The 42398-nt window shown below is 70.7% G+C and carries 36 protein-coding genes; 22 read left to right on the top strand and 14 right to left on the bottom strand.

What is annotated here, in order from left to right; all coding sequences use genetic code 11:
• Positions 1-185: 185 nt before the first annotated feature.
• The 9 genes from pssA to NON19_RS30305 all read right to left on the bottom strand — a co-directional run bounded on the left by pssA (position 186) and on the right by NON19_RS30305 (position 11460).
• Positions 186-1055 (bottom strand): CDP-diacylglycerol--serine O-phosphatidyltransferase, encoded by an 870-nt coding sequence (gene pssA, locus NON19_RS30345; RefSeq protein WP_255932378.1) that lies wholly within the window; start codon positions 1053-1055, stop codon positions 186-188.
• Positions 1042-1689 carry a phosphatidylserine decarboxylase gene (locus tag NON19_RS30340; RefSeq protein WP_255932377.1) on the bottom strand — a complete coding sequence of 216 codons (648 nt, stop codon included), beginning with the start codon at positions 1687-1689 and terminating at the stop codon, positions 1042-1044. Before NON19_RS30340 ends, pssA begins: the two co-directional genes overlap by 14 nt.
• A 169-nt stretch (positions 1690-1858) precedes the next feature.
• Positions 1859-3070 (bottom strand): acyl-CoA dehydrogenase family protein, encoded by a 1212-nt coding sequence (locus NON19_RS30335; protein WP_255932376.1) that lies wholly within the window; start codon positions 3068-3070, stop codon positions 1859-1861.
• Between the two features lie 3 nt (positions 3071-3073).
• A complete protein-coding gene (locus NON19_RS30330) occupies positions 3074-3586 on the bottom strand; it encodes a MaoC family dehydratase (RefSeq protein WP_255932375.1) in 513 nt (170 codons plus the stop codon).
• 5 nt (positions 3587-3591) lie between these two features.
• Entirely contained in the window at positions 3592-5613 is a 2022-nt protein-coding gene (locus NON19_RS30325) for an ethylmalonyl-CoA mutase (protein WP_255932374.1), read from the bottom strand.
• An 11-nt stretch (positions 5614-5624) separates the two neighbouring features.
• Positions 5625-6986: a crotonyl-CoA carboxylase/reductase gene (gene ccrA / locus NON19_RS30320; protein ID WP_372514351.1), complete on the bottom strand. Its 1362-nt coding sequence runs from the start codon at positions 6984-6986 to the stop codon at positions 5625-5627.
• A gap of 359 nt (positions 6987-7345) precedes the next feature.
• Positions 7346-8134, bottom strand: coding sequence for a TetR family transcriptional regulator (locus NON19_RS30315; protein WP_372514350.1), 789 nt, complete (start codon positions 8132-8134; stop codon positions 7346-7348).
• An 85-nt stretch (positions 8135-8219) separates the two neighbouring features.
• A complete protein-coding gene (locus tag NON19_RS30310; protein ID WP_255932372.1) occupies positions 8220-10022 on the bottom strand; it encodes a 3-hydroxyacyl-CoA dehydrogenase family protein in 1803 nt (600 codons plus the stop codon).
• A gap of 415 nt (positions 10023-10437) precedes the next feature.
• The gene (locus NON19_RS30305) at positions 10438-11460 is read right to left on the bottom strand and encodes an Rv2578c family radical SAM protein (protein ID WP_255932371.1); all 1023 of its coding nucleotides are present in this window, start codon (positions 11458-11460) and stop codon (positions 10438-10440) included.
• A gap of 222 nt (positions 11461-11682) precedes the next feature.
• Here NON19_RS30305 and NON19_RS30300 point away from each other — a divergent pair, with 222 nt between their 5' ends.
• Together NON19_RS30300 and NON19_RS30295 are read left to right on the top strand one after the other, a co-directional pair.
• The gene (locus tag NON19_RS30300) at positions 11683-12126 is read left to right on the top strand and encodes an SRPBCC family protein (RefSeq protein WP_255932370.1); all 444 of its coding nucleotides are present in this window, start codon (positions 11683-11685) and stop codon (positions 12124-12126) included.
• Between the two features lie 237 nt (positions 12127-12363).
• Positions 12364-14880 (top strand): MFS transporter, encoded by a 2517-nt coding sequence (locus NON19_RS30295; RefSeq protein WP_255932369.1) that lies wholly within the window; start codon positions 12364-12366, stop codon positions 14878-14880.
• 28 nt (positions 14881-14908) lie between these two features.
• On the opposite strand, the gene NON19_RS30290 is transcribed toward NON19_RS30295, so the two are convergent.
• Positions 14909-16570, bottom strand: a complete 1662-nt coding sequence (locus NON19_RS30290) for a DUF8823 domain-containing protein (RefSeq protein ID WP_255932368.1) — start codon at positions 16568-16570, stop codon at positions 14909-14911.
• Between the two features lie 228 nt (positions 16571-16798).
• Here NON19_RS30290 and NON19_RS30285 point away from each other — a divergent pair, with 228 nt between their 5' ends.
• From NON19_RS30285 to NON19_RS30265, 5 genes are all read left to right on the top strand, one after another.
• Positions 16799-17062 carry a hypothetical protein gene (locus NON19_RS30285; protein WP_255932380.1) on the top strand — a complete coding sequence of 88 codons (264 nt, stop codon included), beginning with the start codon at positions 16799-16801 and terminating at the stop codon, positions 17060-17062.
• A 135-nt stretch (positions 17063-17197) separates the two neighbouring features.
• Positions 17198-18040, top strand: coding sequence for a M55 family metallopeptidase (locus tag NON19_RS30280; RefSeq protein ID WP_255932367.1), 843 nt, complete (start codon positions 17198-17200; stop codon positions 18038-18040).
• Entirely contained in the window at positions 18033-19400 is a 1368-nt protein-coding gene (locus tag NON19_RS30275) for a M20/M25/M40 family metallo-hydrolase (protein ID WP_255932366.1), read from the top strand. The genes NON19_RS30280 and NON19_RS30275 overlap by 8 nt, the downstream gene beginning before the upstream one ends.
• 12 nt (positions 19401-19412) lie before the next feature.
• Positions 19413-21404, top strand: a complete 1992-nt coding sequence (locus NON19_RS30270; protein ID WP_372514349.1) for a prolyl oligopeptidase family serine peptidase — start codon at positions 19413-19415, stop codon at positions 21402-21404.
• Positions 21405-21510: 106 nt separating this feature from the next.
• Positions 21511-22563 carry an NAD-dependent epimerase/dehydratase family protein gene (locus NON19_RS30265; RefSeq protein ID WP_255932364.1) on the top strand — a complete coding sequence of 351 codons (1053 nt, stop codon included), beginning with the start codon at positions 21511-21513 and terminating at the stop codon, positions 22561-22563.
• A 47-nt stretch (positions 22564-22610) separates the two neighbouring features.
• On the opposite strand, the gene NON19_RS30260 is transcribed toward NON19_RS30265, so the two are convergent.
• Positions 22611-23732 carry a sensor histidine kinase gene (locus tag NON19_RS30260; RefSeq protein ID WP_255932363.1) on the bottom strand — a complete coding sequence of 374 codons (1122 nt, stop codon included), beginning with the start codon at positions 23730-23732 and terminating at the stop codon, positions 22611-22613.
• Entirely contained in the window at positions 23725-24495 is a 771-nt protein-coding gene (locus NON19_RS30255; protein WP_255932361.1) for a response regulator transcription factor, read from the bottom strand. Before NON19_RS30255 ends, NON19_RS30260 begins: the two co-directional genes overlap by 8 nt.
• 117 nt (positions 24496-24612) lie before the next feature.
• Between NON19_RS30255 and NON19_RS30250 the strand changes: the two genes are divergently transcribed.
• The 5 genes from NON19_RS30250 to NON19_RS33850 are packed head-to-tail and all read left to right on the top strand — an operon-like array spanning position 24613 to position 28023.
• The gene (locus NON19_RS30250; protein ID WP_255932360.1) at positions 24613-25335 is read left to right on the top strand and encodes a glycosyltransferase family 2 protein; all 723 of its coding nucleotides are present in this window, start codon (positions 24613-24615) and stop codon (positions 25333-25335) included.
• Entirely contained in the window at positions 25332-25988 is a 657-nt protein-coding gene (locus NON19_RS30245) for a TIGR04282 family arsenosugar biosynthesis glycosyltransferase (RefSeq protein WP_255932359.1), read from the top strand. Before NON19_RS30250 ends, NON19_RS30245 begins: the two co-directional genes overlap by 4 nt.
• Positions 25985-26650, top strand: coding sequence for a methyltransferase domain-containing protein (locus NON19_RS30240; RefSeq protein WP_255932358.1), 666 nt, complete (start codon positions 25985-25987; stop codon positions 26648-26650). Before NON19_RS30245 ends, NON19_RS30240 begins: the two co-directional genes overlap by 4 nt.
• A 26-nt stretch (positions 26651-26676) precedes the next feature.
• A complete protein-coding gene (locus NON19_RS30235) occupies positions 26677-27378 on the top strand; it encodes a helix-turn-helix transcriptional regulator (protein ID WP_255932357.1) in 702 nt (233 codons plus the stop codon).
• A gap of 21 nt (positions 27379-27399) precedes the next feature.
• Positions 27400-28023 carry a nuclear transport factor 2 family protein gene (locus NON19_RS33850; RefSeq protein ID WP_372514347.1) on the top strand — a complete coding sequence of 208 codons (624 nt, stop codon included), beginning with the start codon at positions 27400-27402 and terminating at the stop codon, positions 28021-28023.
• Positions 28024-28406: 383 nt separating this feature from the next.
• Here NON19_RS33850 and NON19_RS30225 read toward each other — a convergent pair whose 3' ends face one another.
• Positions 28407-29540 carry a molybdopterin-dependent oxidoreductase gene (locus tag NON19_RS30225; protein ID WP_255932355.1) on the bottom strand — a complete coding sequence of 378 codons (1134 nt, stop codon included), beginning with the start codon at positions 29538-29540 and terminating at the stop codon, positions 28407-28409.
• Between the two features lie 122 nt (positions 29541-29662).
• Between NON19_RS30225 and NON19_RS30220 the strand changes: the two genes are divergently transcribed.
• From NON19_RS30220 to NON19_RS30185, 8 genes are all read left to right on the top strand, one after another.
• The gene (locus NON19_RS30220) at positions 29663-31024 is read left to right on the top strand and encodes a glycosyltransferase 87 family protein (RefSeq protein WP_255932354.1); all 1362 of its coding nucleotides are present in this window, start codon (positions 29663-29665) and stop codon (positions 31022-31024) included.
• Positions 31025-31188: 164 nt separating this feature from the next.
• A complete protein-coding gene (locus NON19_RS30215) occupies positions 31189-31932 on the top strand; it encodes a 4'-phosphopantetheinyl transferase family protein (protein WP_255932353.1) in 744 nt (247 codons plus the stop codon).
• 101 nt (positions 31933-32033) lie between these two features.
• The gene (locus tag NON19_RS30210) at positions 32034-33503 is read left to right on the top strand and encodes a glycoside hydrolase family 47 protein (protein WP_255932352.1); all 1470 of its coding nucleotides are present in this window, start codon (positions 32034-32036) and stop codon (positions 33501-33503) included.
• A gap of 189 nt (positions 33504-33692) precedes the next feature.
• Entirely contained in the window at positions 33693-34433 is a 741-nt protein-coding gene (locus tag NON19_RS30205) for a class I SAM-dependent DNA methyltransferase (protein ID WP_255932351.1), read from the top strand.
• A 280-nt stretch (positions 34434-34713) separates the two neighbouring features.
• Complete coding sequence (locus NON19_RS30200) at positions 34714-38043, top strand: lectin (protein WP_255932350.1); 3330 nt, start codon at positions 34714-34716, stop codon at positions 38041-38043.
• Between the two features lie 235 nt (positions 38044-38278).
• A complete protein-coding gene (locus NON19_RS30195; protein WP_255932349.1) occupies positions 38279-39073 on the top strand; it encodes an SGNH/GDSL hydrolase family protein in 795 nt (264 codons plus the stop codon).
• Positions 39074-39136: 63 nt separating this feature from the next.
• A complete protein-coding gene (locus NON19_RS30190) occupies positions 39137-40072 on the top strand; it encodes an NADP-dependent oxidoreductase (RefSeq protein ID WP_255932348.1) in 936 nt (311 codons plus the stop codon).
• Positions 40073-40194: 122 nt separating this feature from the next.
• Positions 40195-40611, top strand: a complete 417-nt coding sequence (locus tag NON19_RS30185) for an SseB family protein (RefSeq protein WP_255932347.1) — start codon at positions 40195-40197, stop codon at positions 40609-40611.
• Between the two features lie 58 nt (positions 40612-40669).
• On the opposite strand, the gene NON19_RS30180 is transcribed toward NON19_RS30185, so the two are convergent.
• On the bottom strand, positions 40670-41044 hold the full coding sequence (locus NON19_RS30180) for a DUF2795 domain-containing protein (protein ID WP_255932346.1): 375 nt from the start codon (positions 41042-41044) through the stop codon (positions 40670-40672).
• Positions 41045-41219: 175 nt separating this feature from the next.
• On the opposite strand from NON19_RS30180, the gene NON19_RS30175 reads away from it, so the two are divergent.
• Entirely contained in the window at positions 41220-41732 is a 513-nt protein-coding gene (locus tag NON19_RS30175) for a F0F1 ATP synthase subunit B family protein (protein WP_255932345.1), read from the top strand.
• Positions 41733-41968: 236 nt separating this feature from the next.
• Positions 41969-42211, top strand: coding sequence for a DUF6158 family protein (locus NON19_RS30170; protein ID WP_255932344.1), 243 nt, complete (start codon positions 41969-41971; stop codon positions 42209-42211).
• The last annotated feature ends 187 nt before the right edge of the window (positions 42212-42398 follow it).

The following is a 42398-nucleotide window of genomic DNA, read 5'->3' as shown; positions in this document are numbered from 1 at the left end:
GGCGCGCGCCGCACGCTGAGGGGCGCCTTCCGCTTGTGGCCGAGGTGGGGTCGGCAGCGCGCGACCCCGCACCGCGCCGCCCGGCGGTTAGAACCCGCCGTGACGCCGACCAAGCCCCCCGGCGTGGGGGGGGGGGGCCCCCCCCCCCCCCCCCCCCCCCACGGCAGGGTGGATCACAACCGTGCTCAGCCCAGCGGCAGGCGCTCCGTGGCCCGCGCGGCCCGGGCGTCGCGCCGGTTGCCCCGGATCGCGTTCACCCGCCGGAAGGTGGCGAACAGCGGAATGACCGCCGCCATCACCACCTGGAGCGCCGCACCGGCCTGCAGCAGCACCTGCGCGGCCGGAGAGTCGGCCGCCCACGCCGCCAGGCAGCCCATGCTGATGAAGATCCAGCACAGGGTGGCGACCGCCAGCCGACCGCGCGGCTTGGGGTACTCGACCCGGCTTACCATCAGCCACGCCACGCAGACGATGATCGCCAGCGTCGGCAGGAACGGCAGCCGCAGCAGCGTCGCGGAGACGATCGTCAGCGCGCCCATGGGGCTCGGCATGCCCTGGAAGATGCCGTCCTTCATGGTGGTGCAGGAGAATCTGGCCAGCCGCAGCACCACGGCCAGTACCACCACGATCGCCGCCACGGCGGAGACGTGCTGGTGACCGTCGTCGGCGACCATGCCCCAGACCACCACGAAGTACGCGGGTGCCAGCCCGAAGCTGATCAGGTCGGAGAGGTTGTCGAGCTCCGCGCCCATCGCCGAGCTGCGCAGCTTGCGCGCCACCAGGCCGTCGAAGAGGTCGAAGACCGAGGCCAGCAGCATCAGCATCACGGCGGTGGCGGCGCTGTGCCGGGCCATTCCGCCGTCGGTCTGGCCCATCAGATGCGGGACCAGCACACCGGTGGTGGTGAAGTACACCGCCATGAAGCCGCAGGTGGCGTTGCCGAGAGTGAGGGTGTCCGCTATTGACAGCCTGGTGGACACCGGCATGTCGTCCGCGTCGTCCTCTTCGATCTCGGTGACCCAGGACGATTGTGTGTCGGGATCAACCACGGTCAAGGCGAGTCACCCCAGCCTGTGTGGTCTGGCCGACCTCGACGGCCGGCTCGATCCCCTCCGGCAGGTAGATGTCGACCCGTGAACCGAAGCGGATCAGCCCGATCCGCTCACCTTGTTCCACCTTGGTGCCCTGTGCCACATAGGGCACGATGCGCCGGGCGACGGCACCGGCGATCTGGACCATCTCGATGTCGCCGAGCTCGGTGTCGAAGTGCCAGACGACCCGCTCGTTGTTCTCGCTCTCCTTGTTGAACGCGGGAACGAATCCGCCGGGGATGTGCTCGACGGAGGTGACCGTGCCGGCCAGCGGGGCGCGGTTCACATGGACGTTCAGCGGGCTCATGAAGATCGCGACGCGGGTACGGCCGTCCTTCCACGGCATGATGCTCTGCACCACACCGTCTGCCGGGGAGATCACGCGGCCGTGAGCGATCTCACGCTCGGGGTCGCGGAAGAACCACAGCATGCCCGCCGCGAGGGCGGTGGTCGGTACGGCCACAGCCGCCCAGCGGCCGGAGCGTCGGGCGCGGGTCAGGCTGACCGCTGCGGCGGCGACGGTCGGGAGGAGCCACGGCGACGCTCCACGCGCGAGGCGGACCCGGCCGCGTTGTGCAGAGGATGGGCTGTGGGGCATGGATGACCTTCGTAGCGGAGGATTGCCGCGGAGAGAAACGGGGACGGCGGCTTTTCCCGATGGTATCGGTTGCGACCAGCAACTCGGCAAGCTCAAGGGCGAGTCGGTGGCCGCAAACCGATGACCGGGTGTGATGTTTTTCGCGGACAAATGCCACAAAGATGGACATTCAGCCCTGGATCCGATACTCCTCCAGTAGGCGCCGCCCGATGATCATTTTCTGGATCTCGGCGGTGCCCTCACCGATCAGCAGCATCGGTGCCTCGCGGTACAGCCGCTCGATCTCGTACTCCTTGGAGAAGCCGTATCCGCCGTGGATGCGGAAGGCGTCTTCCACCACCTCTTTGCAGTACTCGGAGGCCAGGTACTTCGCCATCCCCGCCTCGAGGTCGTTGCGCTGTCCGGAATCCTTCTTACGGGCCGCGTTAATCATCATTTGATGCGCGGCCTCCACCTTGGTGGCCATCTCGGCGAGCTTGAACTGAATCGCCTGGTGCTGGGCGATCGGCTTGCCGAAGGTCTGCCGCTGCTGGGCGTACTCGATCCCCAACTCGAAAGCCCGGCGCGCCACACCGCAACCGCGTGCCGCCACGTTGACCCGGCCGACCTCGACACCGTCCATCATCTGGTAGAAGCCGCGCCCGCTTTGGCCGCCGAGCACCCGGTCGGCCGGGACGTGTACGTCCTCCAGCACCAACTCGGTGGTGTCCACGCCCTTGTAGCCCATCTTCTCGATCTTGCCGGGCACGGTGAGGCCGGAGACCTTGGGGTTCGGGCCGAAGCCGGGCTCCTTCTCGATGAGGAAGGTGGTCATCGACCGGTGCGCCGGGGCGCCTTCCGGCTGGCCCTCGTCGGTGCGGCACAGCACCGCGACGAGATTCGACGATCCGCCGTTGGTCAGCCACATCTTCTGACCGTTGATGACGTACTCGTCCCCGTTGCGCACCGCCTTGGTGCGAATGGCGGAAACGTCGGAACCGAGCCCCGGCTCGGACATCGAGAACGCGCCGCGGACATCACCGGCCGCCATCTTCGGCAGGAAGTAGTCCTTCTGCTCCTGCGTACCGTGCTGCTTGAGCATGTAGGCGACGATGAAATGGGTGTTGATGATGCCGGAGACGCTCATCCACCCACGGGAGATCTCCTCGACGCACAGCGCGTACGTGAGCAGGGACTCCCCGAGACCCCCGTACTCCTCGGGGATCATCAGGCCGAAGACGCCCAACTCCTTGAGCCCCTCGACGATCTGCGTGGGGTACTCGTCGCGGTGTTCCAGTTCGGTCGCGACCGGCAGGATCTCCTTGTCCACGAAATCCCGGACGGTGGACAGGATCTCCCGCTGGATGTCGGTCAGGCCCTCGGTCTGCTGGAGGCGGCTCATGGTCTACTTCTCCTGGGCTTTGAGCTCGGGGCGGCCGGGCTGCTCGCCGCCGCGCTCCTTGGTGTACGTGGCGGTGGGGACCATGACCTTGCGGCGGAAGACGCACACCAAAGTGCCGTCCTGCTTGTAGCCCTTGGTCTCCACGTAGACGATGCCGCGGTCGTTCTTGGACTTCGACTCCCACTTGTCGAGCACCGTCGTCTCGCCGTAGATGGTGTCGCCGTGGAAGGTCGGCGCGACGTGCCGGAGGGACTCGATCTCCAGGTTGGCGATGGCCTTGCCCGAGACGTCGGGTACGGACATGCCCAGCAGCAGGGAGTAGATGTAGTTGCCCACCACCACGTTCTTGCCGAAATCGGTGGTCTGCTCCGCGTAGTTGGCGTCCATGTGCAGCGGATGGTGGTTCATGGTGAGCAGGCAGAACAGATGGTCGTCGTATTCGGTGACGGTTTTTCCGGGCCAGTGCTTGTAGACCGCCCCGACCTCGAACTCCTCGTAGGTGCGACCGAATTGCATCGTGCTTAAGCCTCCTGTGGGGGAGCCGCCAGGCTCCCCAGGTCGTTCGCGCGGCGGATCTCGTCCACGATCCTGCCGATCATCTCGGTGATGCCGAAGTCCTTCGGCGTGAAGACCGCTGCCACGCCCTTCGCGCGCAGGGCCTCGGCGTCCGCCGACGGAATGATGCCGCCGACGATCACCGGTATGTCCTCCACCCCCGCGGCGCGCAGCAAGCGCAGCACCTCTGGGACGAGTTCCAGGTGCGAGCCGGACAGGATCGACAGGCCGACGCAGTGCACGTCCTCATCCACGGCGGCCGTGACGATCTGCTCAGGGGTGAGCCTGATGCCCTGGTAGACGACCTCGAAACCCGCATCACGGGCGCGAACCGCTATCTGCTCGGCGCCGTTGGAGTGCCCGTCCAGGCCGGGCTTGCCGACCAGCAGCCGCAACCTGCCGCCGCCCAGCTCCCGCGCCGTGGCCGCCACCTTGAGCCGCACCTCGGCCAGCGGAGAGCCCGCCTCCGGAGCGACCGCCACGGGCGCGCTGCTCACCCCGGTGGGGGCGCGGAACTCGCCGAAGACGTCGCGCAGCGCGAAGGACCACTCGCCGGTGGTGACCCCCGCCCGTGCGCACTCCAACGTCGCCTCCATCAGGTTGACGTCGGTGGCCGCGGCGGCCTTGAGCGCCTCCAGGGCCGCCCGCGCGCGGGCCTGGTCGCGCTCGGCCCGCCAGGTGCCCAGAGCCTTCACGACGAGCGCCTCGTTGGCCGGGTCGACGGTCTGGATGGCGGTGTCCAGGTCCGCGGTGAGCGGACTGGGCTCGGTGGCCTCGAAGCTGTTGACGCCAACGATCTTGTCCTCGCCGGACTCGATACGGGCGCGGCGCAGCGCGTGCGAGGCGACCAGCTGCGACTTGAGGTAGCCCGATTCCACCGCCGGGATGGCGCCGCCCATCTCCTGAACATGGTCGATCTCGGCGGTGGCGGCCTCGACGATCTCGTCGACCTTGGCCTCGATGACATGGCTGCCGCGGAAGATGTCCTCGTACTCCAGCAGGTCGCTCTCATGGGCCAGGACCTGCTGGATGCGCAGCGACCACTGCTGGTCCCAAGGGCGCGGCAGGCCCAACGCCTCGTTCCAGGCCGGGAGTTGCACGGCGCGGGCGCGGGCGTCCTTGCTGAGGGTGACGGCCAGCATCTCCAGCACGATGCGCTGGACGTTGTTCTCCGGCTGGGCCTCGGTCAGGCCGAGCGAGTTGACCTGGACGCCGTAGCGGAAGCGGCGTTGCTTGGGGTCCTCGATGCCGTACCGCTCCCGGGTGACGGTGTCCCAGATACGGGCGAAGGCCCGCATCTTGCACATCTCCTCGATGAACCGCACGCCCGCGTTGACGAAGAACGAGATCCGGCCGACCACATCGCCGAAACGTTCCGGTGGCACCTGGCCGGAGTCGCGCACCGCGTCCAGCACCGCGATCGCCGTGCACATCGCGTAGGCGATCTCCTGAACAGGCGTGGCTCCCGCCTCCTGCAGGTGGTAGCTGCAGATGTTGATCGGGTTCCACTTGGGGATGTGGTTCACCGTGTAGGTGATCATGTCCGTGGTCAGCCGCAGCGACGGGCCGGGCGGGAAGACGTGCGTACCGCGCGACAGGTACTCCTTGACGATGTCGTTCTGCGTCGTCCCCTGGAGTTTCGCGATGTCCACGCCTTGTTCCTCGGCGACCACCTGGTACAGCGCCAGCAGCCACATGGCGGTGGCGTTGATGGTCATCGAGGTGTTCATCTGCTCCAGCGGGATGTCCTGGAACAGCCGCCGCATGTCGCCGAGATGGGCGACCGGGACCCCGACCCGGCCCACCTCGCCGCGGGCGAGGATATGGTCGGGGTCGTAGCCGGTCTGCGTCGGAAGGTCGAACGCGACCGACAGTCCGGTCTGGCCCTTGGCGAGGTTGCGCCGGTACAGCGCGTTGGACTCCTCGGCGGAGGAGTGCCCCGCGTAGGTCCGCATCAGCCACGGCCGATCTTTCTGACGCTCAGTCATCGCACCGTCTCTCAGACGTTCCTGAAGCGGTTGATGGCGTCGATGTGCCTCTCGCGCATCTCGTGGTCGCGCACGCCCAGGCCCTCCTGCGGTGCCAGTGCGAGCACACCGACCTTGCCCTGGTGGAGGTTGCGGTGCACGTCGTAGGCGGCCTGGCCGGTCTCCTCCAGGCGGTACGTCTTGGACAGCGTGGGGTGGATCTTGCCCTTGGCGATCAGGCGGTTGGCCTCCCACGCCTCGCGGTAGTTGGCGAAGTGGGAGCCGATGATGCGCTTCAGGGACATCCACAGGTACCGGTTGTCGTACTGGTGCATGTAGCCCGAGGTGGAGGCACAGGTGGTGATGGTGCCGCCCTTGCGGGTGACGTACACGCTCGCGCCGAAGGTCTCGCGTCCGGGGTGCTCGAAGACGATGTCGATGTCCTCGCCGCCGGTCAGTTCGCGGATGCGCTTGCCGAAGCGCTTCCACTCCTTGGGGTCCTGGTTGTGCTCGTCCTTCCAGAACTTGTAGCCCTCGGCGTTGCGGTCGATGATCGCCTCGGCGCCCATCGCGCGGCAGATCTCCGCCTTCTGCGGTGAGGAGACCACGCAGATCGGGTTCGCGCCGCCGGCGAGCGCGAACTGTGTGGCGTAGCTGCCCAGTCCGCCACTGGCGCCCCAGATGAGCACGTTGTCGCCCTGCTTCATACCGGCGCCGTTGCGCGACACCAACTGGCGGTACGCGGTGGAGTTGACCAGGCCGGGAGAGGCCGCCTCCTCCCAGCTGAGGTGCCTGGGCTTGGGCATCAGCTGGTTGGACTTGACCAGGGCGATCTCGGCGAGGCCGCCGAAGTTGGTCTCGAAGCCCCAGATGCGCTGCTCGGGGTCGAGCATGGTGTCGTTGTGGCCGTCGGCCGACTCCAGCTCCACCGACAGGCAGTGCGCGACGACCTCGTCACCGGGCTTCCAGGCGTTGACGCCGGGGCCGGTGCGCAGCACGACGCCTGCCAGGTCGGAGCCGATGATGTGGTAGGGCAGGTCGTGGCGCGCGGCGAGCGGCGACGACTTCCCGTAGCGCTCAAGGAAGTTGAAGGTGGAAACCGGCTCGAAAATGGACGTCCAGACCGAGTTGTAGTTCACCGAACTGGCCATGACGGCCACCAGGGCCTCGCCCGGGCCGAGTTCGGGCACCGGCACCTCGTCGACGTGCAGCGACTTGCGCGGGTCCTTCTCACGGGTGGTAAGGCCGGAGAACATCTCGGCCTCGTCCTTGTGGACGGTGACGGCACGGTACGACTCGGGCAGCGGCAGGGCCGCGAAGTCGGCGGCGGTGACGGCGGGGGAGCCGCTGTTGGATGCGGTCGACGCGAGGATCGCGTCGAGGATGTCGTTCACTTTGGGGCCTCCGGCGAAGCGTTTGGGGACGCTTGAGGGAACGCTGGGGTCTCGGTGTGCCGTCGGTTCGGCGGTGGTGCGTGAGCGCGCTGTGGCGTGCTGGAAGTGCCCCCGGACGGGGTCTGGGGGAGCCTGTGACGCAGGCGTCCGGGTGCTTGGGGACAGACGGCGTGCGAAGGTTCGCTGCACGCCGCCCACCCGGACAGGTCCAGGTTATGGCACGGGGTGTCACTCGTAAAGACACTGCGTGCCATCAATTTGGACGAGTTTCACGCGGCCGTGACACGCAAGCAACGCGTTGATGGGCCAAGGCCGCACCCGAAGCCGGGTGCGGCCTTGTCGTGTACGGGTGTCCGCGGTCAGTCCACGCCGGATTCCAGGGCCTTCTCGACGGCCCTGAGCACCTCGGCGGGCGAGGCGCCGGTACGGGCCACCGCCACCACCACCGCGCCCGGACGGTCCTGCTGCGCCACCGGCGCCGCCGGGGCGGGCTCGGCGCGGCCGACGCCCATACCGGTGCCGAAGGTCTCCCTGATCACGTCGAAGGCGTGGTTCAACTGCGCCTCCACATCGCCCTTGCCGCCCGCCCGCAGCCAGCGCCGCAGCACATGGTTGTGCGCGGCCACCACCGCGGAGGCGGCCACCTCGGCCAGCAGCGGGTCGTCATCGCCCGCACGGTGCGCCGCCTCGTCGAAGTGACCCAGCAGATAGCGGGTGAAAAGCCGGTCGTAACGGGCGACGGAGGCGATCTCGTGCTCGCGCAGCGCGGGGACCTCACGGGTCAACCGGTAGCGCTCGACGGACACCTCGGGCGACTCGGCGTACATCCGCAGCACTTCGGTGATTCCGCGGCACACCGTGTCGAGGGGATGCTCACCGGGGTCCGCGCTGTCCAGCACCGCCTGGACGCGGACCAGGGTGTCGTCATGGTCGGGGAAGATCGCCTCTTCCTTCGAGCGGAAGTGGCGGAAGAAGGTGCGCCGGGCCACCCCTGCCGCCGCCGCGATCTCGTCGACCGTGGTGGCTTCGTACCCCTTCGTGGAGAACAGGTGCATCGCGGCCGTGGCCAGCTCCTGACGCACGCGGTGCCGTTGTGCGGTGGTTCGGGCAGTTGAGCGCGGCTGGGACATGTGGGGAACGTACTGCATTTCGGCAGGCGGCGCGCCCGGCGTCCCCGTTCGGCCGGTGCTGGGGGCCAGGCCGGGGAAGACCCCGGCCCACCCCTTGGTGTCGTCAGGCCCTGGCATATTCGCGGAAGCCGCGGCCGGTCTTCCGGCCGAGGCAGCCCGCGGAGACCAGGTTCTCCAGCAGTGGCGCGGGGGCGAGGCCCGGGTCACGGAACTCCCGGTGCAGCACCCGCTCGATGGCCAGTGACACGTCGAGACCGACGACATCCAGCAGTTCGAACGGTCCCATCGGGTAGCCGCCGCCGAGCTTCATGGCGGTGTCGACGGCGTCCACGCTGGCGTAGTGCTCCTGCACCATCTTCACCGCGTTGTTCAGGTACGGGAACAGCAGGGCGTTGACGATGAACCCGGCCCGGTCACCGCAGTCCACCGGGTGCTTGCGGATGACGCCGCACACCTCGTGCACCGTGGCCCGCACGTCGTCCGCGGTGAGCACCGTGCGCACCACCTCGACCAGCTTCATGACCGGGGCCGGGTTGAAGAAGTGCATGCCGATGACGTCCTGCGGGCGGGAGGTGGCGGCGGCGATCTGCACCACCGGCAGCGAGGACGTGGTGGTGGCCAGCACCGCGCCCGGTCGGCAGACCTTGTCGAAGGTCTCGAACAGCTGCTGCTTCAGGGCGAGTTCCTCGGCGATGGCCTCCACCGCCAGGTCGACCTCGGCGAAGGAGTCCAACGATCCCCCCGGGGTGATCCTGGCCAGCGTCGCGTCCCGGTCGGCCGCCGACAGCCGGCCCCGATCGACCGAGCGGGCAAGGGACTTGGCGATGCGGGCGACGGCGGCGTCGGCCTTCTCCTGGCCACGGGCGGCCAGCACGACCTGGTAGCCCGCCTTCGCGAAGACCTCCGCGATGCCGGTCGCCATGGTCCCGGATCCGGCCACGCCGACGGTGCGCACGGTGCGGCCCGCGCCCTGCCGCCGGTCGTCGGCCGGGGTCTGCTGGTCGGCGACCATCTCCTGGCTGCCGGGCGCGGCGTAGGTGTAGAAGCCGCGTCCGGCCTTGCGGCCGGTCAGGCCCGCCGCCGCCAACTGGCCCAGGATCGGCGCGGGCGCGTGCAGCCGGTCCCGTGAGGCGGCGTACATCGCCTCGAGCACCGTCTTCGCGGTATCGATGCCGACCAGGTCGAGCAGCGCCAGCGGCCCCATCGGCAGACCGCAGCCCAGTCGCATGGCCGCGTCGATGTCCTCACGCGTCGCGTACCGTGCCTCGTACATGGCGGCGGCCTGGTTGAGGTAGCCGAACAGCAGCCCGTCGGCGATGAACCCGGGCCGGTCGCCGACCGGGACCGCCTCCTTGCCGAGCGCGCTGACCAGCGCGGTCACCTGGGCCGTCGCCTCGGGCGCGGTGAGCACCGTGGAGACCACCTCGACCAGCTTCATCGCCTGCGCGGGCGCGAAGAAGTGCAGACCCAGCACCTGTTCAGGGCGCTTGGTCTCGGCCGCCAGCCGGGTCACCGACAGCGCGTTGGTGCCCGTGGCCAAGATCGTCTGCGGCTTGCAGACGGCGTCGAGCGCGGTGAGGACCTCGCGCTTGAGGTCGTAGTCCTCCGGCACCACCTCGATCACCAGGTCGGCGTCGGCGGCGGCGTGCAGGTCGGTGAACGTACGGAACCGGGCCAGTGCCTCACTTCGTTCGGCCGTGGTGAGCCTGCCGCGCTGCACGGCCCGCTCGGTGGAGCGCTCCAGGACGGTGGTCGCCGCCACGACGGCCTGCTCGCAGCGTTCGATGCCGATGACCTCGTGTCCGGCGCGCACCAGGACCTCGGCGATACCGGAGCCCATGGTGCCGAGGCCGACGACGGCGACGGTGCGCAAGGCGGAGGGGGACGGGGTGGACGGACGGTCCATCGCGAAACTCCAGGGGGTGTGCCCCGTGCGGGAACGGGGCGTGACGACTGAGGAGCGACCGGGCGTGTCGTCGAACACACGCGTACGGCGCGGGAGTTGGAATGCCCCGTGGACCCGCGCGCCCGCACATGCGGGCGCAGAGGTGTCCGCGGAGTGTGTGGCGGGCCCTGTCCCGGGGCCGCGCCGCGATGCCGAACCGACGAGAACCGCGATGGTGCGGTGGTGCTGTGCGCACGGTGGCTGCGTCACCAGGCCGCTGTGCGCGCGAGCCGTGGCACCACGGTCAGCGGTGCGCGGGCTCGTTGGTGGGAGGGTAACTCGCCAGTAACCTACGCGCCAGAGTTTTGCCCATGTGAATTGCGCCGCGTTCAGATGAGCGACGGCGCTCAGATGGGCACGGACCCCCGCGGTGCCCTCACAGCAGCGTCAGCTGTGTCGGCCCGGCGGGGACGGCCGCCTCGGGCGCGGCGGACCCGAGGCGCCGGGCCGCGCCCGCACGGGACGGGCCGATGCCGAACTCCCTGGCCAGTTCGTGAACTTGGCGGGTGATGCGGCGCTGGTACCACTTGGGCGCGTACGCGCCTTCCGCGTACATGGTCATGTACCGCCTGACCAGGTGGGGGTGGCGCTCGGCGAGCCACCTCATGTACCACTCGCGGGCACCCGGGCGCAGGTGCAGCACCAGTGGCGTGACGGACGTGGCCCCGGCCGCGGCGATGGCGCGCACCGTCTCGCGCAACTGCTCGGGGGAGTCGGACAGGAACGGCAGCACCGGTGCCATCAGTACGGCGCACGGGATGCCGTGCTCGTTAAGTGTCCGGCACACCTCCAAACGCTTGTCCGGGGCGGGCGTACCCGGTTCGACGTCGCGCCACAGCCGCCGGTCGGTGAACCCGACGGAGACCGCGGTGGCCACCTCGGTCACCCGCGCCGCCTGCTCCAGCAGCTCCAGGTCGCGCAGGATCAGCGAGCCCTTGGTGAGGATCGAGAACGGGTTGGCGTGGTCGCGCAGCGCGCTGATGATGCCCGGCATCAACCGATAGCGCCCCTCCGCGCGCTGATAACAGTCGACGTTGGTGCCCATGGCGATGTGCTCCCCGCGCCAGCGCGGCGCGGCAAGCTCGCGGCGCAGCAACTCGGGGGCGTTGACCTTCACCACGATCTGCGTGTCGAAGTCGTGGCCGGTGTCGAGGTCGAGATAGCTGTGCGTGTTCCGGGCGAAGCAGTAGACACAGGCGTGGCTGCACCCTCGGTAGGGATTGACGGTCCACTCGAACGGCATCCGGGACGCGCCCGGCACCCGGTTGATGATCGTGCGGGCCCGCACCTCGTGGAAGGTGATGCCGCGGAACTCCGGGGTGTCGAACGTCCGCGAAACGACGTCGGTGCCGAAGAGCGCGGGCGGGCTGCCGCCCGGACTCAGGTTGTCCCAGCGCATGCTGCTGCCTCCTCGCGTCGACGGTCCCCCGAAAACCACAATAGAACAAGTGAACGAATTTTGTGCGAGGTGGATCCCAGGACGCGGGTTAGGCGGCTGTGGGCCGGACGGGGCCCCGATTTCGGTTCCGCGCACCCACGGTGGTTGGCTTCTGTCCCGAACCAGCAACCGAGTGGATTTCCGGAGGCCAAGCCCCCGGAACGCGAACCGGAGGACGAGCAGATGGCACAGGTAGAGGCCACCACCGAGCGGATCATCGCCGCCACGCCCGAGGCGGCGTTCGGCACCCTCGCGGACTACGCCCACGCCCGCAAGGAACTACTGCCCGAGCAGTACAGCGAGTACGAGGTGCGCGAGGGCGGCGCCGGTGCGGGCACCCTGGTGCACTGGAGGCTCCAGGCCACCTCCAAGCGGGTGCGGGACTGCCTGCTCGACGTGACCGAGCCGTCGCCCGGGCAGCTGGTGGAGAAGGACCGCAACTCGACCATGGTCACCACCTGGACCGTGACCCCGGCCGGAGAGGGCAAGGCCAAGGTGGTCGTCTCCGCCACCTGGAGCGGTGCGACCGGCATCGGCGGCTTCTTCGAGCGGACCTTCGCCCCCAAGGGCCTCAACCGCATCCACGACCAGGTACTCGCCAATCTCGCGGCGCACGTGGAGAAGTAGCCGACGGCGAAAACCAGGCGCCAGCCGTATTCACCGAATCGAGTGGATTTCTTGGCAAGGTAGGCGCGCGCTCGGCGCGCGCCGCCTAGTGCGAAATTCCCTGATGGGGTGCCAAGTGCACTTTTCCGAGCGGTAGTTGGCCGCTCCTCCCGCGCCGTGCACGGCGAAAGGTCGCGCTTGCTCGTTCCTGTCGCGTAATGCGAGAAATGGCCCGCAGCGTGACGAAGGGGAGCAGCAGTGGGCGGGACCGCACTGGCCGGGCAGGCCGAGACGACGGACGGCGCGCGGCCGTCTCAGGGCGCCGAGCGGCCGAAGTCACCGAACCGGGCGACGGGCGCCTCGGACGCGCCCCGCGTACCGCGTCAGGGCGCCCCGCCGACCCACCGGCCGCACGAGGCGCGGCCTGCGTGCCAGGACCGGCAGGAGACCGGCCACGCGGGCGCCGAGGAGTCGCCAGCCGTCGTGGCGCTCGGCCCGCGCCGGGTGCGGATGGTCTTCCTCGGGCTGATGCTCACCCTGCTGCTCGCCGCCCTCGACCAGACCATCGTCGCGACCGCACTCCCCAAGATCGTCGGGGAGTTGCGCGGTGTGGGCCATATGTCGTGGGTAGTGACCGCCTATCTGCTGTCCTCCACCGTGTGCCTGCCGATCTACGGCAAACTCGGCGACATCTTCGGCCGCAAACCTGTTTTCCAGTTCGCGATCGCCATGTTCGTCATGGGCTCGGCTCTGGCGGGCTGGTCGCACTCGATGAACGAACTCATCATCTTCCGGGGACTCCAGGGCATCGGTGGCGGCGGCCTCATGATCGGCGTTCAGACGATCATGGCCGACATCGTGCCGCCCCGGCAACGCGGCCGTTACATGGGTCTGATCGGTGCCGCGTTCGGACTGGCCTCGGTCGCCGGGCCGCTGCTCGGCGGCCTCTTCACCGACCACGCCTCATGGCGCTGGTGCTTCTACGTCAACGTGCCCTTCGCTCTGGTCACCCTCACGGTGGTCGGCCTGGCGCTGAGGTTGCCGACGCCCACCGCCCGGCCGCGACTGGACGTGCTCGGCGTCCTGTTGCTCGTCGCCGTCTCCACTTGCCTCGTGCTGCTGACGAGTTGGGGCGGCACGCGGTATGCCTGGCGGTCGGACGTCATCGTCGGCCTCGGCGCGGGTGCGCTCGTCGCCACCGTCGGCTTCCTGATCGTCGAGCGGTTCGCGGTGGACCCGATCGTTCCGCTACGGCTGTTCCGGGACCGGGTGTTCACCGTCAGCGGGCTCGTCGGCGCCGTCGTGGGGGTCGCGCTGTTCGGCGCGGCCAGCTATCTGCCGACGTTCCTGCAGATGGTGGACGGGGCCTCCGCCACCCGCTCGGGGCTGCTGACGCTGCCGATGACCGGGGGCGTGGTGGCCGCCTCGATCATCGCCGGGCAACTCGTCAGCCGCACCGGCCACTTCAAGGCGTACCCGATCCTCGGCTGCGCCTGCGCGGCGGTCGGCACCTGGCTGCTGTCCCGGCTCGACGCCAGCACCCCCCGCGCCGTCTACAGCGGTTGGATGGCCCTGCTGGGCGTCGGCATCGGACTGTGCCTGCCGGTGCTCGTGCTGGCCGTGCAGAACACCGTCCGCCGCACCGACCTGGGCACCGCGACCTCGGCCAGCAACTACTTCCGGCAGATCGGCGGTTCACTGGGCGCCGCGGTGTTCGGCACCCTCTTCGCCCATCGGCTGACCGCCCGTCTCGCCGTCCGACTGCCGCACTCGGCGCGGCTGCCCAACCCGGACTCGATCACCCCGCAACTGGTGCGCGCGCTGCCCGCGCCACTGCGTGACGGCTATGTGCGGGCGTACGCGGAGGCCATGCCGCGGATCTACCTGTACCTGGTGCCGGTGCTCGTCTTCGGCTTCCTGCTCGCCTTTCTGCTCAAGGAGAAACCCCCGGTGACCCAGAACGGTACGGCGGCCGGTGCGCAGTCGCTCATCCCCGAGGCACGGTCCGCTCCCGGCGCGGGCGTTCCCGTGTGCGGTACGGTCCAGCACTCCGACGGCACCACGGTGGCCCGCGCGGCCCTCACCCTCATCGACGCCTCTGGTCGGCAGATCGGGCGCGGCGCCACCGGTGACGACGGGCGGTACGCGCTCAGCACACCGGGCAACGGCAGCTATGTGCTCATCGCCGCGGCGGGCGGCCACCAGCCGCAGGCGGTCAGTGTCACGGTGGGCGAGCGCCCGGTCGACCTCGACGTGGTGCTCGGCGGCGCCGGGCGACTGGCGGGTGCCGTACACACCGCCGACGGCACGCCGGTGCCGGACGCGATCGTGACGCTGACCGATGTACGGGGCGAGGTGGTGGCCAGCACTCGCACCAGCCGCGAGGGCTCCTACGTGCTCACCGAACTCGTCGCGGGTGAGTACACGTTGGCCGCGAGCGCCCCCGCGTTCCGCCCCGCCGCGCTGCCGGTCTCCGTTCAGGCGGCCCGCGAGACCCGGCAGGACGTGGAGCTGGCGGGCGGCGCGGTGCTACGCGGCACCGTGCGGGCACCGGACGGCCGCCCGGTGGAGGACGCCCGGGTGACGCTGCTGGACGCGGCGGGCAACGTCGTGGACTCGGTCACCACCGGCGTCGACGGCGTCTTCCGCTTCATCGACCTGGCGGCGGGCTCCTACACCGTGATCGCCGCGGGGTACCCCCCGGTGGCCACCGTCCTTCAGGTAGCGGGCGGCGGGCGTACCGAACGCGACCTGCAATTGGGCCACGAGGACTGACGCGCGCTGGCGTGGAGTTGAGCGCCCGTCAGGTGGCGGCGCTCAACGCAACCGTGCCGCTGTTCGTGCACGGCGTGCCACGCGGCAGTTGATAGCGCGCGCCGATCCGGAACACCCCCGGTCCGGCCGCCCGCAATCGCGTCCACTCGCCGTCCTGCTCCAGGCAGCCGCGCCCGCCGCCCAGCACCCCGAGCCACGGCGACCAGGTCACCCGCACCACGAACGCCCCCGGCTTCGGGACCCGTACCGACATCTCACCCTCCGCCGTCCGCACCACCTGTGCGGGGGAGTCGACCAGCGGCAGCGCGTCGGCGACACGGAACACCCGCCAGTGCGCGTCATGCCAGACCGCCCGCAGCCACGGCTGCCCGGCCGCGACGATCCGCGCCTCCGCCATCGAGGCGCCGTCCGGCTGGGCGTTCGGCAACACCACCAGGCCGACCCCCCAGTGACGCAGCCACTCGTGGTAGGCCTCGGGCGTCAGCGTGCCGTGGTAGAACAGCGGGTTGCGTTCCACGTCAATCTGCCGGTTCCAGCCGCGCGTCAGGTTGACGTACGGGGCCAGGCCCGCCGACTCCCAGTGCGTCTGCGCCGAGACCGCCTCCACCCGTCCGCGGTCCGCGCCGAGCCGGTTCAACTCGGCGATCAGCGGCTGGGAGTAGGCCGACCAGCCCGCCGCGGGCGCGGTGGTGAGCAGGTCCTGTACCGGCTTGAAGATCTGCCAGACCACGGCCACGGCGAAGGCGAGCCCCAGTGCGACCATCCTGCTGACGTCCACCTTCCCGCTGGCCACGATGGCCGCGAGCAGCAGCGGACCACCGAACAGCAGTGCCAGGCGCACCACATTGCTGCCCACCGGTGAGGGGATCGCCAAGGTCAGCATCACCCCCAGCACATAGACGGCGGCGCCGACCCGCACCGGACGCCACGATTTCGGAGCCCACAGCGCCAGTGGTGCCGCCACCAGCGTCGGCAGTAGCGCCCCGCCCCAAGAGAACGGCTGCACCCCGTAGAAGGGGAAAAGCAGCGTCGTCGTGGCGACCACGAGTACCGGTCCGGCCGCCATGGCACAGCCGTCCCTGCGCCGCCCGGTGAAGATGAGCGCCGCCGCCACCACTTCCACGAACAGCCCCGCCACCGGACTGGAGAGCGTGGCGAGCGCACCCAGCACAGCCGCCGTCCCGCAACGCACGGTCCGGGTGCCCCAGGTCTCGTACGCGACCCAGACGGCTGCCAGGCCGAACAGCACTCCGACGGCGAACGTCACCCGACCCGACGCCGTGTCGCACCACAGCGAGAAGGCACCCCACAGTGCCGGTGCCATGGGTTGCCGAACCCCCGAGCGGATCAGCAACTGGGCGAAGACGGCGGCGGAGAGGGTGCCCACGGCCATCGCCGTGGTGCGGACGCCCGCGAACGCCATCAGGTAGGGCGTCAGCACGCTGTACGAGAAGGGGTGCATACCGCCGTACCACGACAGGTTGTACGCGGAGTCGGGGTTGTGCTGTGCGAACTCGCTCCAGGCGTACTGCGCCGCCAGGTCACCGCCTTCGGCGGTCAGGAACAGCGCCCACACCGCATGGAACACACCTGCCAACAGCACCGCCGCCACAACCGGATGCCGCAGCCACAGCGCCGCGGGCGGGCGTGGCAGTGGCGCGGCGCGAGGGGCCGGTTCGAGCGTGCTCATGGGTGATTGCTCCCGGTCTCTCCCCAGATGCCGTACCAAGAACGGGACGCTAACACGCACTTCGCCCAGACCGTGGTAGCGGATGACCGGCGCTGGTATGCGCCGGATTCTCGCTTCGCATCTACGGGGTGTGGCCGTGGGCCATACGGTGGTAGCGGCGTCGCGGATCTTGCACCCCGGGGGACGGCCGTGGGGCCGCGAACCCACAGGGAAGGCGTCCCGCGGACCATGGGCCACCGCAAGCCGCCCGAGTCGACCAGCGCCGCTTCTGGGCGGATTCCGCTGGCCGTGGTCGTCCAGGACGACGACGGCCTGATATCGCACTGGAGCAGTGGAGCACGCAGCTGCTGGGACGCGACGGTGCCCGAACTGCTGCGTGGCCCTGGGCTTTCGGTGTTCGCGCGGGGTCGGATCGAGTTGGTGATGGCGGAGTACCGCGCGGACGGTTCGCGCATTGATCTTCCTGCGCAGTGGCTGGTGGTGGGTCGCTGAGAGTGATGTCATGCCGCCGAGCCTCCGCCCGGTGGAGCGCGACCACCAGGCCTGTGGATAACTCTAGAGGTCTAGACCTCTAGAGTTATCCACAGGCCTGGTGCCTCCCGTCGGCCGACGCGTACCGTCCGAGCCATGAGGATTTTGATCAGCGCGGACATGGAGGGCGCCACCGGCGTCACATGGCCCGCGGACGTGCTTCCCGGCACCGAGCAATGGCAGCGGTGCCGCCATATGTTCACCTCCGACGTGAACGCGGCGATCGCCGGCTTCTACGACGGCGGCGCCGACGAGGTCCTGGTCAACGAGGCCCACTGGACCATGCGCAACCTCCTACTGGAACAACTCGACGCGCGAGCCCAGATGCTCACGGGGCGTCACAAGGACCTGTCGATGGTCGAGGGGGTGCAGTACGAGGGCCACCGCAGACCCGACGGCGTCGCGTTCATCGGCTATCACACCGGCGCGGGCACCGAAGGAGTCCTGGCCCACACCTACCTCGCCAACTCCATCACCGGAGTATGGGTCAACGGCGAACCGGCCAGCGAGGGACGGCTCAACGCGCTGGTCGCCGCCGAGTACGGGGTCCCCGTCATCCTGGTCACCGGCGACGACCGCACCGCCCTCGACGCTCACACCTACGCACCCGACGCCTACACCGTCGGAGTGAAGGATTACGTGTCGCGGTACGCCGCCGTATGCCGACCACCGACGCGCACCGCGACGGACATCAAAGCGGCGGCCAAACAGGCAGCCGCACTGGCGGTGCGCCATGCGCCAGCGCAGGCAGGGCCGTTCACGGTAGAGGTGGAGTTCGACGCCGCGCACCTCGTCGGAGCGGCCTGCGTCGTGCCCTCGGTCGAACGGTGTGGCGAACGCCGTGTCCAGTACACCGCGGCGACGATGTACGAAGGCATCAGATGCTTCAAGGCCGTGACCACACTCGTCTCGGCGGCGGTGGAGGAGCAGTATGGCTGAGGTAACGCTCGCGAGAGCGACACAAGACGTTCCGGACGACACGGTCGTCTTCGACGAAGTGGTTCGCTTCACCTCGGACCTGATTCGAATCGACACCTCCAACCGCGGCGGCGGCGACTGCGTCGAACGACCCGCGGCCGAGTACGTCGCCGAGAAACTGGCCGACGCGGGGATCGAACCGCGGATCCTGGAATCCGCGCCCGGGCGTGCCAACGTGGTGGCCCGTATCGAAGGAACGGATCCCGGTGCCGACGCCCTGCTGGTCCACGGCCATCTGGACGTGGTGCCCGCGGAGCCCGCCGACTGGACGGTGCACCCGTTCTCCGGCGAGGTGCGAGACGGCGTGCTGTGGGGCCGTGGTGCCATCGACATGAAGAACATGGACGCGATGGTGCTGGCGACGGTTCGGGCCTGGGCGCGCCAAGGACGCAGGCCCGGGCGGGACATCGTGCTCGCCTTCACCGCCGACGAGGAGGACAACGCGGCCTTCGGGGCGGACTTCCTCACCCGGCAGCACGCCGAGCTTTTCGAGGGCTGCGCCGAAGGCATCAGCGAATGCGGGGCGTTCACCTTCCACGGCGCCGGCGACCTGCGCATCTATCCGGTCGCCGCGGGAGAACGAGGCACCGCATGGGTCAAACTCACCGCCAACGGCAGGGCCGGGCACGGCTCCAAGGCCAATCCCGACAACGCGGTCAGCGCACTGGCCGCCGCCATCACCCGCATCGCCGAACACCAGTGGCCGCTGCGGCTCACCCCCACAGTGCGGGCAGCGCTCACCGAACTCGCCGCCGTGCACGGGCTCGGCATCGACCTCGACGCCACATCACCTGACGATCTAGCCCACGACCTGGCAGAGCTGCTGGCCCAACTCGGCCCGGCGGCCGCCCTGGTGGACACGACATTGCGCAACAGCGCCAATCCCACCATGCTGTCGGCCGGTTACAAGGTGAATGTGATTCCTGGCAGCGCGACGGCCCATGTGGACGGCAGAACAGTGCCCGGTGGCGAAGAGGAGTTCGTCCGTACCCTGGACCAGCTCACCGGTGACGCGGTGAATTGGGAGTTCTACCACCGGCAAGTGCCACTGGAGGCGCCGGTGCGCTCCGCGACCTTCGCGGCGATGCGTGAGGCACTGCTGCACTTCGATCCCGGCGCGCATGTGGTGCCGTACTGCATGTCGGGTGGTACGGACGCCAAGCAGTTCGCCCGACTCGGCGTTGTCGGCTACGGCTTCACGCCACTGAAGCTGCCGCCCGGTTTCAACTACGGGGCGCTGTTCCACGGTGTTGACGAGCGGGTGCCCGTGGAGGCCCTGCACTTCGGTGTCCGCGTCCTCGACCGCTTCCTGAGCCGTTAGGAGATGACCGACATGACCGTCAACACCGCCCCGTACGGCACCTGGGAGTCACCCATCGACGCGGCGACGGCCGCATCCCGCGACGGTCGGCCCGACTTCGCCCGCATCGTCGGAGACGAACTGTGGTGGACCGCCCCGCGCCCCGCGGAGCGCGGGCGCCGCACCCTGATGCGCCGACGCCCGGACGGCACCGAGGAGTCCGTGCTGCACCCACCGTGGAACGTCCGGAGCCGGGTCATCGAGTACGGCGGCCTGCCGTGGGCCGGAACCGACCGTGGCCCGGGGCGGGGAGCGCTGGTCGTCTTCGCGCACTTCGCCGACCAGCGGCTGTTCGCCTATGAGCCCGATGTGCCGGGCAGCCAGCCGCGTCCCCTGACGCCGATCTCATCGCTCGGAGGCGGACTGCGCTGGGCGGACCTGCGGATACACGCCGATCGCGGTGAAGTGTGGTGTGTGCTGGAGGAGTTCACCGGTCAGCGCCCAACGGACCTGCGACGGGTCGTGGCCGCGGTGCCGCTGGACGGGTCAGCCGCCGAGGACCGCACGCGGGTGCGTGAACTCACCGATGACAGCCACAGGTTCGTCACCGCGCCGCGGCTGTCACCGGACGGAACGCGTGCCGTCTGGATCGCCTGGGACCATCCGCGGATGCCGTGGGACGGCACGCAGGTGCTGATCGCGGATGTGACCGATGACGGTTTCTCCGGCGCCCGCACCCTCATCGGCGGCCCCGACGAGTCCATCGCACAAATCGAATGGGCCCGGGACAACACGCTGTTGGCCGCGACCGACCGCACCGGCTGGTGGAACATCCACCGGGTCGACCCGGCCACCGGCGCGGCCGTCAACCTCTGCCCCCGGCAGGAGGAGTTCGCGGGTCCGCTATGGCGGCTCGGGCTGAGCTGGTTCGCTCCGCTGGACAACGGGCTGATCGCCGCCCTCCACGGCCGAGGAGCGCAGCGCCTCGGCATCCTGGACCCCGCCACGGGGGAACTCACCGACGTCCCGGGAAAGTGGACCGAATGGGACGCCATGGTCACCGTGACCGGCACGCGGGTCATAGGGATCGCCGCCACCGCCACGACCGGCCATGAGATCGTCGAACTCGACATCCGTACCGGCCGCCCCCGCGCGGTCGCCGCCCACCACAGCGACGCCGTGGATCCCGACGAGCTGCCCGCCCCCGTCGAGCGCACCTTCACCGGCCCGGACGGCCGGGAGATCCACGCTCACCTCTACCCGCCGCACAACCCCGCGTTCACCGCGCCGGAGGGCGAACTGCCGCCCTATGTGCTCTGGGTGCACGGCGGACCGACCAGCCGGGCACCGCTCGTGCTCGACCTGGAGATCACCTACTTCACCTCTCGGGGCATCGGCATCGCGGAGGTCAACTACGGCGGCTCCACTGGTTATGGGCGTGCCTACCGCAACCGGCTGCGTGAGCAGTGGGGCGTGGTCGACGTGCAGGACTGCGTGGCGGTCGCGGAGGCGCTGGTGGCGGAGGGCGTGGCGGACCCGGCACGGTTGGGGATCCGTGGCGGCAGCGCGGGCGGGTGGACCACCGCCGCCGCACTTGTCTCGTGCTCCACCTTCGCCTGCGGCGCGATCAGCTTCCCGGTACTGGATCTGACCGGCTGGTCGGCGGGCGGCGAGACCCATGACTTCGAGTCCCAGTACCTGGAGACGCTGGTCGGCCCGATGGCCAAGGTGCCCGAGCGCTACCGCGATCGCTCCCCGGTCACCCACGCTGACCGGATCCGCGCGCCCTTCCTGCTGCTCCAGGGGCTGGACGACGTCATCTGCCCGCCGGCGCAGTGCGAGCGGTTCCTGGCGGCCATCGCCGGACGGGGCATCCCGCACGCGTACCTCACCTTCGACGGCGAGGGCCACGGCTTCCGCCGCCAGGAGAACATCGTCCGCTGCCTGGAGGCCGAACTCTCCCTGTACGCACAGGTCTTCGGGTTCATACCGCCGTCCGTGCCGACCCTGGAGCTGACCATATGACGCGGGTCCCAGGCAGTGGCGAGGCACGGGGAGCCGACCTTACGAATCGCTGACGTACCGCCCGTGCCGCCACCCAGCGGCGCCGGACGGCCCGTACGGTCGGTCCATGCTGGTACTCGTCACCGGAGGCGCGGGCTTCATCGGCTCGCACATCGCCACCGCACTCACCCGGGCAGGGCACGGAGTGCGGGTACTCGACGCGCTGCTGCCCGCCGCTCACTGCGTGCCGCCGGACATCGCGTCCGACGTCGACTTCGTACGCGCCGATGTACGTGACCCGTCCGCGGTCGAGGAGGCGCTGCGGGGAGTTGACGCCGTGTGCCACCAGGCCGCGATGGTGGGACTCGGCAAGGACTTCTGCGACGCGCCCGACTATGTGAGCTGCAACGACCTCGGTACGGCGGTTCTGCTCGCGGCCATGGCCCGGGGCACGGTGCGGCGGTTGGTGCTCGCGGGCTCGATGGTGGTGTACGGCGAGGGGAGGTACGACTGCGCTCGGCACGCCGGGGTGCGCCCCGGGCCACGCAGGGTCTGCGACCTGGACGCCAGGCGCTTCGAGCCGCGCTGCCCGCACTGCGGTGAGCCGTTGCGGCCCGGCCTGGTGGACGAGGACGCCCCGGTCGACCCGCGCAATGTCTACGCGACGACGAAACTCGCGCAGGAGCATCTGGCCGCGGCATGGGCCAGGGCGACGGACGGCACGGCGGTGGCGCTGCGCTACCACAACGTCTACGGGCCGGGGATGCCGCGGGACACGCCCTACGCGGGGGTGGCCGCACTGTTCCGTTCCGCACTGGAGAGGGGGGAGAGCCCGAGGGTCTTCGAAGACGGCGGTCAGCGGCGGGACTTCGTCCATGTACGGGACGTCGCCGCGGCGAACCTCGCCGCGTTGGTGGCCCAGGCGGGGCCCGGCATGCTGCGGCCGTACAACGTCGGCAGCGGCACACCGCACACCGTGGGAGAGATGGCCACCGCGCTCGCCACCGAGTACGGCGGCCCGGCGCCCGTGGTGACCGGTGAGTACCGGCTGGGCGACGTCCGGCACATCACCGCCTCCTCGCGGCGGATCCATGAGGAACTGGGCTGGTCCGCGACCGTCGAATTCGACGACGGCATGGCGGAGTTCGCGAAAGCGCCGTTGCGCGCGGGGCGTGGCTAGCGCCCTTGGGGGCGATCTTGGCGGCTGGAGTAAGGCGCGTAGCGCCGTCAGTTCGGTGCCGCTGGCAGGACGACGTCGAAGCGGCAGCCGCCGGGGACGTTGCGGACGGCGGCGTAGCCGTGGTGGGCCTCCACGATCCCGCGGACGATGGCGAGGCCGAGTCCCGCCCCGGCAGGCGGAGTTCTGGCACCGGTGCCGCGCCAGCCGGTGTCGAAGACGCGCGGCAGGTCCTCCGGCGGGATGCCGCCGCAACCGTCGGTGACCGAGAGCACCACGGAGTTGGCCTCCCGGTGCGCGGCCACCGCGACCGTGCCGTCGGCCGGGGTGCGGTGGATCGCGTTGACCAGGAGGTTGGCCAGCACGCGGGTCATCTCCCGGCCGTCGACCTCCACCGGTACCGGTTCGACACCGTGCCCGATCAGCCGTACGCCGTGCTCGCGGGCCAGCGCGTCCGCGCCCGCGATGGCGTCGCCCACCAGGTCGTACACCGAGATGCGGGACGGCGACAGGGGCAGCGCGCCCGCCTGGATGCGGGAGAGTTCGAACAGGTCGCCCACCATCGCGCTCAGCCGCTCCACCTCGGCGCGGATCTGCGCGTGGTAGCGCGTGGGGTCTTCGGCGATGCCGTCCTCAAGGGCCTCGGCCATGGCGCGCAAGCCAGCCAGTGGGGTGCGCAGATCGTGCGAGATCCAGGCCACCAGCTCCCGCCGCGAGGCCTCCAGCGCGCGTTCACGCTGCCGGGAGGCGGCGAGTTTGGCGCTGGTGGCGGCCAGCTCCCTGCCCAGCTCGGCCAGTTCGGCGGTCGGCGCGCTGTCGGGCGCGGTGAACGGGGTCAGTCCGGCGCCGTCGCCCAGCGCCCGGGTGGCCGAGGCCAGTGCCCGGCTGCCCGCGACGACCCGGCGCCCCAGCAGCAGCGCCACGGTGAGCGAGACCACGGCCGCCATCGCGCAGACCAGGATGATGACCCGCAGGTCGTGCGAGGACAGGAACATCGCCCATGCCACCGACAAGGTCCCGGCCAGCATCGCGGTCACCGAGACGGTGGGGACGACGGCCACCGCCAGCGCGACCGAGCGGTGGCGCAGCAGCCGTAGCGCCAACGCGCCCAGCAGGCCCGCGACGGCGGCGCCCGCCGCGGCGTACGCGGCGATCACCAGCAGGTCATGCACCGGCCACCGCCCCGTCCGCGTCGCCGTCACCACAGGCGCCCGTCCGCGGTGCCGCGCCCTCCGGTGGATCGAACCGGTACCCGACCCCCCACACCGTGCTGATCAGCTTGGGCCGGGCCGGGTCCTCCTCGATCTTCTCGCGAAGGCGCCGTACATGCACCGTCACCGTGGACAGGTCGCCGAACTCCCAGCCCCACACCCGGTGCATCAGTTCCTCGCGGCCCAGCACCCGTCCTGGATGCCGCAGGAAGAAGGCGAGCAGATCGAACTCGCGGATGGTGAGGGCCAGTTCGGCGCCGTCCCGGGTGGCGCGGCGCGCCGTGGGATCCAGGGCGAGCGGTCCGGAGCGCAGCCAGGGGCCGGGCGCCGCGGGGGAGCCCGCGCGACGCAGTACCGACTCCACCCGCAGCACCAGCTCACGTGGGCTGAACGGTTTGGTGACGTAGTCGTCCGCGCCGATCTCCAGGCCGAGGATCCGGTCGTCCTCGTCGCCGCGCGCCGTCAACATCACGACCGGCACCGGCCCCTGCTCGCGGATTCGGCGGCAGACCTCCAGGCCGTCGATGCCGGGCAGCATCAGGTCGAGCACGACCAGGTCAGGCTGGGTGGCGGCGGCCCGGGCCACGGCGGTGTGGCCGTCGGCCGCCCGTTCCACCGCGAACCCGGCGCGGTCCAGGTAACCGGCGACGACCTCGGCGACGGTCGGATCGTCGTCCACGACGAGGATCCGGCGGGCGGTGTTCGCTGCTGCTGCGGTGGTCACGGTCCGAGTCTCGCACCGGGACCTTCGGCACGCCGGGGCGAGGCCGTCCGCCGGAGCCGATGTCCGTGTTTCGTAAGGATCCGGAATCCGGAATGTGGCTTTTGTCTTCGTAGGGTGATGAGGGTGACCGAGAACACCTCGCCGCCGGACGACGGCAGTTCATCTGACACCCCACTGATCGACGTTGTCCTGCCCTGCCTGAACGAGGCGGAGGCGCTGCCCTGGGTGCTGGAGCGGATACCGCCCGGCTGGCGGGCGATCGTGGTCGACAACGGTTCGACCGACGGATCGGCGGAGCTGGCCGCCTCGCTCGGAGCGCATGTGGTGCGCGAGCCGGTACGCGGCTTCGGCTCCGCCTGCCACGCCGGGCTGCGGGCCGCCACCGCCGATGTGGTGTGCTTCTGCGACTGCGACGCCTCGCTCGACCCCGCGCTGCTGCCGTCCGTCGCGCAGCCGGTGCTGGATGGCAGCGCCGACCTCGTGATGGGCCGCCGCAGGCCGACCGTGCGCCGCGCCTGGCCGGTGCACGCGCGCGTCGCCAACCGTGAACTGGCCAGGCTGATCCGCCGCCGCACCGGACTTCGGCTGCGCGACCTCGGCCCCATGCGCGCCGCACGCCGGGAGCGGCTGCTGGCCCTGGAACTGTCCGACCGCCGCTCCGGCTATCCGCTGGAGATGCTGGTGCGAGCCGCCGACCAGGGCTGGCGGGTGCTGGAACTGGACGTTCCGTACGCTCCGCGCACGGGTCGCTCCAAGGTCACCGGCACCTGGCGGGGCACCTGGCACGCGGTGCGTGACATGCGGGCGGTGCTGCGCCGCCCGGCGGAGGTGACGCGATGAGTGCGCAACGGCTCGCGCCCACCGGGCCGGTGACCTTGCTGGTGATCGCCAAGGAACCGGTGCCCGGCCGGGTGAAGACCCGGCTCACCCCGCCGTTCAGCCCGCGACAGGCGGCCGCGCTGGCCGAGGCGGCGCTGGTGGACACCCTGGACGCGGTGCGCCGGGCGCCCGCCCGACGGCGGGTGCTCGTACTGGACGGCGCGCCCGGCCCGTGGCTGCCGCCGGAGTTCGAGGTCCTGCCGCAGGTGGCGGGCGGCCTGGACGAGCGGCTGGCCGCGGCCTTCGGGGCCTGCGCGGAAGGGCCCGCGCTGCTGGTCGGTATGGACACCCCGCAGCTCAGCCCGGAACTGTTGGCTCCGGTACTGGGTCCGGACTCCTGGCGCGGGTGCGACGCCTGGTTCGGGCCCGCGGCGGACGGCGGGTTCTGGACGCTGGGGCTCGCCCGGCCCAACCCCGCGCTGGTGCGCGGGGTACCGATGTCCACCAGTCACACCGGCGCCGTGCAGCGGCAGCGGCTGGTGGACGCCGGGCTGTCGGTCGGCGACCTGCCGCCGCTGCGCGACGTGGACACCGCCGCGGACGCCGCCGCTGTCGCCGCCGAGGCGCCCGGCTCCCGATTCGCCGCCGTGCTCAGGGGGTTGGCCGTCTCATGAGCATCACCGAACTGACATCACGTCAACGACCATGGGTGGACGACCCGTACGCGCGTGCCCTGCGCACCGGGCGCGGTCCGCTGTTCCTGCGCCGCTCCGACGGCTGGCTGCTACCGCTGGACGTGGAGCGCTGGTGCGCCGCGCCGGACGCCGCCGACGCCGCGCTGCTGCGCCGATGTCAGGGCCCCGTGCTCGACATCGGCTGCGGCCCCGGTCGCCTGGTGGCGGCGCTCACGGCGTACGGGCACTGCGCGCTGGGCGTGGATGTCAGCCCGGCCGCGGTGGCCCGAACCCGCGGCGCGGGCGGTGCGGTACTGCACCGCTCGGTCTTCGACCGGCTGCCCGCGGAGGGCGGTTGGGGCACCGCGCTGCTGGCGGACGGCAACATCGGCATCGGCGGCGACCCGCACGCGCTGCTGCGGCGCATCCGCGAACTCCTCGCCCCCGGCGGCCGGTTGCTGGTGGAGGCGGCGCCCTACGACGTGGACGAGCGGCTGACGGTACGGGTGGAGGACGCCCGCGGTCGGCACGGCAGCGACTTCCCGTGGGCCCGGCTGGGCACCCGCGCCCTGCTCGCAGCCGCGGCCGACACCGGCTGGACCCCCGCGGAGCACTGGGAGGCCGACGGCCGCCCTTTCGTGGACCTGCGCCGGTCCGCATAGCGGGGACCCCCGCTAGGGTCGTCGCCGTGAACCGCACGGATCGGCTGTACGCCCTCGTGGAGGAGTTGCGTGCCGCGTCTCCCCGCCCCCGAAGTGCCCGTTGGCTGGCTGAGCGCTTCGAGGTCAGCACCCGGACCATCGAGCGCGACCTCAACGCCCTTCAGCAGTCCGGCGTTCCGCTCTACGCCGAACAGGGCCGCTCGGGAGGCTACGTCCTGGACCGGGAACGCACCCTTCCACCGCTGAACATCACCCCCGCGCAGGCCACGGCGCTCGCCGTCGGCCTGCACACGCTCGCTGGCACGCCCTTCGAGGACGACGCCCGCGACGCGCTGCGCAAGGTACTCGCCGTGATGCCGCAGCGGGAGCGGATGGCGGCCGGGGAGTTCGCCGACCGGGTGCGGCTGCTGGTGCCCTCGGCACCGCCGCCCGACGTCCCTCGGGTGCTACGGCAGGCGCTGTCCGCCCGGCGGGTGCTGCGGCTGGTCTACGCTGACGCGCGGGGCGCGACGACCGAGCGGCTGGTCGAGCCGCTGGGGTTCCTCGGCGGCGAGCGGTGGTACCTGGTCGGGTGGTGCCGACTGCGGGACGCGGTGCGGGGCTTCCGGCTGGACCGCGTCCAGGACGCGCAGCAACTGGACGAGACCGCTCCGCCGCGCCTGGTCGACCTCGCGGAACTGGACACCCTGGGCCGGGAGAAGACCAGGTTGAGCGAGGTCACCGGCTGAGCGCTCCGCTGGAGTGCGGCGATGTGCCGTCGATCGTCTGCGGCGTTGTTGTGGCTGGTCGCGCGGTTCCCCGCGCCCCTTCGGGCGCTGTCGAACCGCAGCGGACTTCGTCCGACCCGCTTGGCCGACCGTTCCGTAAACACCGACAGGACGGTGTCGCCGAGGCGGGAGAGACTTCTTTCTGTTCAGCTCAACGAGCCCTACGCGAAAGGCGCAATCCGCATGACCACGCACCTCCAGGCGACCGACCTCACCCGCGATCACGGCATCCACCTGGTCGAGCAGTGGACGGCGATCTGGAACGGCGACCTAGCGCTCACCCCGCAGATCCTTACCCCCGATTTCCGCATCCACTTCGCCGGTGTCGGCACCGAAGCCGCCGACGCCTTCCGCGGGCCCGCCGCCATCGCCTCCTTCATCGGCGAGTTCCGTGACCGGTACCCCGCCCCCGGGCTGCGGTACGCCGTGGATGGTGTGCCCGTGGTGGACCTCGGCAGCGCAACCGTGGTCGCCCGCTGGACGGTTGACGTACCCGACACCACGGGCGCCGTCACCACCAAGAGCGGCATCGACATCCTGGTCCTGGACGGCGACCGTATCGCCGAGGTCTGGTCCGTCACCGGAGCCCGCCGCTTCGCGCCGTGACCGCACCCCGGACCGGACCGCCGCCACCGCCGTGGCGGCGGCCACCGCGCCCGTGGCGATGAGCAGGCCGCGCCCGTAGTCCAGCGGCAGCACGGAGGGGTTGGCCACCGGGCCGGGCCTCAGCACCGCGGGCAGCGCCACCGCCGCCACGCACCCCGCCGCGATCAGGCCACCGCGCAGCGGACCGCGCATCCAGCGCGGGACCCGCAGCGCGGCCCCGGCCACCAGCACCACCGGCACCAGCACACCGTCGTGCAGCAGCACGGCGCCCGCCAGCCACCACACCACGTCCAACGGGTCGCGCACATAGGGATCGGTGAGCAGGATCGACAGCCCGATGCCCATGGCCGCGAGCCCCAACGCGCCGATCACCAGACGGGACTTCACGACATCACCTCCAGCCGCGTGACCCACTTGGTCTGGAGCACACCCGGGCGGTTCGGGGCGATGATCCGAGCCGGGAAGCCATGGTCGTACGACAGCGGCTGACCGCCCAGGGACAGCGCGAGCAGCGTCAGCGGATCGCGGGCGTAGGAGGCGCCCAGCTCCGACACCCCGTAGTTTCCGCCGCGTTCCAGTGACACCACCCGGACCCGGGCGTTCGGCGGAGCGCCCGCGCGGTCGAGCAGGTCCCGTATCCGAACCCCGGTCCACTGCCCGTTCTTACTCCAGCCCTCGACGCAGGCGATCGGCAAAACGGCGGACCGCTGGGGCAGCGAACGCAATTCGGAGAGCGTGAGCTCATAGGGGCGTGGCCCCACCACGCGCAGCCGCCAGTCGGACACCAGGTCGGCGGTGATGCCCGCCGCGGCGGCCGTGCGGTTGACCGGCAGGCCCTGCGGGCCATGGTCCGGCTGGCGCGGCGCGAGCAGATCCAGGCCGCCCAGCGGACCGAGCGACTGCCCCACTGTCGTCAGCGTCACCGCACCCACGGCGGCGCCCACCGCCGCGACGAACGACCGCCGGTCGGGTCCGTCGACGTCCACCGGCTCCGGGCCGGAACGCGGTCGCCACCAACTCGCCGCGATCACCGGCGCCTTGACCGCGATGTGCAGCAGCAAAGAGCCGACCGCCACCCAGGCCAGCGCGAAGTGCACCTGCCGGAACGGGAACGGCCACGGATACCACTGCTCGGTGTCCAACAGCCCCGTGAACAGCTCCAGCAGCGCGCTCGCCACCAGCACCGCGATCGACAGCCGCTCCAGCGCGTGCGCCACCGACCGCACCGGCGGCCAGCCGAACAGCCGTGGATACACCGTCCACAACTTCGCCAGCAGCAGCGGAACCGCGGCGATACCGCTCGCCACATGCAGCCCCTGGCTGAGCCGGTATCCCCACACCGGGCGGGTCGGCAGCACACCGACCGCCCAACTCGGCGGCTGCTGAAGGTAGTGACTGACAACTCCGGTGACGAAGCACACCAACATGGCGGCGCCCAGCGCCCGGCCGATCACCGTCGCCGTCCGCGCGTCGTGCAGCCGCCCCCTGAAGACGGGCAGCGGCGGACGGAACCCCATCGCTCTCATGGCTCCATCTCACAGCCGAAAGGCCGTGCGTGGGGGCCGTGACTCCTTACGGAATGCGGACGCAGTGAGCGGGAAGATCGCCTTGGGCCGTCTCGGCTGCCACCGTGGCACCTGTGGGAGTACGCACCGTCATCACCGCCGTCCTGCTCGCCGCCCTGACCGCGGTCACCGTCGCCACCCTGCGTGTCGGCGGCGACCTCGGCGCGCCCGGTCACCTGCTGGCCTGGTACGGCGTGGACTGGGCGCTGTTCGCGGCGGCGGTGTGGGCGGTATGGAAGGTTCCGCGGCGCGCGGCGGTGGTGCTGGTGCTGATCGGCGGGGTGGCGCTGGCCGCCGCGGCGCTGTCCGCGCCACCGCGTACCAGTGACGATATGTACCGGTACGCGTGGGACGGCCGGGTGCAGGCGGCCGGGACCTCGCCGTACGCCTATCCGCCCGCCGCACCGGAGTTGGCCCGGCTGCGCGACCCCTGGCTGTTCCCGACCGGCACCGAGTGCCGGGGCTGGAACCTGCACGTGGCCCCGGGAGACGTGTGCACCCACATCAACCGGCCGACCGTGCACACCATTTACCCGCCGGTCGCCGAGGCCTGGTACCTGGGCGTCCACGCGGTCTCCCCGGCGGGCAGCCGCCACAAGCCGTTCCAGGTCGCGGGCGCGCTCCTGGCCGTCGCGACGACCGGGGCGCTGCTGCTGGTGCTGCGGCGGCGCGGTGATCCCCGACGGGCGGCACTGTGGGCGTGGTGTCCGGCGGTGGCCTTCGGGGCGGTCAACGACGCCCATGTCGACACGCTCGGCGTCCTGTTCATGGTGCTCGCCTTCGCGGTCCGGCCTCGGGTGCGCCGAGGCGCACTGCTCGGCGCCGCGATCGCGGTCAAACTTCTGCCCGCGCTCGCGCTGCCCGGTACGTTGTCGGGGGTGCTGGCCCCGGGCCGCCGCTGGCGGGACCGGCTCGCCGAGGCCGTCCCGCTGCTGGTGCCCGCGGTGCTGGTGATCGCCCTCGCGTATCTGCCGTACGTCCTCGTCTCCGGCGCCGGGGTGATCGGCTACCTCCCCGGCTATCTGCACGAGGAGGGGTACGACGCGGGCAGCGTCGGCCGGTTCGCGCTGCTGCGGCTGGTGCTGCCGGATGCCTGGGCCGGGCCGGTGGCCGTCGCCCTGATCGTGCTCGCCGCGCTGTACGTGCTGTGGCGCGGCGACCCCCAACAGCCCTGGCGGGGCGCGCTGTTGGTGACCGGCACGGCGCTGGTCGTCACCTCGCCCAGCTACTACTGGTACGCCCTGCTGGTGGTCGCCCTGGTCTGCCTGGACGGCCGCTGGGAGTGGCTCGCCGTTCCCGCCGCGGGCATGGTCCTCTACATCGAGCAGGCGCAAGGACTGCGCGGCATCCCCGTGCAGGCCTGGCCCTTCGGCCTGGCGGCGCTCACCGTGGCCACTGGGGCACTGCTGCGGCGCCGGACATCGGTCGCCGAGTAGCCGACGCCTACGCCACCACATCACGCCGCTCACCGGCCATCTCCGCCCGCCGTGCGCGGCCCTCGCGCCGGGACGGCACGGTGGAGCACGTGGATATGGGGGAGTTGGTGGGGCGATGGCAAGATCGGGAGGACGTGTTGCTGGGACGTTCGAGGGCTGGAGAGATGACCGTACCGACGCCGCCTGCGCGGATCGTGCCGCGTGAACTCGGTTCCGGGACGTTGGCCGGTGGGCTAGCGCTGCCCGGCCCATGGGACCCGGCGCATGTGTGGCTGCTGCGGGTGTCCCGCCACGCGGCCGAACTGGACGGACTGGAGGTGCTCGACGCGGCCGAGCGCCAGCGTCACCAGGCGTTCGTCCGGGCGCGCGACCGCGAACGCTACGCGGTCGCACACGTCGGGCTGCGGCTGCTGCTGGGCGCGTACACCGGTACCAAGCCGGGCGGGGTCGTCCTGGCACGCGAGCGGTGTCCGCTGTGCGGCGGCCCGCACGGCCGTCCCGCGGTCAGCGGTGGCGCACCGCACTTCTCGCTCTCGCACAGCGGTGACCTGGTCCTGATCGCCGTCGCCGCCACCCCGGTCGGCGCCGACGTGGAGGAGATCCCCGCGCTCTCGGTCGCCGACGACGTGGCACGCACCCTCCATCCGCGCGAGCGGGACGAACTGGCCGCACTGGCCCCGGCCGACCGCATCATCGCGTTCTCCCGCTGCTGGACCCGCAAGGAGGCCTACCTCAAGGGCACCGGAGAGGGGCTGGCGGGCGGACCCGAGCACACGTACGTGGGCACAGGATCCGAGCCCGCGGCCGTCACCGGCTGGGCACTGGCCGACGTTCCGGTGGGCGACGGATACGGCGCGGCCATCGCCACCGCGCTGGTGGGCAGCCAACCGCCTTGTGTCAAGGGGTAGTTGCCCCAACAGGAAAAGTGTCCGCAAACAGTTCACGCCACCGCGCCGGTCGCGTGCGCACCCTTGGGTGTGCGCTGCCCCACGAGTAGTGTCCGTGGGCCATGCGACCCCTCTTCCGCGCACCCCAACAGCCCGCCGTGTGGCGCCCGTCGCGCCGCATCCTGCTGGGCGCGGCCGCCGCCACCGCACTCGGCGGTGCCGCGCTCAGCCCCCTGCCCGCCTTCGCCGCCGGGAGGCCCAGACCCATGACCAGCGCCCCGGCCGGACTCCCCAGCGACGCCCAGGTCACCCAGCAGGTGCACGCGGAGTTCCTGCACGGCTGGCACGGTTACACCGCGAAGGCCTGGGGGCACGACGAAGTGCGCCCGGTCAGCGGCACCCACAACGACTTCTTCGCCGCCGGTAAGACCTTCGGCCTGTCGATGGTCGAGGCACTCGACACACTGTTCCTGATGGGCGAGGACCGCGAACTCGCCCGCTGCTGCGACTGGATCGAGCGGCACTTCGATCCGGTCCAGGACGCCGACGTACACGTCTTCGAGGCCGTCATCCGCCTCGTCGGCGGCCTGCTCGCGGGCTACCTCGCCACCGGGCGGCGCAAACTGCTGGCCGTCTGCCGGGAGTTCACCGACCACCTGCTGCCCGCCTTCACCACGTCGCCGACCGGTATCCCGTACACCCATGTGAACCTGCGCACCGGCGCGGTCAGCGGATCCGACGTCCCGCTCGCCGAAGTGGGCACGAACATCATGGAGTTCGGCCTGCTGTCCAAGCTCACCGGTGACCGCCGGTACTTCGACGCGTCCCTGCGGGCGTACCAGGCGGTCATCGCCAAGCGCAGCTCGCTCGACCTGCTCGGCACCTCGATCGACGCGGAGACCGGCCGCTGGACCGATCCCGACTCCACCGCCCCCAACCCGCCGGTGGACTCGTTCTACGAGTACCTGTGGGGCGGTTACGCGCTGCTCGGCGACGCCCGACTGCGCGACTGGTACCGCACCCTGACCCGCGCCATCCTGCGCCACCAGTCCGACACCAGCACCGGTCACCTGTGGTTCCGCCAGGTCGACCCGACCACCGGCGCACCGATCGGCACCAGCCAGTCGGAACTCGCCTCCTTCTACGCGGGCCTGCTGGGCAAGGGCGGCGACCTACGGGACGGCGCGGCGTACTACCGCTCGTGGACGGCCGCCCTCGACCGGTACCCCGTGCTGCCCGAGGGGCTCGACTACCGCACGCTGGAGGCCACCGACAAGGGCAACCAACTTCGCCCCGAGTACGCCAACTCCGCGTTCGACCTGTGGCGGTTGACGCACGACGCCTTCTACAAGCGGACCGCATACCAGTACTTCACCGCCATGCGCGACAACCTCCGGGTACCGGGCGGATACACGATCGCCACCGATGTGACCACCAGGCCCATGGGCCGGGGCGATCTGCTGCCCGCCTACTGGTTCGCGGAGAACTACAAGTACCTGTACCTGATGTTCTCCGGGACCCGCCGGTTCGACTACCGCAACGGCTACCTGTCCACGGAGGGAAAGGTCCTCCGGGGCCTGCGCCGCACCTGAGCGCTCCGCTGGGCAGTGCGGTGACCTGCCGTCGATCGTCTGCGGCAGCGTGGTGGCTGGTCGCGCGGTTCCCCGCGCCCCTTCAGGGCGCGACCGAACCGCAGCCGAGTCGCGGCCACCGCTGCGCAGCGCGGGGCAGGTCGTAAACGCGTGGACAGTTCCTCGCCGCGCACGGCAAAGTGGCCGCCCGTGACGAGCAGTGAGCTGTGGTCCCGTGCGACCGCCGAACGCTACGACGCCGAGGAGAGCCAGATGTCCTCGGCGGCTGTCCTCGGGCCGACTCTCGCCCTCCTCACCGAACTCGCCGGAGGCGGCCGGGCGCTGGAGTTCGCCATCGGGACCGGACGAGTGGGCGTCCCGCTCCGGGAGCGCGGCGTGCCCGTTGTGGGCATCGAGCTGTCCGAGCACATGGCGGCGGTCCTGCGGCGCAAGATCGACGAGGACATGCTCCCGGTCGCCATCGGAGACATGGCCACGACTGTCGTGCCCGGTGAGTTCACCCTGGTCTACCTCGTCTACAACACGATCACGAATCTCCTCACACAGGACGAGCAGGTCGAGTGCTTCCGCAACGCCGCACGCCACCTGACGCCTGGCGGACGGTTCGTCATCGAGCTGGGCGTGCCGCCCCTGCGGTTCCTGCCACCTGGGCAGGTCGCGGTGCCGTTCGACGTCTCCGAGCGGCATCTCGGCTTCGACACCTTCGATCTGGTGGAGCAGACTCTCGTCTCGCACCATTTCACCCGCGACGGCGAAGACGGCCACTACCGCCGCAGCGCCTCCCGGCACCGGTACGCGTGGCCAGCGGAGCTCGACCTGATGGCGCGCATCGCGGGGCTCGAACTGGAACGGCGTGTCGCGGACTGGGACGGTGCGCCGTTCAGCCAGGACTCCGCGAAGCACATCTCGGTGTGGCGCAAGCCAGCCTGAGGCAGCCCTCTCGGGGGAACGCGGTGACGGAAGGACGTACCCCCGAACGCCAGCGCGAGCGCACCCAGAGGGCGTAGTCCCGAACGCCAGCGCGGTTACGCCCTCACCCGAAAGGCTCAGCCCCCGGCCTCCCGCAGTGTTGACACCGCATCAGCGGACCGTTTGACTTTTCCCCCGTACACGTTGGCAACGTTGTCACTCGTTCGGGCGCACCGCCCGATCCGCACCGCCCGATCCTCGTCCATCCGTGAAGTTCCAACCGCCCCCGTGGAGGCACGTGATGGCAAGACCGCCGCGCGTGAGCGCGCCCGGATTCCGCAGACGTATCGCCGCCGTGGCCGTGTGGGCCATGGCGGCGCTGCCGCTCCAGACACTGGCTGCCGGGCCCGCGTCCGCCGCCACCTTGGTGGAGGATCCCGCCTCGCTGGTGAACCCACTGATCGGCACCTCGGGCAGCGTGGACACCTTCCCCGGTCCTGACGCGCCGTTCGGCATGCTCCAGTGGGGTCCGGACACCACCCCGCACCGCCCGGACGGCGGCGGTTACGAGTACAACGACAACAAGATCTCCGGTTTCAGCCTGACCCATCTGTCGGGCCCGGGCTGTCCGGGCGCCGGTGACGTGCCGATCCTGCCGGTCACCGGCGAACTGTCCGGGAACCTCAGCGACACCTCCGCCACCTTCCGCCATGACGACGAGCAGACCGGTACCGGCTACTACGGGGTCACCGACGCCTCAGGCATCAGGACGGAGCTGACCACCGCCACCCGGGCGGGCCTCGGCCGGTTCACCTTCCCCGGCTCCGCCGACTCGCATCTGCTGCTGAAGCTCAGCGGCGGCGCCACCCAGGTGGACGGCACCCGTGCGGAGGTGGTGGGCGACCACGAGGTCGTCGGCGCGGTGCAAAGCGGCCACTTCTGCGGCGCCAACAACACCTACACCCTGCACTTCGACATTCGGTTCGACCACCCGTTCACCAGCACCGGTACCTGGGTCGGCGACACCGTCAACGAGAACGCCACCTCGCTGGAGCAGGGCCGTCCGCGGCAGGGCTTCGGCCCGCACCACGCGACGAGCCCCGCGAAGGGGCCGGACTTCACCCTGCGCGGCAGGCCCTCACCGTCGATGCACGGTCCCTCGGTGCCCCGTAAGCGCAGGGCGGTCGGCCCGCCGGTGACCGGGGCCAACGGGATGTACCTGACGTTCGACACGAGCGACGACCAGACCGTGACGGCGGCGGTGGGCATCTCGTACACCAGCGACGACAACGCGCGCCTGAACCGGGTGACCGAGGCCCACGGCTGGGGCTTCGACGGGATGCGGCAGGCCAACCACCGTGAGTGGAACCGGCTGTTGAGCCGGGTGCGGATCGGCGGCGGCAGCCATGACGACCAGGTGAAGTTCTACACCGCGCTGTACCACGCGCTGCTGCACCCCAATGTGTTCTCCGATGTCAACGGCGAGTACATGGGCATGGACAACCAGGTGCACCAGGTGGTCAGGGGTCAACTCTCCCAGTACGCCAACTACTCCGGCTGGGACGTCTACCGTTCGCAGGCGCAGTTGATGGCCATGGTCGCCCCCAGGGTCGAAAGCGATGTGGTCACCTCGATGCTCAACGGCTACGACCAGACGGGCCTGTTGCCGAAGTGGGCGCAGAACAACGGCGAGACGTATGTGATGGTCGGTGATCCGGCGGCGGGCATCATCGCGGGCGCGTACGCCTTCGGGGCGCGCGACTTCAACGCCCGGCACGCCCTGGACGCGCTGGTGCACGAGGCCACCCAGCCCAACAACGTCCGGCCTGGTGAGGCGGTTCGGGACGCCAGGGGATATCTGCCGATCGACGGCAAGGACTGGGGCTGCTGCAACTTCTACGGTCCGGTCTCCACCCAGCAGGAGTACGACATCGCGGACTACGCGCTCGCCTGGCTGGCGAGGTCGCTGGGCCGTCAGGACCTCTACACCAGGTTCGCGACCCGCGCCCAGGACTGGCAGAACGTGTTCAACCCGCGCAGCGGATATCTGCAGGCGAAGAAGGCGGACGGGGAGTTCGCCGCCGGTTTCACCCCCGCGACGTCCAACGGCTTCGTCGAGGGCACCTCGGCGCAGTACACGCCCATGGTGCCGTTCAACCTCCGGGCACTGATCGCCGCCCGTGGGGGCAACGCCGAGTACAGCGCGTATCTGGACAGCCTGTTCAGCAACCTCACCACCCCCTCGGGCGCCAACGCCGATCTGAGCAACGAGCCGAGCATCGAGATCCCCTACGAGTACGACTACGTAGGCCAGCCGTGGAAGACGCAGCAGGTGCTGCGGCAGGCGGAGCAGAAGCTCTGGTTCAACGCTCCGGTTGGTTCGTTCGGCAATGACGATCTGGGGGAGATGGCCTCCTGGTACGTCTGGACCGAGCTGGGTTTCTATCCAGAGACGGCCGGTACGGATGTCCTCGCGCTGGGCAGCCCGGTCTTTCCACGCGCCGTAGTGCGGCTGGGCAACGGAAACGCGGTACGGATCAACGCCCCGCAGGCAGCGCCTGACGCGCCGTATGTGCAGGCGTTGCGGGTGAACGGACAGGACTGGCAGAAGGCCTGGCTGCGCTTCGGCATGCTGCGCCAGGGCGCGGTGCTGGACTACACCCTGGGCACCACGCCCAACACGAGCTGGGCGTCCTCGCCCGCCGCCGCACCACCGTCCGACCCGACAGGGGAGCACCGGGTGCTGGCGGCGACCGGCCCCTCGGGCGCCGGTCTGGTGGTGCCGCCCGGCGAGAGCGGTACCGGCACCCTGGACCTGGCGAACATCGGCGCGGCCCCGATCACCGTGGCGTGGTCGGCCACCGCACCGCCCGGGGTGACCGTCACCCCGGCGCACGGCTCGGTGACCGTCCCACCGGACGGCAAGGCGCAGCAGCAGGTGCGGGTGACGGCGCAGGACAAGGAGGGCGTGTATCCGGTGACATTCGCCCTGTCCAGTGCCTCCGGTGGCTCGCTGGGTGAGGCCGCGCTCCGGGCGGTGGTGGCACACCAGGACGAGATCTGGCCGTACTTCACGGACGAGGGCGTGTATCCGGACGGTTCCACCTACACCGGCGGGTTCGACGGTGACGGATCGGCCTACTCCGAGAACGCCTTGGACGAGGCGGGAGTTCGGGATGGCTCGGATGTCGGGGTGGATGGCGTCTCGTACATCTGGCCGCAGGTGGCGCCTGGCACCTTGGACAACATCACCATGGCGGGCCAGACCATCCCCACCGCCTCGCCCTCCGGCGCCGGGTCGTTGGGGCTGCTGGGTGCGGCGACCAACGCGCCGAAGGACGGCGCCAAGGGCCAGTTGACCGTCACCTACACCGACGGCAGTACGTCCAAGGCCACGGTCGGTTTCTCCGACTGGACCCTCAACGCCGGTGCCAGCAGCCCGATTCCGGGCGACACCACGGTGGTGGCCACGCCCTACCGGAACACCGGTGACGGGAACAGGGAGACCGTGAAGACCTATGTCTTCGCCACCAAGGTGCCGATCGACCCGGACAAGCGGGTGGCCTCGATCACGCTGCCGGTGACGGACAGCGGTTCGGCGCACATCTTCGCCATCGGCTACGGGAACTGAGCCCGTACCGCCCAGGCCGCTGCCGGACGCCCAACCACGCGTCCGGCGGCGGCAGTTGGCACCGATGGGCACGTGATGGTCGTGTGCACGACAAGTGAAAAATTGGCGATATCGGTTGAATCATGGCGCACGCCTCTGTACCGCCCGCCCCCGCTGCGCCTTACTGCTGGGTAGGGCTCGCGCCCACCCGCGAGTACCACCCCCACTCTTCCGCATCACCCCGTGGAGGAACCCCGTGCGCAGACCATCCCTGCTCGCTGCCGCCGTAAGCCTCGCCGCGGCCGCCGCCATGACCCTCGGCGGCGCCACCTCCGCAACCGCCAGCGGGGGCAACTTCGTTGCCCTCGGGGACTCGTACTCCTCCGGAGTCGGCTCCACCGACAACTACCTCAACAGCTGCGACCAGAGCACCAACGCCTATCCGTACCTGTACCAGCAGGCCAACTCGCCGAGTTCGTTCAGCTTCAAGGCGTGCACCGGCGCCACCGCCGCCGACATCGAGAGCAGCCAGCTGTCCGCCCTCAACTCCGCTACCAGCCTGGTCAGCCTCACCGACGGAGGCAACGACGTCGGCTTCTCCAGCGTCATGGAGAGCTGTGTGCTGGGCGGGGACAGCACCTGCACCAACGCGATCTCGTCCGCGGAGAGCAAGGCACGCAGCCAACTCCCCGGCATCCTGGACACGTTGTACTCGGACATCCGCAACGACGCCCCCAACGCCCATGTGGTCGTCCTCGGATACCCCGAGTTCTACGACCTGTCCCAGTCCGACGGGTGCGTCGGGCTGGACAACACCAAGCGCACCGCCCTCGACAGGGCCGCCGACCTGCTGGACAGCGTCATCTCCACCGAGGTCGCGAAGTACGGCGGCTTCACCTTCGCCGACGTGCGCGGCTACTTCGCCGGGCACGAACTGTGCGACGACTCCGCATGGCTGCACGCCGTGACCTGGCCGATCTCCGACTCGTACCACCCGACGGCGGACGGCCAGTCGGGTGGCTACCTGCCCGCCTTCGAGGCCGCGCTGTAACCCCCCTCGGCCGAACGGGTGGCGGGGGGAATGCTCCCCCCGCCACCGCTCGTTTTCGCGATCATGAAGGCAATCGTGATGCGGGCCTACGGAGGCCCGGAGAACCTGGAACTCACCGAGGTACCGGAACCGAAGGTCGGCCCCGACAGCGTGCTCGTCCGGGTCAGGGCAGCCGGGGTCAACCCGGTGGACTGGAAGATCGGCCAGGGCTACCTCGACCCGATGCTGTACGTGTACTTCCCGTTCGTCCCGGGGTGGGACCTGGCGGGCGTGGTGGAGCGGATCGGCCCGGGCGTCACCGAGTTCGCGCCCGGGGACGAGGTGTTCGGCTACGCGCGCCTGGACTACGTGCAGCACGGTACGTACGCGGAACTGGCCGCGGTACCGGTGCGCACCCTGGCCCGCAAGCCCGCCTCGCTCGGCTGGCAGCAGGCGGCCGGACTGCCGCTGGCCGGGCTCACCGCCTACCAGTCGCTGCGCGCGGTCGGCAGCCCCGGCGCGGGACGGACGGTGCTGGTGCACGCGGCGGCGGGCGGGGTGGGCAGCCTCGCCACCCAGATCGCGGTGGCCGCCGGGGCCCGGGCGATCGGCACCGCCAGCGAGCGCAACCACGACTTCCTGCGCTCCCTGGGCGCCGAGCCGGTCGTCTACGGGGAGGGGCTCGCCGACCGGGTGCGGGCGCTGGCGCCCGACGGGGTCGACGCGGCCCTGGACTACGTGGGCGGGGAAGCCGTCGCCGTCTCCAAGCAGGTCGTGGTGGACGGCGACGGGAGCCGGATCGCCTCCATCGTGGACGCCGAGGGCGTGACCAGGGCTGGCGGCCACCTGGTATGGGTGCGGCCGGACGCCGCCGACCTCGGAGTGCTCGCCGAACTCGCCGACCGGGGACGGCTGACCGTGCACATCGACCGGGAACTGCCGCTCGCCGAGGCCGCAGAGGCCTGGGCGGCCAGCGCGGCGGGGCGCACCCGCGGCAAGATCGTGCTGGTGGTGTCCTGAAAGCGGCCACCCGCACGGATTTCTTTGCCGTGGACGGCGCATGCCCGGCGGCTCCTCGGGTACGCGGCAGGTTCGACGCCGGGCGCACCGGGCGTCCGGCAGCGTATGCAAGGAGTGGTCCGATGACCGAGCCGAACCAACCGAACTCGCCGGAAGCGCGGGACGCCGCACAGCGGGCACTGCACCAGCTGGCCACCGACAGCAACGACGCGGTGGCGCTGGGCACCCTGGCCGCCAGTGAGGTGCTGGTGCCGGTTCCGGAGAACGTCGAGTCCCCCGACGGTGAACCGGGCGGCATCCAGTTGCCGGTGTTCGAGCAGAGCGACGGGGTGCGCCTGGTACCGGTCTTCACCTCGGAGGAACGGCTCGCCGTCGCCCTGCCGCAGATCCACAGCTACCGCATGGTGCAACTGGCGCTGCTGGGCCAGGGCTGGCCCGCCGACGACCTCGCGCTGTCCATCGACGCGGGATCGCCCGACACCCTCACCGTCCAGGGCCGGGGCGTACGCGCGCTGGCCACCTTGACCGGTGGCGGCTGACCGCCAACCGATCTGGTACGGGCGCCACTTCGCTCTTGGCGAGGGTGGCGCCCGGCCGTCAGGAGGAGCGGCGGCGGAGCGTGTCCACCACCTCCTGCACGTTGTGGAAGGTGGTGTCGGCGGGCAGTGCCCGCACCCGGTCCGCCAGGGCGTCCGGGGCGTGCTGGGTGCCCAGTTCACGGACCAGTGCGCTGCGCTTGGCCGGGAAGACCTTGCGCCCCAGGTGGCGCGCCAGCTCGAAGCGCAGCGCGTCCTCACCGCGCATACCGGTCGGTACGGGATGCGCGGCCACCGCCGGGTCGTCCTCGGCCAAGGGCTCCGGGTCGAACCACTCCGCCACCCGCGTCGCGTGCCCGGAGCGGATCAGCCCCTGCAACTCGTGCTTCATCTCGTCGTCACGGTAGACACTGAGCCGGTCACTGCCTCGCTGCATGGCGTTCCTCCCGTGTTCGTCCTGTCTATCCGTCTTACCTCCGCCGCGCGCCGTATGCGCGGTCGAGCGCCGTCGAGCGCGCCCGGTCACGGCCGGGTCATGTGCTGACGTCACGTGGCCTGTCGGCCGCCACCCCGCCGGGTACGGGTGTTCGAGGCACCAATACCCTTGCGCCATGGGACCGTTGAAGATCGATACGCCTGACCTCGTCCTCGGACTCGTCCTCTTCTTCATCGTCTTCGGGTTGTTCGCCCTGGTGCTGCTGCCGCGGATCGCCAAGGTGATCGCCGAGCGCGAGGAACTGATCAACGGCGGCCTGGAGAAGGCGGCGGAACAGGCCGCCGAGGCCGAACGCACAGCCGCCGAAGGGCGCGAGATCATCGCCGAGGCGCGGCGTGCGGCGGCCCGCGAGCGGCAGCGCCAGATCGAGGAGGGCACCGCTTTGCTGACCCGGATCCGGCAGGAGGGCGTACGGCAGCGGGAGGAGGTCGTGGCGACCGGGCTGGCCAAGATCGCCGCCGACCGGGCCCTGGCGGAAGCCGAACTGCGCCATGACGTGGGCACCCTCGCCGTCCAGCTCGCCGGACGCATCGTCGGCGAACCCCTTGACGAGACGGCCCGGGCCAGCGCGGTGGTGGAACGGTTCTTCGCGGAGCTGGGACCGCGCGACACGCCCGTCACCGACTAGCCCGCGCCCCTTGAGGCGCTACCGAACCGCGGGCGGACTCCGCCCGGCCTGTTCAGCCCGCGGCGCGGTCCCGGAAGACGGGGTCCGCCGGACAGGCGAGCGGGCGTGCGGGGGCCGGTAGCGGTTGCGATACTGGCCGCGTCAGGGCTGGCCGCGGTCTCCGGCGGGGAAAGCGCTTCGCGTGGGCGGACCGCCGTGGCGGGACCGGTACGGACCGATCCGGGAAGGACGCGCCCATGGCCGAGTACAACAACGGTGTGGCACCCGAGCGGCTGGACGACCGCCTGCTGATCAAGGAACTGGAGGCCATCCACCGCACCCGGCACGAGACGCTGCTGTACGGATCGTCGGACGCGCTGCGCACGCACAGCTCGCGGATGGCCGCGCTGGAGGGCGAGTACCTGCGGCGCCATCCGCAGCGCCGCCCGGCGTCCGGCCGCACCAGGGCAGGCGCCCGGGCCCGCGCGGCCAGCGTCTGAGCCGGGTCCGTGGCCGCGACGCCCGCAGCACGGAGGTACGGATGCTGCGAACGTCGGCTGGCTCCCCCCTCGCCCGCCCCGACCCGGGGCTGCCCGCGACCCACGCGCTGGCCGAGCGGCTGCCGGGAGCCGTCCCGGGACCCTGGTTCGGCGACGACCCGGCCGCGCTGCGGGTACGGATCACCAC

Origin of the sequence: Streptantibioticus rubrisoli, assembly GCF_024436055.1 — a bacterium.
GTDB classification, from domain to species: Bacteria; Actinomycetota; Actinomycetes; order Streptomycetales; family Streptomycetaceae; genus Streptantibioticus_A; species Streptantibioticus_A rubrisoli.
This window is presented reverse-complemented; position numbering and strand designations above follow the sequence as displayed.

Coding starts and splice junctions, on each gene's coding strand:
- NON19_RS33850 (WP_372514347.1), top strand. CDS start 27,400: ATGTGCCGTCGATCGTCTGCGGCGTTGTTGTGGCTGGTCGCGCGGTTC.
- NON19_RS30250 (WP_255932360.1), top strand. CDS start 24,613: ATGAGGGTGACCGAGAACACCTCGCCGCCGGACGACGGCAGTTCATCT.
- NON19_RS30280 (WP_255932367.1), top strand. CDS start 17,198: ATGAGGATTTTGATCAGCGCGGACATGGAGGGCGCCACCGGCGTCACA.
- NON19_RS30290 (WP_255932368.1), bottom strand. CDS start 16,570: ATGAGCACGCTCGAACCGGCCCCTCGCGCCGCGCCACTGCCACGCCCG.
- NON19_RS30325 (WP_255932374.1), bottom strand. CDS start 5,613: ATGACTGAGCGTCAGAAAGATCGGCCGTGGCTGATGCGGACCTACGCG.
- NON19_RS30305 (WP_255932371.1), bottom strand. CDS start 11,460: ATGCGCTGGGACAACCTGAGTCCGGGCGGCAGCCCGCCCGCGCTCTTC.
- NON19_RS30245 (WP_255932359.1), top strand. CDS start 25,332: ATGAGTGCGCAACGGCTCGCGCCCACCGGGCCGGTGACCTTGCTGGTG.
- NON19_RS30310 (WP_255932372.1), bottom strand. CDS start 10,022: ATGGACCGTCCGTCCACCCCGTCCCCCTCCGCCTTGCGCACCGTCGCC.
- NON19_RS30300 (WP_255932370.1), top strand. CDS start 11,683: ATGGCACAGGTAGAGGCCACCACCGAGCGGATCATCGCCGCCACGCCC.
- NON19_RS30190 (WP_255932348.1), top strand. CDS start 39,137: ATGAAGGCAATCGTGATGCGGGCCTACGGAGGCCCGGAGAACCTGGAA.
- NON19_RS30275 (WP_255932366.1), top strand. CDS start 18,033: ATGGCTGAGGTAACGCTCGCGAGAGCGACACAAGACGTTCCGGACGAC.
- NON19_RS30180 (WP_255932346.1), bottom strand. CDS start 41,044: ATGCAGCGAGGCAGTGACCGGCTCAGTGTCTACCGTGACGACGAGATG.
- NON19_RS30335 (WP_255932376.1), bottom strand. CDS start 3,070: ATGAGCCGCCTCCAGCAGACCGAGGGCCTGACCGACATCCAGCGGGAG.
- NON19_RS30285 (WP_255932380.1), top strand. CDS start 16,799: ATGGGCCACCGCAAGCCGCCCGAGTCGACCAGCGCCGCTTCTGGGCGG.
- NON19_RS30225 (WP_255932355.1), bottom strand. CDS start 29,540: ATGGGGTTCCGTCCGCCGCTGCCCGTCTTCAGGGGGCGGCTGCACGAC.
- NON19_RS30240 (WP_255932358.1), top strand. CDS start 25,985: ATGAGCATCACCGAACTGACATCACGTCAACGACCATGGGTGGACGAC.
- NON19_RS30170 (WP_255932344.1), top strand. CDS start 41,969: ATGGCCGAGTACAACAACGGTGTGGCACCCGAGCGGCTGGACGACCGC.
- NON19_RS30215 (WP_255932353.1), top strand. CDS start 31,189: ATGACCGTACCGACGCCGCCTGCGCGGATCGTGCCGCGTGAACTCGGT.
- NON19_RS30200 (WP_255932350.1), top strand. CDS start 34,714: ATGGCAAGACCGCCGCGCGTGAGCGCGCCCGGATTCCGCAGACGTATC.
- NON19_RS30340 (WP_255932377.1), bottom strand. CDS start 1,689: ATGCCCCACAGCCCATCCTCTGCACAACGCGGCCGGGTCCGCCTCGCG.
- NON19_RS30175 (WP_255932345.1), top strand. CDS start 41,220: ATGGGACCGTTGAAGATCGATACGCCTGACCTCGTCCTCGGACTCGTC.
- NON19_RS30315 (WP_372514350.1), bottom strand. CDS start 8,134: ATGCAGTACGTTCCCCACATGTCCCAGCCGCGCTCAACTGCCCGAACC.
- NON19_RS30210 (WP_255932352.1), top strand. CDS start 32,034: ATGCGACCCCTCTTCCGCGCACCCCAACAGCCCGCCGTGTGGCGCCCG.
- NON19_RS30265 (WP_255932364.1), top strand. CDS start 21,511: ATGCTGGTACTCGTCACCGGAGGCGCGGGCTTCATCGGCTCGCACATC.
- NON19_RS30270 (WP_372514349.1), top strand. CDS start 19,413: ATGACCGTCAACACCGCCCCGTACGGCACCTGGGAGTCACCCATCGAC.
- NON19_RS30330 (WP_255932375.1), bottom strand. CDS start 3,586: ATGCAATTCGGTCGCACCTACGAGGAGTTCGAGGTCGGGGCGGTCTAC.
- NON19_RS30185 (WP_255932347.1), top strand. CDS start 40,195: ATGACCGAGCCGAACCAACCGAACTCGCCGGAAGCGCGGGACGCCGCA.